The organism is Microcoleus sp. C2D2, assembly GCF_036702495.1.
In the GTDB taxonomy this organism is placed as follows: domain Bacteria; phylum Cyanobacteriota; class Cyanobacteriia; order Cyanobacteriales; family Microcoleaceae; genus Microcoleus.
This window is the reverse complement of the sequence record NZ_JAUBTO010000057.1, coordinates 1-45,936: the sequence shown is the minus strand read 5'-3', so window position 1 is coordinate 45,936 and position 45,936 is coordinate 1. Positions and strand designations below refer to the sequence as shown.

The window sequence follows — 45,936 nt, the reverse complement described above, 5'->3', positions numbered from 1 at the left end:
GAATTTAAGCAATTGTCAATTTTTGATTGGCTTGAATAGATGGAATCCCCGTGCGTTCACGCCGGGGTGGATGTCAATAATAAGAGAATTTTTAGTTCGAGCCTGCAGGAAGTTAGCCTTGAGGTTAACTCTTGTTTAGCAGATTATTTAACCCGATCGCCACAAAACTTGGAAATTGCTGCACCCTGTGGATTTTAACGGTCAAACTGTTACATCTGACTTAAGTCTGCACTAAACCTGTCGTCTATTTCTCTCTTCATCTTTTACGGATGTCGAAACAGCCTCATCAAACAAACGACTGAAGGTAGTTATTGCGATCGCGCTGCTGAAAAATTCTCCCCCCCGCTCTCCCTCTCAAGGGTAGGTTTTTTCCAATTCAGAAATTGAGGGCAAGCAAGAGGCAAGTTTTAAAGGCATAACAAGTCGAAATCCGGCTTTCTTCCTCTCTCCCCATCGGACTCTCTCCCCATCGGCTCCTCTCCCTCTCTTTTTTTGCCATATCTTTATTCCGGCAGATGGAAGTCTCCCTAATTTCTCTTACTTTAAAAGTAATAAATATTGCCCAGGCCGTATCTATCTTCAGGCAGAGGGAAGGCTTCGTTATTGGCATTATTATAAGTATAAGGTTAGCTTCTAACTAGCCTTGTTAAAAATAAGTTTAACCAACAATGAGGGTCAAGACAAATGAGTATTGAAGAAAATGCGACCCACACTGGCAGCGAGAATCAAGTAAGCCTACCAAAATCAAAGGCAACATTGCTGGGCGAGGAAACAGAAAAAGCCCTCGGTGAACACAAACACAAAGATGCTCAAACTATGCGGGCTGTGGAACAGTTGAAAGAAGAACTTCAGAAAAAAATAGATACAGAATGTCATCCCAAGGTTGATTAAAACTAATCCGATTTTTTTTAGGGTGTGGGTAAGATGCGGTCTTGCCCACACCTGCCTTTTGAAGGCATAAAGCAGAATTAAATAAAAAAAATTATAATTTTAAATTATTTTTTGTTTAAAAAAAACTGCCTTGGACGCACGGGTGACCATCCACCAGTTTTTTCACAGAAATACTTCATTGCAGCCAGCAAAAACGGTAAAAAAACCCGTAAGTAAGTATGAAAGTCGCAGTCCGTCCAAGACTGAAAAATAACTTTTCCATCTTCCCTCTTCATTTTTTATTCATTTTTTATTCCTAGAGGTAGAGTGCAACGCAGCTCCTAGTTACCTATGATGAGTTTATTAAGTAAAAAATGTCTGATTAGATACAGATAGGGAGAAACCAATGAGCACTGAAGATAGAGCAAAGGCAACTGGCGACAACATCGCAGGCAAAGCTCAAGAAGCCCTAGGCAATGTTACTGGCGACCCGAAGGATAAAGCAGAAGGCAAAGCCAAGCAGGCAAAAGCTGAAGCTGGTCACGCGATCGAAGATGTCAAAGATGAGCTCAAAAAGAAACTAGACTAAGCCTAATACTAATTGAGAGGGTCGAGCAACCTGACCCTTTCAAGTATTCCAAATGTTTTCTGAACGGAGGAAAAAAAGGTGAGTTTATTGCAGCAGAGCCGCAAAATAATTGCGGGCGTACTATTGGTATTAATGCTGGCCGTTACTACTGCGTGCGCGCCCAGCGTTTCAGCCCAAAAACCGAGTGATGGATCTGTAGCCATTGGCGGCCGTCAGGGTTATTACGCGCAGCTAGAACGTGGCAATACCGCCGCAGGTGAAGATTTTGGTAAATGGGTAACATTGACGGCTAAGGGCCTGGTTCAGGATGCTTACGTTCGCGACAATAACAAATTGGGAGTTGTAATTACCCCGCAAGTCCGCCCTACTGAAGTGAAAGATTTAGCCAAATCTTTAGCACAAGGTTTTCACCGCAATTTCCCAAATCAGGATGTAAGTGTTTTGGTTTACGCTCCTGACAAAAAACTGATTTTGACGGCTAAGTACGACCAGCAATCAAATCAAATTGAATACAAGTCTTGACCTGGTTAGAAAGCTTAAATTAAAGCCGCGCGACGGTTTAATATTCCGCAGTTTTTTGAAGGCGAAACAATCTCAAGTAGACACGGAAATGTTGTGTAGATTGGAAGAGAGTTACCATGAGTAGCAGCGATAATTACAAGAGTCAAATCATGAAAGATTTGGCCCAGGGAAATCGAGAAATGATGCCCGAGACAACGGGTGAAGAGTACGAAAATTTTGACGATTTTGCTCAGAGAACTTCGCCGGATCAGCGCAAACAATTATTCGGGCGTTCCCTGAATCACGACTCCCTGCCGCCGGCTCAGTTGGAACCGGAATTGCAAAAGGCGATCGCCCAAATTAAGCCAAATGAACGCGACGATGTGGCGCGGGAATTCTTCAAGCATTTGGGCAAGAGAGGATTGGACGATCGCCAATTGGAAAAGCAGCTAGGACTTTCTACCCACCACGCCAGCCGCATGAATGCTGACGATGTTACCAAGCTGGCCTCGTTTACCTATCACAATCACCCGGATATTTTCCGAGAAGTGCTGGCCGAACAGCCGAGTTTGATGAAGTTTTTGGGCAATCCAGTTGTTGCGGGTATTTTGGGAATAGTTGCTGCTAAATGGCTCAACAACCGCAAATAGTCTGGGATTCAGACAAGCCGAAAAGCTGATAATACCTGCAGCAAATAAAAGGACGATCGCCCGGGCGATCGCCCTTTTATCTTTTATATCTAGTCCCGTAAAATAACCGATCTCGCGTTTGTAGTGAGGACTTGAGTCCTCATAAGATTCTGTTGACTGTTGACTGATGACTGTTGACTGTTGACTGTTGACTGTTGACAGTTGACTAATAACTAATGACTAATAACTAATGACTAATGACTAATGACTAATGACTAATGACTGATGACTAATAACTAATAACTAATGACTGTTGACAGTTGACTGATGACTAATAACTAATGACTAATGACTAATAACTAATGACTAATGACTAATGACTAATTATTGCTCACAGCAAAAACTAGCTGCACAACCTTAAACTGCGGTATACCTGACACTCCGCCAAATAAAATGTAGGATTAAGTGTTGCCGTGAATCACAAAAAAAAGATGAACCTATCCACTATTTGGCGAAAACTCCGCAGCCAGCAAGCCTTCTGCTTGGCTGCACTTCTGGCAGGTTGCCTTGTATTTATCGGTTGTTCCCCCGCTCAGTCAGCTGCTGGCAATTCAGTCGATCCCAAGTTGAAAGAGCAAGTCTTGCAGATTATCCGCGAAAACCCGCAAGCAATTTTAGATTCGGTACAAGCGTACCAGCAACAGCAGCAGCAGTCTCTCAAAGCAGCGCAGGAATCATTTTTGCAGGAGATGAAAACTAATCCCAAATCTGCGATCGGGGATTCTCCCAGCACGGGTTCAGCTTCGCAGCAGATTGTACTTTTAGAATTCTCTGACTTTCAATGTCCGTTTTGCGCGCGCGCTCACGATACTGTCAAGCAGTTTATGGCAAAACACCAGGACAAAGTTACTTTAGCTTACAAGCATTTTCCCTTGACTTCAATTCACCCTCAAGCGCTGCCAGCAGCTAAAGCAGCTTGGGCTGCCCAACAGCAGGGCAAATTCTGGGAATATTACAGCGCTTTGTTTGAAGGGCAGAAACAGTTAGGCGAACCATTGTACGCATCCATTGCCCAAAAGCTCAATCTAAAATTAGATAAATTCAACAGCGATCGCAACAGCCCCGCTGCCGAAGCCGCCATTGCCAAAGACATGCAACTCGCTCAACAACTGGGTATTCAAGGCACTCCCTTCTTTATTATGAACGGTCAAACTTTCTCCGGGGCGGTCGAGCTTTCTGAGATGGAAAGCATTCTCGCTAGTATCTCCAAATAAGTAAGCCCACCTGAAAAAACAGAACAGAGCCCCGATTTCTTAAAGAAGTCGGGGATCGAAGGCGCGATCGACCCGATCGCTATATTAGACCTATTGCAAAAATCCTTTTCATCAATTGATGGGACGGGCTCTGGGGCCCATCCCACAAGAAAAAATAACTCTTGTGGGATGGGCCCCAGAGCCCGTCCTATTTATTTTTGCAAGAGGTCTATTTACTGACTAATTTTTACGATTGGGAACAAATTTGCTCCTTGTGTTGTCTTAGTAAGATTCTAAGCTGCGTATGACTTAAGCATTATATCTTGCCTTTTACAAGCTTTTCCAAACCTAGCTCGTGGATTCAAATGATTATTTTTCAATACTAATTTGAATTCTTTTGGCAAGAGGATCGCGGCTTTTAAGCTCCATTTCCCTTGCATCTAGGAGGAAAATCGATCGTGCAAAAAATTACGCAAATAGTTGTCATTGACCCAACCGTTGAAGATTATCGAAGCCTTGCACCAAGCGCCGAACCAAGGAAAGAGATATTTATACTCGATCGGGCGGGGGATGGAGTCGAGCAAATTACAGAGTTATTAGCTAGCTACACGGATCTGGACGCTGTTCACATTGTTTCTCACGGCGGGCCTGGAAATTTGCAACTGGGGTCAATTCAGCTAAATTCTGACAACCTAGACGAATATGGCGATCGACTTCAGCAGTGGAAAAAGGCTTTAGCCCCTAACGCCGATATCCTCCTGTACGGTTGCAACGTGGCAGCAGAAATCGCCCCACCGATAGCGGGGCGATCGTTCTTGCAACGCCTCAATCAACTCACAGGTGCAGACATCGCTGCTTCCAAAAACCTGACAGGAAGTGCTGCATTAGGCGGTGACTGGGATTTAGAAGTAACAATTGGTTCGATTGAGACACCTTTGGCATTCACCCAAGAGGCGATCGCAAGTTACGATCGCGTTTTAGCTTCTTTTGGAGTCACCAGCACCAACGACTCCGGCTTAGGATCGCTGCGAGATGCGATTACTCAAGCCAATGCTACCGCAGGCGCAGATACTATTGACCTGACTGGCATTACTGGCACAATTACCCTCGCTACGACGCTGCCAACTATTAATGAAAGCGTCAGTCTGAACGGCCCAGGTGCAGCTAACTTGACAGTTAGCGGCAACAGCTTAGTGCAGATACTTAACACTAGTATCGGCCCTGTTAGCATCTCTAACCTCACCTTTGCTAACGCTAATACAGCTGGCAGCGGCGGTGGGATTAATAACGGGTCCGGCGTTACCCTGAACCTCACCAACGTTGACTTTTTGAGCAACACTGCTGGGCTTGGCGGTGCCCTGTTCAACAACGGCGGCACAGTGACAATAACCGGTTCCAGCTTTACTGCCAATACAGTCAACGATTTCGGTGGTGGCGCGATCGGGCAGTATGGCGGTATTGTAACCATTGTTGACAGCTCTTTCACCGAAAACACGGCGACTGCGAACAGTCAAGGCGGCGGTGCCATCTCGATCTACGGCGGTGAGGTAAACATTACTGGCAGCACCTTTACTGGTAATAGTGCACAAAACACCGCTGACGGTGGCGGCGCTATCTACCACAGAGGCGGGGGCGAACTGCTGAGCATTCTCAATAGCACTTTCACTAACAACATTTCGGCGGGTAACGGCGGTGCGATCAGAAACGACGCCGAGGTGCCATTGAGTGTCACCAGCAGCACGTTTAACAGCAATCAGGCTGCACAAAATGGAGGTGCGATCGTCAACGAGGGCGCGGCAACGATTACCAACAGTACGTTTTCTGCGAACACGGCAACTAACTTTGGCGCGATCAGAAATGGCGGTACGCTGGATCTCAGAAGTAGCACTCTTACTCTCAATAGTGGAACTAACCAAGGCGGCGGCATCTTCAACACCGCTACAGCAAATATTCGCAACACCATCGTTGCTGGGAATACTGCTCCGTTAAACCCCGATGTAGACGGCACATTTACAAGTGAGGGCAATAACTTAATTGGCAACGGTACTGGTGCTGGCTTCACAAACGGTGTTAATGGCGATCTAGTAGGCACTGCTGGCACTCCCATTAACCCGAATTTGGCAGCACTGGCAAATAACGGCGGCCTTACGCAGACGCACGCACTGAATGCAGGTAGTCCCGCGATCGACAGGGGTAATAGCGCGATCGCACCTGCTACGGATCAGCGTAACTCAACCCGGCCTTCTGGCAGCAGTGTTGACATCGGCGCTTTTGAAGTACAGCAGATTGTTAGCATCACCGCGCCGGATAATTCAGCCGCTGAAACTCCTATCGATCCAGGCACTTTCCGTGTCAGCCGCAGTGATAGCACAGTCGGTAATTTGACGGTGAATCTCGCCATTGATGGCAGTAGTACCGCTGTTGCTGCTGACTACAATCTGGGCAGTACCTTTCCCGTCACTATTCCCGACGGGCAGAGCTTTGTGGATGTGATTCTGACTCCGGTTGATGACGCAATCCCGGAGGTTGCAGAAACGCTGCGACTGAACTTGGGAAAAGGGAATTATGCGATCGCACCGACCAGCAGCAATGCTGCGGTGACTATTGCAGCCAATGACTCGATTGCTTATGCGATCGCACTCACAAATCCAGCCACAGGTTCCTTAATTGAAGGCAATTCCGGCACTCAACCCGTAACTTTCACCGTCACTCGCAGCGGCGGCACGGGGGTAGCGAGTACAGTAAATTATGCGATCGCTGGTACCGCGAGCAACGGCACAGACTACAATAATATCAATGCTGCGGGGGCTACTAGCGCCACAGGGACGATCGCCTTTGCCGCCAACGAAACAACTAAAACTATTGCTGTGGATGTCTTGGGCGAAACCGCAGTTGAACCTGACGAGACAATTACCGTCACCCTCAGCAACCCAAATTTGACCGCAGCGCCGGAAAGTTCGACTGTCACCACCAGCACCGCCACTGCTACGATCGCCAATGATGACAGCCCTACTATCTCGATCGATGATGTAGTTGTTACCGAAGGCAATACGGGTACTGCTAGCGCCACCTTTACCGCCTCTCTCTCAGCAGGTTCTAGCTTGCCCGTCACCGTCAATTACGCCACCTCAGACGGTACTGCTAACACTGCTGATAGCGATTACGCGGCGGCCACAGGCAGCGTCACCTTCAATGCCGGGGAAACGACAAAAACCATTACTGTTGCTGTCAACGGCGATTCTAAGTTTGAAAGTGACGAAACATTTAACGTCAACCTCAGCACCGCTGTCAATGCGACTATTACTAAAGCGACGGGTATAGGTGCGATCGCAAATGACGACTTGGAGTCACCAACTCCGACGCCGACTCCGACACCGACTCCAACACCAACACCGACGCCGACTCCAACACCAACACCGACGCCTACTCCAACGGAAACTCCGACACCGACTCCAACTCCGACTCCAACTCCAACGGAAACTCCGACTCCGACTCCGACTCCAACTCCAACGGAAACTCCGACTCCAACACCAACGCCAACTCCAACGGAAACTCCGACTCCGACTCCGACTCCAACGGAAACTCCGACTCCAACGCCGACTCCAACGCCGACTCCAACGGAAACGCCGACTCCAACTCCGCCAACAACTCCGCCAACAACTCCAACGCCGACGGGGACTCCAACGGAAACTCCGACGCCGACTCCAACGGAAACTCCAACGCCGACTCCAACTCCGACGGCGACTCCAACGGAAACTCCAACTCCGACGCCAACTCCGACGCCAACGCCAGAAACTCAAGACGAAGATTGCATTTGCAAGCAGATAACCTTTCCCAGCCAGACTGCTATTCGCGGCCCCAACCAAACAAATAGCACCACCAACGGTACAGAAAGCGACGACATTCTGGAGGGTTCGATTACCAATGACAATATCGACGGCTTAAATGGTAACGACTTGGAGGTTGGCTTCACTGGCAATGACAATATTTATGGCGGATCTTACCTCAGCATCGATCTAGGAAATATAACCATTCTTCCCTCTGCCAAAGATAGCGACGTGCTGTTTGGCAATGAGGGCGATGATTACCTCAACGGGGGTGCTAAAGATGATTTAATTTTTGCGGGCGAGAACGAAGATGTTGCTTACGGTGGCAAAGATGACGACATAATTTTTGGAGACAAACAGAGCGATACTTTAATTGGCGATGAGGGTAACGACACCTTATACGGTGGTACTCTTAACCCTTTAGAGATCGATTCTACAGGTCGCGATTTGCTATTTGGCCTCAGTGGCGATGATTACCTCAACGGGCAAGAAGCCGAAGATTCCCTTTCTGGCGGTAATGGAAACGATACAGTGCGTGGCGGCAAGGGTGATGATTTGGCCCTAGGAGACTTGGGCAACGACGTGCTGTTTGGGGATGAGGGCAGCGATACTCTCTGTGGTGCCGACGGAGAAGATACTATGTACGGGGATATTGGCAGCCCTCTGGCGATCGGCTCCGCTGGCGGTCAAGACCAGATGTGTGGTGGTTTGGGCAACGATTTGTTGTTTGCCAATGAAGGTCAAGATACCGTCAACGGTGATGCTGGAAACGATACTCTTTATGGCGGCAAGGATGAAGACAGTTTACTCGGTAGTGCTGGGGACGATTGGTTATTTGGAGATGAGGGGAATGATACTTTGATTGGAGGTACTGGGGACGATCGATTTATCTTAGGTATGGACAACGGCCGCGAGACTATTTTAGACTTTCAAGATGGTCGCGATGCGATCGGCTTGACAGGCGGTTTAAGTTTCTCGCAACTGAGCATTACTGTAGAAAATAATTCTACTTCGATCCGAGTTACCAGTTCCGGTCAACTGTTAGCAACTCTCAGCAATGTGTCAACAGGGCTGATTAATGTTGCAGATTTTGCAATCCTGTAAGTAGTTCAACCAAATGATATCAAGTCCGATTGCATCTTGCATCGGACTTGATATGAGTCAAAATATACGATCGCCTTTTTCAAATAAACTCTATATGATTCTGGATATCCGACGGTTCAAGCACCTCCCAAATCAAAATCAATCCGCGGACAATTTCACCAAGCGAACGACTATTTTGGTGACATTAAACAATACCACAATGCTCTAAACCGCGCTGATGAAGTGCTAAAAAATCGTCATCTTGGGTAAAGATTACTCGTTCTTGAGAAATCGCAAAAGCTAATTGTTCTTCATCGGTAGCACCTAAAAGTCGTGCTTCCGGTGTAGTCGTGACATCAATACCGCGCCTTCTCAAAGCTTCTGCGATCGCCCGTTCGACTTGTTCATCCAAATGAAACTGGATCTTTTCCAAGATTCTGCCCTCTTAATTTCTGCTGCACCTTGGAAGGAGTTTTTGCTTGCAATTCCTGAACAAAAGCTTCACTCTCTCGCATTTGTTGTCGAATTTCCTCAAGATGGTCGTGGTAATAAGCTAAAGCTGCATATACATCGGCTAAAGTGATTGTGGGATACCGCGACACAATTTCATCAGGAGACATTGCCATTTGTTCGTGCCAAATGACAACATCTTGAACTCTAATCCGATGTCCTGCAATGCGCGGTTTACCGCCACACACTCCAGGAGTAATTTCAATATGTTCGGAAATAACTGCTGTCATAGGATTTCCTCAAAATTCAAGTTAGAATCTATATTTAATTTTCTCTGAACTAGATGAGCTTACTTATTAAGTCCGGTGAGCTAACCATCATAAGTTTGTAGTGAGGTTCAGTCCTTTCTTAAATCTTTGAGCCAATAAGGACTAAATTCATCACTACAAACCACTTTGATTGTGGGTAATTCGCCGGACACGATCGAATTTTTGATTAGACTGCCGCCAACTCTGGAGTCGGACGCTTGCTGTGGCGGATACCCTCGATCGCGCCTGCGTAATCATTCGCCTTAAACACAGCAGAACCAGCGACGATGGCATTTGCGCCCGCTTCCAGAACCTGCCAAGTATTGTTCCCCTTCAAACCGCCATCCACCTCAATCCAAGGATCGAGGCCCTTGTCGTCGCACATTTTGCGCAACTGGCGAATTTTCGGCAGCACCGCCGGGATAAAACTTTGACCGCCAAAGCCGGGATTCACGCTCATAATCAGCACTAAATCGCAAAGTTCCAGCACGTACTCGATCAACTCCAAAGGCGTCGAAGGATTCAGAACCACACCAGCCATTTTGCCCAATTCCCGAATTTGGCCGAGGGTGCGGTGCAAGTGAGGCGAAGCATTATGCTCGGCGTGAACCGAAATAATGTCAGCACCAGCCTTAGCGAAGTCTTCCACGTACTTCTCCGGCTCCACAATCATCAAGTGGACATCGATCACCTTGCTAGTAACAGGGCGAATTGCCTCAACAATCAGCGGCCCGATAGTAATATTAGGAACAAAGCGACCGTCCATCACATCTACGTGAATCCAGTCAGCTCCAGCTCGATCGACAGCCTGAATCTCTTCTCCGAGACGGCTAAAATCGGCTGATAATATGGATGGAGCAATAACGATCGGTTTTTGGGATTGGGTCATGGCTAAGTCTGTTCTCCTGTGTCCTGTGCTGTATCCAGTTTATCAAAATACGGCTCTCCGGGCCGAAAAGTTGCCAACGCTCGATCGCCATCCCCTGCGCGCCGAAAAATTTTGCCTCTGATAGACAAGTTTTGCGATCGCACCAGCCCTGCTATCCCAATTTTGGTTTAGGATATAAATTTTCCATCCAACAAATAACTTTTGTGCAAAATCTGACCTTCTGCAAATTTTGAGTAGCTAATTATGAAAAATAGAGATCCCTTAGACAATCCTGAACTCGATCGTGCAAGCCTTTTTGTATTAATGATCCCAGTCATCGGCTTTTTCCCCGCCCTGTGGACTCTTTACCGTCGTCAGGGCAGCCCCGAACGGAAAGCCGTCAGCCGCTTGGCAATTGCCCTTGCTTTTAGTTGGCTCTTAGGACATATTCTTTTAGAAGCTGGAGCGATTTCTGCGGAATCTCCGACACTTCCCATGTTATTAATGAGTAGCCTGCTGACAACCAGCTATTTCATCGTTGCTGTGGGACTGATGGTTCGCCTCTGGAAGCGTCAACCGCTATGGTTGCCCGGAATTAGCCGCGTAGCCGAGCAAGTGGTGGGCAAACATTTATCATAATTTAGGGTTCTTTTAAGCCCCTACCCTCTTGATTGAGTGCGTCTTCAGCTTGATACTACATATTGCCATTATCTTTTTTATTTCTGTTGTGTGTGAGGAAGCCAGTGCCAGCTCAAAAAATTCCTAATCAAGACCCTATCGAACAATCAACCCCTCAACCTTCAACCAAAAAATCTTCCCAGCCCCATCGAGGCCGTTGGCTGGGTTTTGGTTTTGGTTTGGCGGGAGTAGCCATGCTCTCAGCCACAGCCGGAGCGTTGCTAGCCGTCTCACTTTCCACAACGCCACTTCAGCAACAAAAGTTGAGCCCTGAAGAAGCGGCGGTATTTTCTCAAGGCGACATGGCAAAGCTCAGCATGAAGATGCCAGAGCTGACTCGTCCAGTTAATATTTTAGTTTTAGGACTTAAAGTTCTGAGTTCAGACCTCAACGGCCATCCCGATAAGGAGCAGGGATACGATGTCTGGCAAAACTCTTTCAAGGGGTTAACCGATACCATGCTGTTGGTTAGGTTTGACCCTCAAAATAAAAAGTTAAGCGTGCTTTCCATTCCGCGAGACACCCGCACCTATGTTGAAGGCAGGGGTGTCGTGAAAATCAACGAAGCCAATTACTACGGCGGTCCGGCTTCGTCAGCCAAGTCAGTCAGCGGACTCTTAGGCGGCGTGGGAATTGACCGCTATGTCACCGTCAATATTCAAGGCATAAAAAGCTTGGTAGATGCACTTGGTGGCATTACTATTAATGTCCCTAAAGACATGAAGTATACCGATGAAAGCCAGCATTTATATATAGATTTAAAGGCTGGCAAGCAGAACCTCAACGGCGAACAAATCGTGCAATATTTGCTTTACCGGCACGACGATTTGGGGGATATCGGGCGGGTGCAGCGGCAACAATTGTTGATGCGGGCTTTTGTGGAACAGGAAGTTAATGTAGGTTTACTGTCTCGACTACCGAAGATTTTATCGGTGATTCAGTCTCACCTGGACACAAATTTGAGTATAGAAGAATTGGTGGCTTTGGCTGGTTTTGCTACTAAAACCGATCGCGCTGGCGTGCAGATGTTGATGGTTCCCGGCAGGTTCAGCGATTCTAAGGATTACAAGGCTAGTTTTTGGTTGCCAGACCAAGATGCCATCGAAACTCTGATGGCGAAACATTTTGACTTCGGCCAAAATACTTGGCAAATTGAGAATGCTGATTCGACTTTTCTGAAGGTGGCGATTCAAGATAGTACCGGAGATCCATCGGCTGTTGAAGATTTTGCCAATACTCTGACTCGCGCTGGCTATCGGAATGTTCAGGTTTATAAAGCTTGGCCCGAACCGCTGGAGGTAACTACTCTAGTAGCTCAAGACGGCGATGTTAAAGGTGCTGAAGCGATTCGCCAGTTTTTGGGTTTTGGAGATGTGCTGGTTGAGAGTACGGGTTCTTTGCAGTCGGACGTGACAATCAGATTGGGTCAGGATTGGCTGAGCAAAAGGAATCAGTCTGGCGCGGACTTTAAGTCTTTTTAAACTGGGTTTTAACCGCAGTATTTGTAGGGACACAGCAATGCTGTGTCCTCTTCTTTTCTGTTGGTAGAGATGGGGGCGATCGCTTTTTTGGCGATTTACTCATACACTCCTGGACGCACTAATCCTCACAAACCCGGTTGATTCGTAGATTTCTAATTACCAAACCAAGATTTTTCCGTATAAACCGGCTTTATGAGCTAGGACTTGCCCACTCGGATGCCTGGAAGGTTTTTTACCGGGATTAAAGGCTATAAGCTGTCGCGCATTTAAATGGTATATTCAGGGCGGGCGGGACACCCCACAAGACTTTAATTTTTTTTGACAGACAATTTAAAGGCCGCAACAGCTTAACACAATCTTTTCCTAAAAAAACCCGGTTTCTGCGCCATTCCTATGATACTATCTTTTTTGGTGATGATGAATCACGATCGCAATACCGATACTTCCCTCCGCAATCACAACTGAAACAATAATCAACGAGGGAAAGCTTAAGATATTTTATAAAGGTAGGGTTGATGAACAACGGTCCTAAAATAGACCGACAGCGGGAACACCAAGCAAATGAACGCACGTTTCTTGCATGGTTGCGAACTTCACTGGCTTTAATTGGTTTTGGGTTGGCGATCGCTCGATTCAGTTTATTTCTCCGTCAATTTCAAGCTACAGTGACTCAGCAACAAGTTTCCGCCCATCCCTTCTTCAACTCGGAAACTTTAGGGCTGGTTATGGTCATTTTTGGCATTGCGGTCATTGCCTTAGCAGCATGGCGTTATAATCGAGTTTTCTGGCAAATCGAGCGAGGTGATTATCGCCCAAATCCTGTGCTAGTTTGGATTCTGGCTGGAATTGTGATGATTTTAGGAACGTTAAGCATTCCCTTGTTGCTCTGGCGAGAGCGCGGAAATATAGCTCCCACTTCAACTCCTAAAAATTCTCAATTCTAAGTTAACCCGATCGCTTCGCTAAAGTGCCTATTCCTTTGTTCAGCTACCATATAAGCGTCCCCAATTGTCTTGATTTGTTCCAAACGCTGCAAATCGGTCAGGCGATAGAATTGAGGTGGTCTATCGTGCCAGTAAACTGGCTAAAATCGCAAGTTTGAGCTTTGTTGCGGCTTAAAAATTTTGGCGTTGCTGGATTAAGGTATGATAAGTGCGCTCGCTCGCTCTTCATCTCACTCGAGCGTAATGATTAATTGAATAGGGAACGGGAATACTATTAAACGTAAGATAGTGAATTAGTAATCGAATTGAATGTTTGAGCATTTCTTCGGACTTAGAATAACAAAGAGTTTTTCTTTTTAAGCGGGCTATCCGGATGTCTGAGTCTGGTATTTTCTCCTTCTACTCGTGTCATGTAAGTTTGGCAAACAATGTGGCCTCCATCGGTCATAAACCTTGGGTAAACCTTCCATCCATCAGTCACATAAAAATAGCATTTCCATTTGCTAACTACCTCATCCCATAAAGGTTTAAATGTCTGAGCGCTATGCTCCCCCAACACCCACCCTAAAATACCTACTTGAAAGTGGTTTACTGCCGTCCCCAACAAAATTTTATTGTTTTTGACTTAATAAATGTTTCGAGTTCATCTAATTCTCCTAGGTCGGGTATGGTCTCTGGAGTGTAATAATCTGGCAGCAGTTCTCCTACTTGTTTAACAAGAGCCATAATTGTTGTATTATGTACGCCTGTAACTCTCTCAATCGCTCGAAATCCCCTGGCATTAACATACATCGATAAGCATTGTTGTTTAAGTTATTTTACGTATCTTTCTGAGCTTCATAACAGTTTATAAATTGCCTACCACAGTTAACACAAAGATAATTTTGTTTGCCTTTTTTGTGTCCATTATTGTGAACATGAGTTGACTTACATTCAGGACATTCTATTGATTTTAATTCTCGGTTGATGTTTTTTTGTTACTCTCGATCGCTCTCTATCATACCTCAATCCAGCAACGCCAAAATTTTCAAGTTCCATTAATAGCGATCGCCCACAGGTAAGCTGAGTGTGAATGCTGTTTGACCAAGTATTGCAGCATCTAGTTTGATATCGCCGCCGTGGGCCCGTGCGATTTCCCTTGCTAAACTTAGCCCCAATCCCGATCCTTCTATTTTTTGGATCTGAGTCGAGTCACCGCGATGGAATCGCTCAAAAATGCGATCGCGCTCGCTCAAAGAAATATCCTGAGAACTATTGACAATTGTGACAATTACTGTTTTTTCCTGACAGTTAGCCTGTAACCTGAGCCAACCCTTCGGTAAATTATATTTAATCGCATTACCAACCAGATTTTGCAAAACCTGCACCAGCAAATCGCGATCGCCCTTGATATATAAATTAGGAGCAATTGCCATTTGTACATCTAAATGCGGTGCTAGCAGTTCCATATCTTCGGCAATTTCCGATAGCAAAGCCGACATATTCACCTCAACCAAATGTAAACCCATACGTCCGGCATCAGCTAGAGAAAGTAAGAGAAGTTTACGGGTAATTTCACTCAAACGGCGCACTTCATCCAATAAATTACTCAGGGTTTGCTGCACCTCAGAACCCGATTCAACTTGATGCAAAGCCCGTTCTAGTTGCCCTTGCAAAATTGCCAGCGGAGTCTTTAACTCGTGGGCAGCATCTCCACTAAAACGAGAAGCTTGTTTAAAACTTCGCTCCAGACGTTCTAACATCTGATTGAACACAAAAATTAATTCTACAAACTCTATATCCGTTGAGCCGACAGGAACGCGCCGATCTAGCCCTTGTACGGTAACATTGCGAATAGCCATCGTGAGTCGCCCAATTGGATATAGAATACTCCGCGATATGACCCAGGCTCCACTGGCCACGAGTAAAAGCACTACGGGAATAGAAAATAGAAAGATATTCCGAATCGATGCCATTTCCCGATCGATCGCTTGTAAGTTAACAGCGATTGCTATTTGAGTCTGAGGAGAATGAATCGCGCCCACACGCCAAACTGCCGTGCTAGTACGCTGGGTTGCTAGTTTAGCTTTAAAAACTCGAGGAAAATCAGGTCGATCGAATTGAGGAGGCCGATCGCGCGGAGGTCTTCTTTCTCTCGGTGAGAATGAATCGGGTCGATTGGGAGGTGGTGGATAGGGTGGAGGTGGTGGATAGGGTAGATAGGGTGGAGGTGGTGGAGGGGGAGGTTCTAATTGAAAAGGTATTCTGGCAGGATCGGGAGGGGGTTGGGGCAGCGTGAGCCATAGTGAATTGGCATCAATTCCATCTTGCCACTGGCTCGATCGGTAGAGCAAATTACCATCTCTGTCAGTCACCAGCAAAGCCACAGTTGTTTCCCCATCATTCATGCCCAAAATTGATGGCAAAGAATCATTATAAACATCCCATTGAGTCGATTGCGGGCGGGTAGATTGGATTAACTGATTCTTGATTTCAGCATCAAGACGCTTGACCTTAGCATCGTAAATTAACCACCACGAAACAATACTAAAGCCAATTAGAGCAATACTTGCTAGAACAGCAGATGATAGAGCAATGCGAAAGCGAAAAGATTGCAATTTCACGATGGGGAATCGGGTTTGCGAAACCGATAGCCAACGCCGCGCACGCTCTCAACCCATCCTGTACCGCCGATGGGTTCAATTTTCTTGCGAATGCGTTGAATACATACATCTACCACATTGGTATTTGGGTTGAAATCATAACCCCAGATATGTTCGAGGATTTGCGTGCGGGTGAGTACCCTACCGGGCGATCGCATTAGATATTCCAAAAGATTAAACTCGCGAGTTGTAAGTTCTACCGCATGGCGATCGCAAGTAACTTCTCGGAGAATGCGATCGAGCTTAACAGGGCCAACGCTCAGAATATTTTGGCGATCGCCCGAAGCACGCCGCACCACAGCATAAATCCGAGCAACTAACTCCTCAACAAAAAACGGTTTAGCCAAATAGTCATCAGCACCGAGATGTAACCCTTCAATGCGATCGTCTAGTTCATTGCGAGCAGTTAATAAAATCACGGGTACGTTGCGTCCAGCCTTTCGCAGATGTTTGAGAATAGATAATCCATCCTTTCCCGGCAATACAATATCAAGCACGATCGCATCGTACTGATTATCCATAGCCCGATCGTAGCCATCATTGCCATTATCGCAATAATCCACAACAAAACCTTGTTCTTTCAAGCCGATACAAACAAAATTAGCGATTTTTTCTTCATCTTCAACGTATAGAACATTCATAGATTTACCGATTCGGTTGCGATTATACCGCCACCATGGATTTACTTAAATTACAAAACTGTAATCCATCCGCAGTGTGGCACGTAATGTTTTGGGAATTTAATTTAGCTGTCAATATTTTTGGATTGGCGATCGTAACTATCATGAAAATTGCTTCACTGCTAGCATTACCTGCTACAGCCTTGCTGCTGGGGTTTAGCAGCTTGACATTTCCCGATCGGACTACAGCTAATTCTAATACTGTACTAGCCCAGAGCCAACCCGAACCCAGTCAAGAGCGCAGACATCCGCCCCGTATAGATTTTGCCGCTGCTGCCAAACAATTAGGAGTCACCGAAGCCGAGTTAATCGAAGCTTTGGGGCTACCCCCCAACCCGCCCGAACCACCAAATGACAATAATCGCCCGCCGAGCCCACCGCCCCCTCCTCGTTTAGATATTCCCGGTGCAGCGAAAAAGTTGGGAGTCACCGAAGCAGAGTTGATTAAAATTTTGGGCATCCCACCGCGTCCACCCGGCGATCGCAATCTACCTCAAAATTCCGAAAAACGCTAATTTCTCCAAATTACAAAACTGTAATCCTAGCACGTGGATAAATGTCATCTTGAACCAGCTTAATGATTGTAGCGACCAACTCAAAGGGCGATCGAGAATTAATTCCTTTAGCCTGACAACTGATTCAAACTTATAAAACTCATCGAGGTAATTACACCATGCCACCACTATTTCCTAATTCAATCAATGCACCGGGCAATCCTCCTCAAAACCAAAGCGCACCGGGAAATGCTCCCCAAAATCAAGGAATACCGGGCAATCCTCCAGGGCAAAATCAAGGCGCACCGGGCAATCTTCCTCCCCAAAACCAAGGCGCACAACTTACCAGTTCTGCCCTACCTCCCCAAAACCAAACTCAACCCCCTCCGCCAGCTAACAGTATCAGCACCACAGCAGGAAACGACAATATTACCGGAGATAGTTTAGATAACTTCATCCTAGGTAGTAGCGGCACAGATACCATAAATGGAGGAACAGGCACAGACACAACCAGCTATCTTTCCCTCCGCAATGGCATTACCATTAAAGCTCAAGGTATTGTAGATAAAGGCGCAGCAGGTACAGATACCCTGCAAAATATAGAACAAATAATTGCTCCTTTAGGACAGATCAATACCATCGATGCTTCTACAGGTAGCGGCACAGCGTCTATGAATGTGGATTTGTCGCAGAATCGTTTGGCAGTTAACAATCTACCCGGTATCGGCACTCTGAATTTGACTGTAGAGAATTTCGTTAACGTCACAGGTACTCCCAATGTAGATATCCTTACCGGAAACATCGAAAACAATACTTTAGTAGGAGGAGATAGTAACGATACACTCACTGGTTTGCGTGGCAATGATACCCTAATTGGAGTAAATCCATTGAGTGCTACACCGGGAAGCAATGAAACGGATGTGCTGATTGGAGGTCGAGGTAGAGATGTTTTTGTTCTCGGTGATGCCACCAAGACATACTATAGTGGAACAGGATTTGCATCGATTCAAGATTTTCAACAAGGAATCGATCGCATTCAGTTACGTGGCAGCCTTTCCAACTACAATATTGTCGGTAACTCCATCAATTTGGCTGGTACATCTGACCAAATAGCTGTCATTCAAGGTCAGCTTACCCCTGATAGCTTCATATTCGTGTAAGATCAATTCCCGTAGCCTCAGAATAGTAAAATCCAGTCAACAGTCAACCATCTAAATCATCTGCGTTAATCTGTATTAATCTGCCCTCATCTGCGGTAAAAAAAATAGAATTTGGTAACCGCAGATGACAATGAATAGACGCAGATTCACGCAGATGAATAGAAGAGAGATATCAATATTTCTTCTTCCTACCTCTTCCTTCGCGTTCTTCGCGTCTTCGCGGTTCAATCATACCAATTCTTCCCGCACCAAAAGAGCAAAACCGCTAATTTTCTGCAAATGCCGATCGCTCTTTAATCCAATCGAGTAAAATAGGATTGACCAATTCCGGCGCTTCATCCTGGGGACAATGGCCCACTCCCTCCAAAGGAATAAACTTTTCAACAGCCGGAAACCTTGCCAATTCTCGCCCCAAAGCGATCGGCTCCCAAGGGTCGTCCGTACCCCACAAAATCAAAGCAGGACAGCTCAAACGCGGCAACAAATCCTCCGGTAGCGGCCCTTGAGAATAACTGATAAATGCCACAAATACTTCGACTGCGCCGCTGTGTTTTGCAGGTTCCAGGAGCATATTTACGAGTTCGTCGGTAACAGATTCAGGACGGCGATAAGCTTGCAAAAGCACTTTTTTTAGTGTTTTTGGCGTTGCTAATTGTTTAAAAAATAATTGACTTATCCACTTGACATTTAAAACTTTTTGTGCAATTGGGGCTCCAAAACTGCGATACCAAGGCAATTCGGCGCGTTTGCGATCGTGCAGCAAGCGCAGGGAACAATTGAGTAAAATTACGCCCTCAGCAATGTCGGGAAAATCAACAGCCGCTTGCATAATTGCCACACAGCCGATCGAATTTCCTACCAAAAAAGCCGGCCCGCCCGCAACTTCCCGACAAAAATCAGCAATTAGCTGTCCCCAAGTTTCAAAAGTATAGTCAATTTCAAGCTTGGGCTGGGGTTTAGCAGAACCGCCAAAACCGATGAGGTCGATCGCATAACAGCGGCAATCAGCAGCCAGCGCCGGCAAATTCTTGCGCCAGTGGCCCCAAGACGCACCAAAACCGTGGACAAACACCACCGCAGGCCCCTGGGAACCCGCAGCCTGGTAGCAAATCGGAAAGCCTTTCCACAGCCAAGTTTGAGGTGCAGCAACTGTTGACAAAGCGGGACTAGAAGATGTCATACGATTCTAGATTTTAGATTTTAGATTTTAGATGAATGCAAGGCTGCAAAGAACTCAAGTCATCAAAAAAAATGGGTGGAAACCCCGTCCTTATAGGACGGCTTTACAAAAAGACACAAGACAAGAAAGATCAACCATATCACAGAAGACGTGTTAGAGTGTGATGATGGAAAAAGCCTACCGCTATCGCTTCTATCCCACCGCCGAGCAAGAAAATCTCTTGCGACGGACAATGGGTTGTGCGCGGCTAGTGTACAACAAGGCTTTAGCTTTTCGTACAGAATCTTGGTACGAGCGTCAAGAGAGAGTTGGCTACAGAGAAACTTCCTCAATGCTGACGAATTGGAAGAAAGAGGAGGAGCTTGATTTCCTGAACGAAGTTAGTTGCGTACCTCTTCAGCAGGGGCTCAGACACCTTCAAACAGCTTTTACCAATTTCTTTGGGGGACGAGCTAAATATCCTAATTTCAAGAAAAAGCACAACGGCGGTAGCGCTGAATTTACCAAGTCCGCTTTCCGTTGGAAAAACGGACAGGTATTTCTGGCTAAGTGTAATGAGCCGCTACCTATTCGCTGGAGCAAACAAATTCCCGTAGGCTGTATCCCGTCTACTATTACTGTAAAATTAACACCCGCTGGGCGCTGGTATGTCTCCATAGTTGTAGACGACTACACGATTAAACCGCTTCCAAAAATAGATAAAACTATAGGTTTGGATGTGGGAATCAGCAGTCTGATTGCCACTAGCGACGGCAACAACATTGTCAATCCCAAGCATTTCAAGAAGCTTCGCAAGAAGTTAAAAAGGAAGCAAAAAGCTTTAGCTCGTAAACAGAAAGGAAGCAATAATCGAGGAAAAGCGCGGGTGCAAGTGGCTAAAGTCCACGCACAGATAGCTGATGTGCGTAAAGATTTCCTGCACAAGTTAACGACTCAACTGGTTCGTGAAAACAAAACGATTGTAGTTGAGGATTTGGCTATTAAGAATATGGTGAAGAACCATAAATTAGCTCTTGCTATCAGCGACGCTAGTTGGGGTGAGTTAATTCGCCAACTAAGTTACAAGTGTGAGTGGTACGGGCGAGAGCTTATAAAAATAGACCGCTGGTTTCCTAGTTCTAAACGTTGTGGAAACTGCGGTCAAATTGTAGATAAATTGCCGTTGAATATTCGGGAATGGAAATGTCCTAAGTGCGGGACAAAGCATGACCGCGATATCAATGCAGCAAAAAATATTTTGGCGGCTGGGCTAGCCGTGTCAGTCTGTGGAGCAACCATAAGACCCCAAGAGAGTAAATCTCGGAAGGCAGGTGCTACGAAGCAGAAACCTAATCGGTGACGATTGGGAATCCCCATACTTTTAAGTCGGGGTGGATGTCAATACTACAAACCGTATCGCAATTCAAGGCAACCGCTAGGAAATAAATCCCAAACCCTCTTCCCTCTTCCCTCAGCGTTCTCAGCGCTCTCTGCGGTTCCTTTCTCTTCCTTCTTCCTTATTCCTTCTGACTTTGCAGTTAGAGCCGATATTATGTCAGGATTAAAGATGCTGACTTCTTTGCCTTATTGAAATTTCCCTTATGCCAACGATCGTTTCCACTGCCGTCGTACCGTTTCTGGGGTCGGAAATTGTACCAGACTACGACACCGCCAAAGTAGTAATCTTACCAATTCCCTACGAAGCTACCACCACTTACCGCCGGGGGTGCGAAAACGGGCCGGCGAAACTTCTCGAAGCTTCTCATCAACTCGAGTGCTACGACGAAGAACTAGATTCCGAAGTTTGCTACGATGTCGGAATTTATACAAAAGAGCCGATCGCCGATACTCGCAACAGACAACCGGTTTCATCCTCAGAAATGCTGCGAGTCACCCAAGCCTCGGTCCACCAGCTAGTTACCGAAAATAAATTTGTCATCTCCCTCGGAGGCGAACACAGCATCACTGCGGGCGTTGTCGAAGGTTATCGCCAAGCATACCCGGATGAACCTTTCACAGTCGTGCAAATCGACGCCCACGGCGACTTGCGGCACGAGTACGAAGGCTCGATCCACAACCACGCCTGCGTGATGCGGCGTATTGTAGATATGGGCTTACCGACACTGCAAATCGGGATTCGCGCTATCTGCAAAGAAGAAGCAGACTTGATTAAAGCAAAACAGCTAAACGTGATTCGAGCTAGGGAAATCGCTACTCAACCGGATTGGGCCGATCGGGCAATTGCCAGCATCACAACTAAGCGAGTATTTTTGACTATAGACTTAGACGGCATCGATCCGACTTTAATTCCAGGGGTGGGCACACCCGAACCGGGTGGGTTAAATTGGTATTCCCTCACCGGATTTTTGCGCCGCATCTTCGAGTCCTACGAAGTAATAGGGTGTGACATTATGGAATTAGCTCCTGTTGTAGATTCTGTAGTCTCAGAATTTACCGCTGCCAAATTAGCATACAAACTTATTGGATATCAAGCTCTGGCTCAAGGTTGGCTAAAGCCAGACGAGGGATAAATCGCGAAGTAGGAATCAAAATAGGCTGTTGGCAAGGCTAGAATTAAGCTAAAGCAAAAAACAGCCAATTTTATTCGCACTGACAGTTTCATCTCTCATGCTGGCAAAACTGCTCTTCACCTCCTCAAAAAATGAGTTTACTAATGGAAACAACAGGCACTCCCATTAACGGCTACGCTCCCGATTTTGAACTGCCGGGAATTGACGAAGACGTTCACCATTTATCTCGATATTTAGAAAAATTTCGGGCGATTGCGGTGATATTTATGTGCAATCATTGCCCTTACGTGCAGTTGTATCTCAATCGTATGAAAGAACTTCAAGCAGATTTTCAAGATCGAGATGTTACTTTAATCGGGATTAATGCAAACGATCCAAACCAGCAGCCCGACGACAGTTTTGAGAAAATGAAAATTTTTGCAGCCAACAATCAACTCAATTTCCCGTACATCCGAGATGTTGCTCAAGATGTGGCTGAAAGTTTTGGGGCTTCTAAAACGCCGGAGGTTTTTTTGTTAGACCAAGATGGCAGATTGCGCTATAAAGGTTTAATTGACGACAACGCCGACGATCCGGCGGCGGTGGGGGTGTCTTATCTGCGGAGTGCGATCGACCAATTGCTCAAAAGCGAACCCGTGGAGCCTTCGAGTACAGAGGCTCAAGGCTGTTCTATCAAGTGGCGCGAATAGGGAGGTTTTAAATTAACAATCCTGGACTAATTATGTAGGGTGCGCGCTGCGCACCTTATCGCTTTAAGTAGTGCCTCAGTTCTTTTAACGAACCGCGAAGACGCGAAGGGCGCGAAGCAAGAAAGAGAAGAAGATGGTTTTATTGTGGTTTTGGAGTAACTCAAAATTAAAATTCAAAACTCTTTTTGGTGAACTTAAAAAATACACGCATTCTCAATTTGATTTTCGCAGCCATCGCGGCGCTAGCACTGCTGATTAGTTGCAACTTATTTCAGAGTGTTTCTCCAGTCGCGACGCAACAGCGCACGTCTTTAACTGTATCTGCTGCTATCAGTCTGTCGCCAGCCTTAGCAGAAATCAAGACTGTTTATCAAGGCAGCAATCCCAATGTTACTATTACTTATAATTTTGGTGCTTCCGGTGCTCTAGAGCAGCAAATTCAGCAAGGAGCCCCGGTAGATGTATTCTTGAGCGCCGCTACTAAACAAATGGATGCTTTGCAGCAAGCTAATTTGCTGATTGACGACACGCGCCGGAATTTGCTGACAAATCGCCTGGTTTTGATTACTGCTAAAAATGACGTGGTTTTGAGCGATTTTAAACAGTTGACAGAGACCAGAATTAAGAAAATTGCGATCGGCGAACCCAAGAGCGTACCTGTCGGACAATACGCTCAGGAAATGCTAACTAAGCTTGGATTGTGGCAGCAAGTCCAGCCCAAATTAGTGCTAGGAAATAACGTCCGCCAAGTGCTGACATTTGTCGAAAGCGGTAACGTTGATGCTGGTATAGTTTACACGACTGATGCCAAAGCATCCAACAAAGTAACTGTGCGACTAACGGCTGCCGAAAATTTGCACTCGCCGATTGTTTATCCGCTGGCAGTTATCAGAAACAGCCGCAATCCCGCTGCTGCTAAAGCGTTTGTTGAGTTTTTAGGGGGCGATCGAGCTAAAATAGTATTTCAGAAATACGGATTTGGTATAGTTCGATAACTAACTAATTATGGGTTTTTTACCGCTGATGATAGCAGATAAGCGCTGATTAACGCGGATGTATTTATAGATGGAATTTGATTTTTCTCCGCTCTGGATATCTCTAAAGTCCTCGGCTATTGCGACATTTATTACCTTTTTCATGGGAATAGCCGCTGCTCGGTGGATGCTTTTAACTCGCATCAGAGGTAAAGCTTTGATTGAAGGGATTTTCATTTCTCCCTTAGTTTTGCCGCCGACAGTAGTGGGATTTTTGCTGCTGCTGCTGTTTGGGAGAAATGGGGCGATCGGTCAATTCTTGCTACAATTCGACTTAACTATAATTTTTACTTGGCAAGCGGCCGCGATTACTGCCACAGTTGTATCCTTTCCCCTTATGTACAAAACTGCTTTGGGAGCTTTTGAGCAAATTGATGCCAATCTTCTCAACGCTGCTCGCACTTTGGGGGCCTCGGAGTGGCAAGTCTTTTGGCGAATTATGTTGCCGCTAGCATGGCCGGGAATTTTAGCAGGTACTATTCTGGCATTTGCTCGCGCTTTGGGTGAATTCGGCGCGACGCTGATGTTAGCGGGGAACATTCCCGGACAAACTCAAACTATCCCGATGGCAATTTATTTTGCTGTGGAAGCAGGGGATATGAGGCAAGCTGCTATTTGGGTTTTGATTATTCTTAGTCTTTCTTTGAGCGTGCTAACTGCTGTTAATTTTTGGACTGATTTACAAAGGATATCGCCCAAACCAAATTTGAGCCAAAAACTGGAATCTAATTTTCCCAAATCTGCCTCTTCTTTTACCGCAAAGTCCACAACAAAACAACCGGAAAGCGGACTTTGTTTAAACATTTTTAAACCTCTCTCTGGCTTTGCCTTGGATGTTGGCTTCGATATCAGCCCGGAGGTTCTGGGAATTTTGGGCGCATCGGGTTCCGGCAAAAGCATGACTCTGCGCTGCATCGCTGGTTTGGAAACTCCCAGCAGCGGTAAAATTGCAGTCAACGGCAAGGTTTTATTTGACTCGGTACAGGGCATTAATTTGCCTTCTAAAGACCGCCGCATCGGTTTTTTGTTTCAAAACTATGCTTTATTTCCTCACCTGAGTGTTGCTCAAAATGTTGCGTTTGGCTTGCAGCATTTATCTGAAAGCGAGCAACAACTTCGGGTAAAAGAACAACTAATTTCGGTGCAAATGTCGGGACTGGAAAACCGCTACCCGCACGAACTTTCGGGGGGCCAACAGCAGCGGGTGGCTTTGGCGAGGGCGATCGCCCCTTCTCCCGATTTGCTGCTGTTAGACGAACCGTTTTCTGCTTTGGACACTCACTTGCGCAGTCAACTGGAAGGGGAGTTAATGCAGACTCTGGCTAATTATCGGGGAATTACTTTGTTTGTCAGCCACAATTTAGAGGAAGTTTACCGGGTGTGCAAAAATCTGTTGGTGTTGGCCGAGGGAAGGCCGATCGCCTTTGATACCAAAGAGAACATTTTCGATCGCCCAGGCAATTTCACTGTCGCCCAGTTGACTGGCTGTAAGAATTTCTCTGCCGCTAAACCGATCTCCGTAACTGTCGTTGAGGCGATCGACTGGGGCTGTACTCTGACTGTAGTCGAACCAATTCCCAAATCTTTAGTTTCTGTGGGAATTCGGGCTCATCAACTGAATTTTGTTAGCGGGTGCGATCGCGAAAATACTTTTGCTTGTTGGATCGCCTCTACTGTGGAAACTCCGCACCGGCTGACATTATATCTCAAATTGCACTCGCCTCCCAATCATTCCCAAGATTATCACTTGCAAGCCGAAGTTTTTAAGGAAAAGTGGAGGGCTATGAAGGACAATCCTTTTCCCTGGTATGTTCATATCGAGCCAATTAGGTTAATATTAATGGAGGCATGAGTTAACCAGTCTGTCAGGAACCTCAGCCTAAAGGCATGAGGCTTGAAAGAGAAATCTGACAAGCCGTTCTGACCAGCCAAGCGTCTTAATTGACTACGTTTTTTGAGTCACGACACCCTGGAATGCGTAGCTAGTTCCTTGCTCTGTCGCTGAAGGTTAAACAGTTCTAAGGTCACTGGGACAGTGCTTTCAGCCTAACAAGCTCACTAAACATTGGCGAAGCTAACTTTACTCCGAAAGGAGATTGAGGCAACCATACCTCGCCGGAGGGGCAACCATACCCCTCCACCCCCCCCAAAATTTTTAACTCAATGTAAAGCCGTCCTAAAAGGACGAGGTTTCAACCCTCCGCTACGCTCCGCCCATATTTCTGATGACTTACGCAGGCTTGTTTCAGAAACCAGGTTTTTTCTTAAATGTCTCGTTTTCCCACATTTTTTTCGGAGAAACCTGGTTTCTTTGGTCTCAGTCATAAACCTCAGAAAAGGTTGACCTAATTATTTGTTAAACCATCTCAACCCAACATCAAATCATCATGACTGAAAAAGTTCAAAAAACCGAAGAAGAATGGAAACAGCAACTCACTCCTGAACAGTTCAAAGTCACCCGCAAAAAAGGGACGGAAAGAGCTTTTAGTGGCGAATATCACGACAACAAAAAAACCGGAATTTATAAGTGCATTTGCTGCGGCACAGAGCTATTTAAATCTGAAACAAAGTTCGATTCCGGTACCGGTTGGCCGAGTTTCTACGCTCCCGTTAGCGAAGAAAATGTCAAGTGTGAGTCGGATAACACCTTGTTCATGCGCCGCACGGAGGTACTGTGTGCTGTCTGTGACTCTCATCTCGGTCACGTATTTAACGACGGGCCCAAACCGACCGGTCAGCGTTACTGCATGAATTCTGCTGCTCTTAATTTCGTTCCCAAGGATTAAGTCTTTTAGGGGCGGGCTAAGAGTGCCCACCCCACAAAAAATCAATTGGGTTGTGGAACAGGCTAGGAGGGCCTGTTCTCCAACCGCAGCCCGCGCAACAAACAAATTCTCTTGCAGCACAAGCACGATGCCTGTTCCGGGCAATTGATGTTCAAAATGCACCTGTACTGCTATCTTATGGTGGAGGCAAACAGAGTAAAAAAATAGTGGCGGCATGGGGATGGTTTATCAGCGAGTTTTGCTGAAGCTCAGCGGTGAAGCGCTGATGGGCAGCTTGGGCTACGGCATCGATCCGATAGTCGTTCAGTCGATCGCCCAGGAAGTAGCCAAAGTCGTGTCCGAAGGTATTCAAATCGCGATTGTTGTCGGTGGCGGCAACATTTTTCGCGGGGTGAAAGCTGCTTCGGCAGGGATGGATCGGGCAACGGCTGATTATGTGGGCATGATTGCTACGGTGATGAATGCTATCACTTTGCAGGATGCCCTGGAACAAGTAGGAGTGCCAACGAGGGTGCAATCGGCGATCGCCATGCAAGAAGTAGCTGAACCCTACATCCGGCGGCGGGCGATTCGCCACCTCGAAAAAAAACGAGTAGTGATTTTTGGTGCCGGTTCTGGCAATCCTTTTTTTACTACGGATACTACAGCCGCTCTGCGGGCGGCTGAAATTGATGCAGAGGTGATTTTTAAAGCTACTAAGGTAGATGGGGTGTACGATTCTGACCCCCACCTCAACCCCAACGCGCGCAGGTATCAAACCCTCACCTACGGACACGTCTTGAATCAAGACTTGCGGGTGATGGACAGTACCGCGATCGCCCTTTGCAAAGAAAATAATATTCCTATTATGGTATTTGACCTCTCGGTGTCGGGCAACATCTACCGAGCTGTAATGGGAGAATCTATTGGAACCCTTGTCGGAGGTTTTTGTGAAGTTAGCTGAAGCAGAAGATCATATGCAAAAGGCAGTTGAGGCTACTCAACGGTCTTTTAATACTATTCGGACGGGACGGGCCAACGCCTCCCTCCTCGATCGAGTCATGGTAGACTACTACGGCTCTCCAACTCCGATCAAATCCCTTGCCAATATCGGCACCCCGGATGCGACTACGATCACCATTCAACCGTTCGATCGCACAGCGCTCAACTCGATCGAAAAAGCGATTTCCCTGTCAGATGTAGGACTCGTTCCCAACAACGACGGTTCAGTTATTCGCTTGAACATTCCGCCGCTGACGAGCGACAGACGCCAAGAATTTGTCAAAATGGCCGGGAAGTTTGCTGAAGAAGGTAAAGTTGCAATTCGCAATATCCGCCGCGATGCCGTTGACTCGATTCGCAAGCAGGAAAAAAGCAGCGATATCTCTAAAGATGAATCGCGGGACTTGCAAGATAAAATTCAAAAGCTGACGGACAAGTACATTGCCAAAATAGAAGAAGTTCTGGCAGCGAAAGAGAAAGATATCACGACAGTTTAGGGAATGGGAAATTGGACATGGGGAATAGGAATAGTTTTGAGATTGCACAGATCCGGTCGCGAACAACGCCCAGACGCTCGATGAGTTGTGATTTGTGAGTTAAAAACTCAAGATTTAACACTTCAAGAGTTAGCAATTACCAGTTACTAATTCCCTGTTCCCCATAACCAATTACCCATAACCAATTACCCATAACCAAAAATGTTTGATGGCATTATTGTCGGTGCAGCCCCGGCAGGTAGCACAGCAGCTTATCACTTGGCAAAGCAGGGACGTTCTGTTTTGGTAGTAGAAAAAGCGTCTCTGCTTCGCAATAAACCTTGCGGCGGCGTTTCTGGGGCGATCGCCCAATGGCTCGATTTTGACCGGACGCCCGCTATTTCTCTGAAAGGTAACAAAATTAGCTACACCTGGAAAATGCAAGACCCGGTGAAAGTTGAGATCAATTCGCCGCGGGCGTCAAATTGCCTATTGCTACTGAGTCGATCGGCAAAATTTAGTGCGACGAACTGCCTTATGCCGATATCGCTAACCGCCCCCTTAAAAAGCTGATGCCGTTTTAGAACGAAGTCAAGCGTGAAGAAGGAATATTCTTAAATCCCAATTCCTTATAAAAAATAGTCGGAAAGCGGAAAACGAGCGTGGCTTTAGCCCGCTCGATGTAAGCGACACGGGGGATTAAAATCCCCCGTGAATTTTTCTTAATTCTTAATATTTAAAGGCGGCGAAAGACCTTAAAATATAAACAAGGAGGTGAGTGAGATTGCTAACAAACTATGTCTACAAGTTACGTCCTAATCAAACACAATTCTTGAAAATGTCTGTTTGGGTAGATATGTTGAGAAGTCACTATAATTGGTGTCTAAACGACAGAATTACCCAATACAATCAGCAGTTTATCCAAGGCGATTACTGCGATATCAAGACTTGTAGTGAAGTTTCACCGCTAACTTGCTTTGTTAGCAAAAATGGAGCAAGTGGCGAACCTTGGAAAGATTCAAAAGTAGACAAGGAAGGGAAAAACAAAAATCCCAGACGCAGTGCCAGTGATATTCAAATCACGGCATTACCAAGTTTGAAAGCATCTCGCCCTTGGTATGCTGGAATAGATTCAACCGTTCTGCAACAAAATGTTAAACGGTTAGATGTTGCCTACAAAAACTTTTTTGAAGGTCGTGGGTTTCCCAAGTTTAAAAATCGCAGTAATTTTACATCCTTTACTTGCGTAATGGGCGTAAAAATACAAGGCAGTAAAATCTACTTGCCCAAAGTTGGATGGATGCGCTTTTACAATTCTCGCCCTATCCCCGATGGGTATGTCATCAAAGCCGCTACTGTTCGGAAAAGGCAAAATGGCTGGTATGTATCAATTAGAATTGAGGACAAAGAAGTTCCCAATTCAACTGTTAAACCTCTGAGTGAAGTAAATAAAATTATTGGATGCGATCTAGGGATTACCAAACTGGTTCATCTATCCGATGGGACTCAAATTGAAAATCCCAAATTTGGAACTAGCAAGAAGTTCAAGCGACTCTTAAAAATTAGACAGCGACGGGTTAACCGTAAAGTTAAAGGTAGTAAAAATCGCAAGAAAGCGGCAAAAATAGTTGGACGTTTGCATCAAAAAGCCACCAATAAGCGTGATGCTTACCAGTGGAAAGTTGCAAATCAAATTGCATCCAGAAATATTGATGCGATCGCCCTAGAGGACTTAAACATCTCTGGGATGATTCGTCGATGCAAAGTAAAAGTTGACGATAAAAATCGATTTCTTAAGAATGGACAATCTCGTAAGAAAGGTTTGAATCGCGCAATCTCTGATGCAAGTTGGGGTAACTTAACTTTAAAAATTGAGTATCTTGCTGCGAAGCAAGGAAAGATTGTGATTAAAGTTAATCCCAAATACTCTAGCCAAGAATGCAGGAAATGTAAACACATTGACAAGTCAAATCGAGACAAAGAAAAATTCATTTGTACTCAATGCGGTCACAGGTCACACGCCGATATTGGCGCTGCAAAAACCATCAGAGATCGAGCATCGGAAATGGTACGTGCGGACTGTGCGGAACCGAGTGCTAGACACTCAAACGCCCAAAAGGTATCACCACGCTCACAGAGCTTTCGTGGTGAGTTTGGGAACCTGAAAATTCAGGATATTAAGGTTGCAAAATCTTAAGAATCTCAGTGCCTTTAGGCCTGAGAGTGTCAATCTTCATTCCCAATTCTTAATGGTTAATTTTAAAATAGGAATTACGCACTATTCCTCAGAAAGCCAGTTGATTCCTAGATTTTTCATTGCTCAACCCAATTTTTTCCAAGAAACGGGGTTCAAAAGCGTAACTCCTCTTTAAAATAAAGTCAATGTGAGGATTTTTTAATACAAGCCCCGCGCTGCTTATAAAATCAATCTCAAATACTCCTGGAGGCAAAAAGTGGTTTCACACGTTACTAAGAGCGCGGTAAGGTGCTTGAGGCGCAGCCTGAATAATTACCTTCTACCTAAATCCTGTAAAATATAAAATCTCAAATCTAATGATAATTTATTTTTATAAAGTAGAGGAGCCTTACGGCTGCTTTTCTAATTTTTCACTCCACGAGATTAGTCTGCACGGTCAAGATTGGTTGACTGTGGAACATTACTATCAAGCCCAAAAATTTGTCAGCACTGATGAAACATTAGTGGCGACGATTCGAGCCGTACCGACTCCTCAAGAAGCCGCCAAATTAGGTCGCGATCCGAACCACCGGATTCGCGCTGATTGGGAAGCGGTGAAAATTCCTATTATGCGCGAAGCAGTTTTAACTAAGTTTCTCGCTCATACAGACATTCAAGCTATTCTCCTCGCCACAGGGGAGCAAGTGATTGTCGAGGATTCGCCAACCGATTACTACTGGGGGTGCGGCTGCGACCGAACCGGTCAAAATCATTTGGGTAAAATTCTGATGAGCGTGCGTAAGGAAATTCGTCAGCGCCTTGCGCGCTGATAGAAACTCAAATTCTTTCGTTAATTATCATTATATGAAGTTATACAACAAATGTCAAGTTATCCTAACAATTAAGAATTTTGATAGTAAGAGTTTAATATTGCGAGAAATTTATAAGAGGATTAAAATAATAATTATTATTTGCTTAAGTCGCTCTGCCGATTGAAGGCAAGGACTCAACCGGCGCGATCGCAGATTTTCCTTACCCCAGCGCGCCAAATGTGATACACCGTCGTCTCTCACCAGTGCGCCACAGATTAAATGTACAGATCGGTTGAGTCAAAAACTCAGGCTGATTCAGCCTGAGTTCGATCGCTCCAACAACACATCAAAACTTCTTATTATCATTGTATAATTACAAAAGGAGATTTATGCAATTCACAGAAAATACGCAAGAATTACATCATAAACTAGATAGAGAAGTTTTGGTACGGCGGATAACTGAACGCATCCGCCAATCTCTAGAATTAGAAGATATTTTAACGAGTACGGTAGCAGAGGTGCGGTCTTTTTTGAAAACAGATCGCATTATGATTTACAGGTTTAGTACCGACGGGAGTGGAGAAGTTGTTGCTGAGTCAATTAATAACACCCGTCTCCCTTCCTTGAAAGGACTGCACTTTCCAGCAGACGACATTCCCGCGCGCGCCAGAGAGATGTATGTGAGTATGCGCCAGCGGACAATCATAGATGTTAACTCCGGGACGATCGTCCTGAGTCCCCTTGATGCTGCAGACACCGGTCAACCTTTAGTAAATCAAGAGATCCACTACAGATCGCTCGATCCTTGCCACACAGCTTACCTGATGGCCATGGGAGTGCAATCTTCCTTAGTCGTGCCGATTTTGCACCGCAGGATCGCGTCCCAAAACAGCAAAACAGATATCTGCGATGCCCCGACGTGCGTGACTCGATACGATCCAGGAAACAATCAAAAAATTCACATCCAACTGTGGGGACTTTTAGTGTCTCACCACTGTACCCCCCTCAATATTTCACCAGCAGATTTAGAAGTAGTTCAGCTCGTATCAGATCAATTGTCTAGCGCTATCGCCCACGCCCTCCTCCTCCAGCAAACCCGCTCTCAAGCCGCCCGGGAAGCTACCGTGAGCCGCATAGCAGCCCTGTTGTACGGTCACGCCAACATTCAACTGCAACAAGGTTTAGAAGCCACAGTCACCGCTTTGGGCGGCAGCGGCGGCAGACTCTATCTCAACCCCCCGAACATCAACGGTGAAAACTTATCGGTTCCCAAGATCGATCGAGCATTTTCCATTGGCAAGGCCCAAAGTGATGCTACCTTTGAACTGTTCGCCACAGGAGAACAACCGACACTTCCCGACTGGGAAATAGTCAAGGAGATTGAAGCTCATCCTCTCTGGCAGCAATGGCTAACCAAAGGATTCAAAAATACCGAAGAAATTTCCACATTCCCAATTATTAATAATTCTCAATTCCCAGTTTGGATAATTACAGACTTATACAAAGAACCTCTGTTTAGAGTTTTAGTTCCCGGTTTCCAAGGTACTAAAATTCGGGGTTTGCTGGTAATTGCGCTCCACTACCAACAACAAGTAGTCGGCTGTTTGACCATTTTCCGCAATGAAATTGATACCGAAAAAATGTGGGCGGGGCGCTTTGATAGCAGTGCTGCACAAAGGCTTCCCAGACAATCCTTTGAAGTCTGGCGAGAAATCAAAAAAGGTCAGTCGCCGGAGTGGAAGCGGGAGGAGATCGAGCAAGCTTTAGCTATAGGCAACCAATTTTGTGCGGCAATTGGGCAGTACGTTCTTTATAAAGAAGTGCAAGCCCTAAATGCCAACTTGGAGCGCCAAGTTCAAGAACGCACCGCCCAATTGCAAAAATCCTTGGACTTTGCTCAAGTATTGACGCGAGTTAGAGACCAGATTCGCAGCACCTTGGATTTGAAAATTATACTGCAAACTATTGTGCGAGAAGTCAGAGTTTTGTTGGATACCGATCGCACCGTAATCTACCAATTTGCCCCAGGCAAACTGGGCGAAGTAGTTGTCGAAGCTGTTTGCGGCCAGTGGCAGTCAATTTTAGGTATCAAATCTCCACAAGCATTATTTGTCGAAGGCTCAGACACCTTTTATCGATCCGGACGGGTGCGAGCAATTAATGATATTTATACTGATGATTTAACACCCTGTCACCGCGAATTTTTGGAAGATTTGCAGGTGAGAGGAAGTTTAATTGTGCCCCTGATGGGCAAAGATTCCCAAGTGTGGGGGTTGCTGATTGCCCATGAGTGTTCCGGGCCGAGAGTTTGGCAAACTGCAGAACAGGAATTGCTGCAACATTTAGCTGCTCAAGCTGCGATCGCCATTCACCAAGCAGAACTTTATCAAGAAAGTCTCAATGCAGCAACTGCCGATCGAGTAAAAGCCGAACAGCTAGCTAAAACCGTCATAGAACTGCACAATACCCAAGCCCAACTCATTCAAACCGAGAAAATGTCCACACTCGGACAACTGGTGGCCGGAGTCGCCCACGAAATCAATAACCCCGTTAACTTTATCTACGGCAATCTGTCCCACGCCAGCGAATACACCAAAGATTTGCTCTGCTTGGTGGAACTCTACCGCCAGCACTACCCCAATCCCTACCCAGAAATTAGCGAGTGCTCCGAAGAAATCGACATCGAATTCCTTACCGAAGATTTGCCCAAAATTTTGGGTTCCATGAAAATCGGAGTAGAGCGCATCCGCCAGTTAGTTGTATCTTTGCGCAATTTTTCCAGATGCGATCAAGCTCAAAAGAAAGGCGTAGACATTCACGAAGGCATCGAGAGTACCCTGTTGATTTTGCAGCACCGGATCAAAGCCCAGTCCGATCGCGACACGGTGAAAATCATCAAAGAATACGGCAATTTGCCCTTAGTAGAATGTTATGCCAGCTCGCTCAATCAGGTATTTATGAATCTGATCGGCAATGCCGTTGACGCCCTAGAAATGGGAAAAAGAGAGCGAGTTATGAATGCTCCCTCCCTAGGGGCAAGTGCAGCAGCGACATATTCAATATCCCAAAAACAGGCTATGGAGCCAGTAGAGATAAATGGAAGCACCGAGTTTTTGATTCCTGATTTCCCGTACCCTTGCATTCGGATTCGCACCGAAATAATCGATGAAAAAACGGTAGGAATTTGCATTGCCGACAACGGTCACGGCATCCCCAAAGAGCTAATTTCTCACATATTTAATCCGTTTTTTACTACTAAACCCGTCGGTCAGGGCACGGGTTTAGGGCTGTCTATCAGTTACCAAATTGTAGTTGAGAAACACCAAGGGGTACTGAAATGTGTTTCTATACCTGGTCAGGGTACAGAATTCTGGATTGAGATTCCGCTGAATTAAGTAGAACAACCTAAAACAACAACACACCCAGATACCCGACTTCTTTGAGAGTTCGGGTAATTAACAGCGATCGCGTTTTACGTCAAGAAATTATTTTCTCTTTATCGCAGAGATAGATAATTCGATTCACAAAATCTTTTAGTTCGGGACAAGCTTGAATCGCAATCATCAGATCGTTGTCTTTCAAAATAGCCATTCCATCACTCACTTTGTCATAGTCTCTTCTGCATTTTTCTGTGCTAAAAATTTCCTTAATCCTATCGGAAGGTAGCTTTTGATGATTCACGGTTTCAGGCAAACCGCTAGGAGCAGAACGGTTGTGTTTCGCTAGCTTCTGGATAGTTTTCCAGTAGGGAAGAAGCCATGCTTCAAAATCATGTAATGCTGTGTGAGGATAGAATTTTGGGTTTTTGTCTACCCATCTCCTCATTTTATCTTTAGCATCATTGGCATCTTGAAAGTCCTGCTTTCCCGTATAAACGTCTGTAAGTGCTATTACAGCATCATAGCCATCATTATCGAGGAGATTTTCAACAATAAGCTTGAGTTTCCCTTCCTTGGGAATTCCACCATGTTGTGGTTTAAAGTCGAGTCGGGGCATTTTTTGCTCTAAACGACTTTGCAGAAACTCACGAAGCTTATCTCTAAATGCCATTTCAGTAGCACCTTAAACCAAAATAGCAATTTTCATGGACGACCACCCATCACATTCATTTCCCAAACCTGGTCAAGACTGTAATCTTCTAACCATTTATCCAGGTTAAGAGTATCAGCCCACCTCATTTTTGCCTCACCTTCTTCTAGGTCACAGACCAAAACCTCATGTGGCTTAAGAAATTTGATGAGTCTATCAGAGTATGTTGCAACTATCAGTTGAGTGTGTTTTGAAGCTTCTCTCATTAGATAAACTAAGTGTCTTAAGAGTTCCGGGTGTACGCTAACTTCTGGTTCATCTAGCAACGTAATAGTTGTTAAAGTTTGACTTTGCAGCAGCGCAACCAACCATAGGAAACGCAGCGTTCCCTCTGATAGCTCATGGACATAGAAAGGCTGAGAAAAATTCCTATCTGTCCAAGTCATAGACATAGTTCCTGCGGCAACCGGAGGAAAGTTTAATCGATCGAAATCTGGAAAGGCAGCAGAAATGATATTTTCAACCATTTCAAAACGGTCGCGATCGGTTTTCCGAAGGTCGTAAAGACAGGAAACGAGGTTTTCACCGCTTGCTCCAGGCAACTTTGCAGGGCGCATTGCTTGAGGTAGACGAATTGGACTTTTCTCTGAAACATCGAGTGCTCCATAATATGTGCAAGAAGCAAGGCTCTTTCTCAGGTTCTCTGGTTCGCGATACATTTTAGGAACTTGAGAAAGCGATGTTTCAAGAGGATTGTGTTCCCAACTCGGTCTCACAAATCCTCTTCTTTCTTCTGGAGAATATTTAATATCCAAACCTTGTGATTCAATATACTTGAATGGTTCCGTTTTGCTTGGATCTCTCTGCTGTGTTAAATATTCGTCTCTGACTTCATAAGATAAACCTTTGGGTGACAATGTTAAGCTGTACTTCAAAGGTTGTTCCTTTGGCACTTGCATTGAAATTTTAATTTCAAGTTCTTGTACTTTACCTCTTGTCAAAATTTCATTCAAGCCGCCTTTAAGTTGCAATAAACTCTGTAAATTTCCACTTGCTGAAGCGGCTAGTATTGAAAGAACATCTAAAAAAGAAGTTTTTCCTGCTCCGTTTGCACCAATCATGACGATGAGATTTCTCATCTCAAGCTCAATATTTTGAAGACGCCGAAAACCCCTTACTGATATATTTTCAAATCTATTCATATTACTAACCCTCCTTACTATCAATAGCTAAACTAGCCTAGACAGATATATCCAGACTAGGCTAAGTATACCTGCGTTACAGACATTAGGAGTTTATTGACACTCCCCGACCTGAAGGCGCGAGGATTCTTGGTTCAATCAGTGGAACTTATCTCTGTTTTGTCGCCACCAATGAGTAGAGATCGGTCTGTCCCCAAGCGTTAATTTCGGTATGCCCTACCGTATTTAAATTGATTCCGGCTTGCTTCAACCCTTTCGCTAAAATGTTTTTCGCTGCGTTGTGATCGCGATCCAATACCGCACCGCAATCACAAATATGGGTTCTAGTTGATAGCGTTTTTTTGACAGTATTCCCACAGGTTGAGCAGTCTTGAGAAGTGTATTGAGGAGCAACAGCAATTACTGTTTTACCGTACACTTTCCCAAAATATTCCAGCCATTGAGCAAACTGTGACCACGCTGCGTCGCTAATTGATTTGGCAAGCTTGTGATTTTTAACCATATTCCTCACCTGAAGGTTTTCGTAGGCTACAAAATCGCTAGATTTTACCGCGCACAACGCCGTTTTGATGGCGAAGTCTTTACGCTGCCTACTCACCTTTAGGTGTTTTCTTCCTAACTTGTTAATTGCTTTTTTCCGATTGATAGAGCCTTTCTTCTTCCGAGAAACCCGCTTCTGCAATCTCTTCAAAGCTTTTTCACTTTTTCGGAGGTAGCGAGGGTTGGCGACTGTTTCACCATCGCTGTCGGTGTAGAAGTGATTCAATCCCACATCTATTCCAATGGCTTTACCAGTGGGAATAGGTTCTTCTTTCCGCTCCACGTTGATACAAAATTGGGCATAGTACCCGTCGGCACTACGCACAATCCTGACTCGTTTAATCTCGTCGGGCGCATAGAAATGCAAATCCCGATTACCGATTAACTTGAATTTCCCAGCAGCAAAGCCGTCCTTAAGTGTTAGGCATCTTTTGTCTGTAGAAAGCGCCCAACCTGACGTTTTGTACTCTACAGAACGAGTATGCTTTTTGAACTGCGGGTATCCCTTTTTTCCTGGTTTTTTGGCTTTACAATTAGCAAAAAAACGTTGGATAGCAAAAATGGCACGTTCAGTTGAGGCTTGACGTGCCATTGAGTTAAGCTTACCTGCCCATTCAAACTCTTTTGCCATAATGGCGCATTGTTTGTATAGGTCAACCAGCTTAACTCCTTGATTCTCCGTCCAATATTTAAGAGTTTTATTTCGGACAAATTGAGCCGTCCTAATCATTTCATCAATGATTCGGTATTGGTGTGCTTTGCCTTTCAACTTGAACTCTAATGTTATCATCCAATAATTCTATTATGCCCATAAAACACTATCTCTATAGAATGTGTCTTCTTAACAACTCTTTACACTTTGGGATAGAAATTAAAGCCGTCTTAGAAGGGCGGGGCTTTAGACCGAATTTTCTTGGTAAAACCAGATCGGTGTATGAAACGCCCTGCATCGCTTGGGTTGGCGCAGCATGAAAAGTCTTTGGAGCAGGTCGTTCGCAAGTCCTGTTATTCAAAATAGCAATCGCAGCAGCACAGAACCCAGAGAACCCAAAACGCTCATAAAGTTGCCACCGCCGCCCGTGCCGGCTTGCGCAGGCTTTTGGCGCGCTACAATGGCTTCGGCTAACTGCTTTGACAATTCCTGACCTTGGGGATTTCCTTGAGCGCCAAAGAGTTGGTTTGCTCTTGCAGCGTCTTGAGCCGCGCCGGCGAAGTCTCCCACGTCAGCGCGAGACATACTGCGCGCAAAATAAACGGCGGCTAAATCCGATTTCAGATTCAGGGCTCGATCGTAATAATCAATGGCGTTTCTGTAGTTTCCCGCTTGAGCTTCCAGCACTCCCAACCGATAGAAGTCTTCAGCGGTGCCGATATTAATTGGCATTCCTCTAACTCCGAGCAGTTGCGCGTTAGTTAAATTGGCGTCGAGCAAATTGGCGTCGCTGAGATAGGCACTTCTCAAGTCAGCACCGCTGAGGTTGGCACCGCTGAGGTTGGCCCCCGTCAGGTTGACGCCAAACAGGCTGGTGCCGCTGAGGTTGGCACCGCTGAGGTCAGCCCCGGTGAGGTTGGCTCGGCTGAGGTTAGCCAACCTCAAGTCAGCACCTTTGAGATTGGCTCCTGTTAAATTGGCTAAAACCAAGCCTGCACTGCTGAGGTCGCAGTTGGGACACTGTCGGGTGGCGAGTAATTGTTGCGTGTGTTGGATGTTCTCGGCGGGTGCAGGAGCGATCGGGGCGATCGCGCTCAGCAGCGTTGCAGCAGCGAGGATTCTGAGTTTCATTTTAACCGTCCCAAATCCAAAATATTAATTCTAAAATAGCTTTTATCGAAGCAATTAAAAATCACGATAACACGAGTTAACCAACAAATCCTTTGGATCGTCGGATTTAGGGGTTATGCGCCCCATAAGCACCCTACATTGAAGTTATCAGCTTTACCTTAGTGTCAAATAAACATTTCGCTGCCAATAAATTAGGGTAACGAAAAGCTCATTACCCTTTAGGCGCGGTTTTGGCAAACCATAAAATTTAACACATAAATTAGTCGTGGATCGTGCCGTCAGGCATCGTTGTCCCCTTAAGATATACTCCGCTCAGGTTGACTTTTGTAAGGTTGGCTCCCAACAGGTTTGCGCCGCTTAAGTCTGACGCACTTAAAATCGCTTCAGTCAAGTCTGCCCTAATTAGACTCGCCCCCATTAAGTCGGCTCCGCTAAGGTCTACTTTGCTCAAGTTTGCCCCAATTAAATCGCATTCTGTGAGCACCGCCCTGCGCAAGTTTACTCCGTAAAGATTTACTCCGTGCAAGTCTGCACGGCAGAGTATTGCCCGAGATATGTTGGCTCCAATTAAAGTTGCTTGTATCAGAGAAGCTCCGCTCAAGTCTGCTTTGCTGAGGTTCGCTCCCATCAACTCAGCTCGATGCAGGTTAGCTTCAGCTAAAAGTGCTTCTGTGAGGTCGGCTCCACCTAAGTCGGCTCTGCTCAAATTGGTCTTGCACAAGTTGGCTTTGCCAAAGTTGACTCTGTTGAGCTTCGCTTTGCTGAGATTGGCTCCAATCAGGTCGGCTTCATACAGATTGGCTCCAATCAATTCTGCGTCGTAGAGGTACACCTCGTGCAGGTAGACCCCGCTAAAATTTCTTTCTCCTATTGCGTATAGCTTGAGCAGTTCGTCAACGTTCATTGTGGCTTCTCTACACCTTTTAAATGAAGAATACTGTCAGTAAGCTTGTTGCACCGGATGTTCTGCCATTTTAGATTTTAGGTTCTGAAAGATTCACACCCAGCGCGAGACTTCCCTCAATCTGCAAGGTTTGAGTATAAATTAGGTTGTTTGGGGAGGGTGAAGGACAAAACAGCATTCTCTTTGCCCCTTGGTTAAAAATTCACCTTTAAAAATTTAACAACAATTTCGATCGCACTTCCTCACTAAATTCCCAAGATTTTAGGTGGAAAGTGCGATCGAACCCATAACTTTATGTTAGTAGTTGAACTTACTGAGTATTAGTGTGACCACGATCACTAAGTCATGTTAGTAGTATCACATAGAAATTACCATTTCGATCACAGCAAGCGGGAAAAAATAGCCGATAGTGGTACTGTAATGGTGGAAAATTGACAATGCGACCCTCACCGTGTTTTACTCAACTGACGTTAAAGCAAGTAGTTTCACAGATACTTGCCCGCGACAGGAATGTCGGTTGCAAGGTCACTCGGCGCTACCCGCTCCGGCTGATGAGAGTGTTGATGTATCAGGATTTCTGGCACAGCGAAGGCCAGAAATGCACTTCTGGGAGTAGGGAAATGTGTGTATAAAAAAGCGATCGCTGGTGTAAAGACCAAGCCTGTTTGCTACCACCTAGTCCACAACCCAGGTCTAAAGACACGCTCGCTTCGGGCCTAAAACTTAAACCACAGTTGACCAGACTCAATACCTTGGGTACTACGTTAACGGTAAGAGTTTAAGACCTACCAATGAATGCTCAGCTAGTTTCTTGAAGCGCGAAATTTAGGATTAAACAGATTTATTGGGTTAAATCAGTCTCCTAGATCGAGTACCGGCCGTAAACTTTGGCGCAAGCTAACATCACCCCTCTCAATTAGGCTCGAAAGAGCAAACATTATGCGATCGTGGGTTGCTCCATTCTCCATGGTAATTGTCAAGAGTGAAAGTGGATTACATTCATTACACCGAATCTAGCAATCCCCGTGTAATGCAAAGATTCACGGCGCTTGAAACCGCCCGCGTCGTTTATCGGGCGGGCCCTCTTTGGGACCCTCGTTTCACACTTACCGAATTTTTTTATGGCTAAAAATCGCCCATACGTTCGCAAAAATTACCAATAAATACCAGGAAAACCATGCTATATGTTTAACAATAAGAGAATAAATGGTATTCATTAAAAGTCACCTATGGCAGCTAATGTTACAGTCGATCGGTTAACGGCTATCAATATTAGCAATGACCCTTGTCCATCAAATAAAAAACTGACCCATCAACCGGGTTTTTTACCAAAAAACTTCGTTGCAACCCTTGCTCCAGGTTAAAATAATCCGGTTTCTGAGCGTCAGAGTGCGTCCAGGAATGAAAAAGTTTAATGAGAGCGCTTTTGTATTGCTTCATGGCAAACAAAAGGCGAGCATTTAGGAGAGGAGCGGATTTTGCTCCCTTGTCAAACAAAGATATTGTAGAACGCGAATCGTGAGGAAATTGATATGGCTGGAGTATGTAAACTTAGCATCACAGAGACAAGTGAAGAACTAAAAAACCTGTTAACTGAACAAAAAACGGCAAGCGGCTTTCAAAAAATTCAAGCACTTTACCTGTTCAAAATTTGTCATGTTAAGACAGTTAAAGAATTGGCAATGACGATCGGGGTAAACCGAATTACAGTGCAGCGGTGGCTGAGAAAGTACCGCTCTTACGGACTCGAAGGACTCCTCGAAACAAAGCACAGCGGCGGCCGCAAGCCGGCCATTCCTCCTCTGGCCCGCGCTAGTTTGGCAATGCGCCTCAGCGACCCTCAGAAAGGCTTTAAAAGCTATGGAGAAATTCAAGAGTGGTTGCAGCAGGAATACAACATTGAGGCTTCCTATAAAGCCGTGTACGCAACAGTCAGATACCAGCTAAAAGCCAAGCTGACGAAAGTCTAGACACTTCATACCAAGTCGGATCGATCGCCGATTATCTAATGGTTTGCAGTCAGCTTTTGCAGCTTTTGAGGAGTTCCTTCGTCACGACAAACGTGACTAATTCTTTTTTAACAAAACTCGCTCTCATAAACTGCAAAGCATATACAGCGTATCCCTGATTTATGAAGCAGCTTTAGACACGGCAGGGCAAGAGTGTCCCAGGGACCCTCGCGATAGGCGGGTGTACTTCATAAACCTGCACTCTGCTGTAAATTAGATGTTGCGACGATTGGGGTGAGGGAGAGAAAATTTGACGCTTTTCCCCTGTTTGTGAAAGATGCTTAAAAAAGGCGCCATAAATCATAACTTGCAAGTTTTGTCTAATTTGCAGGTTTTGTTATATCAATTTAAAAATTGGCAACGGCTAAGGCAAAAACCGATCCAAAGCCGCTTTCAACTCTTCTATTTCCGTATCAATATTGCCTTCTTTCGCGGCTCTGGCGATGCACTCACTTAAATGTTCGTCAAGAATGATTCTCGCTACGCGATCGAGCGCTCCTCGAACCGCAGCAACTTGCACGAGAACTTCGGGACAGGGACGGTTTTCTTGAACCATTGTTTTAATGCCGCGGACGTGTCCCTCAATCCGAGACAAGCGATTGACCAGCCGTCGCATCGATTCTTCATCGTGATGGTGAGGGTGGGCTGATTTATCGTCGTGATGGTGGTGGGAATTTGAGGGCAAGGATTTGTCAGTAGAAGTATCAGATATAATCATTGGGGTTACGAGGGAAATTTTTAAATGTTTGAATTCAGAATATTTTCGAGTAGGTTTTAACTGGTAGCTTGCACCGCGCTCGATCGGCTTTTTAAGGGCGGGTTAGAAGAGTCCTGCCCGCAAGAAAATTGAGTTTTTGTGGAACAGCCCGAAAGCCTGTGCTTGCAAATGGTGCAAAATGTGGATTTTAATATGTGCGGCCTTTTGTACTATATCACTGTTGCCAGGGACTCGCCGCCAGCATTGCTTGTCGCAAGGCTTTGCTGAACCACTCCGTTCAGAAGTGCGATCGAAGGACTTTACCTCATCGTAGTTTCTACGGTTCGAGAACGACGAGGCCAGAAACCGGGTTTCTGGCCTCGTCGTTCGTTTTCCAAGCTTGACCCCCTATTTTTTCCGATAAATGGCTTGGCCTGCGGTTTGCTGAAGTATTTTGGTCATCGCTCGATCCTTGTTCAGGCAAATAACCCATGTTTGGTTAGGCAAAGCTAGTTCAATCATAAGTTTCTTTAGCAAGTTGGGTTCTGCCTCTTCTAATTCGATGAATCCGCGACGACGTATAATCCCTAAAACGTAGAAGGGCTTTTCAGGGAAGTATTGCAGGGTTTTGCGTACCAGATAGGCTTCCTTGACTTGAGGGTAGTGCGAGAGTTGTTCGACGAGCTTTGCTTGAGCCGATGCACTCAGATCGTGAGACTCGAAGCCATCGCCGGCGGATATACTAGAACGCTCTTGCTGCGCTAGACTGATTTCTTCATTATCAGTAGGAACTGCATTTGGTTCTCCACTCAAAGGCAGGTTTTGAGTCACTGCCTCGTGGAATTTATTGTACTGGCTAAGAGAAAGCACACCCTGGGCGGCTTGCTTCAGTTTGGGGTTGCCGTTGAGATCCTTAGAAATAGAACTTACAGTCAAGATCGGATCGCTGAACTTACAGCAATGACAGCGTTGCACGTAAACTTCCAAATTAGCAGGATGGATTCCTTGTAAGGGGTCGAGCAATTTTCCAGCTTCACCGAATCGATCGTTTTGAAGCAGATTCAAGAAGTTTTCAGAGCATTGGGGATTGACAATGCCAATATGTTCCGGGTGTTTATACCACTGGTCGCCGTTTTCGCAGAAAGGGTTTTTAGCAGTAGAGTAGGCGATCGCTGCGATCGTAATATCGATTATCGCCAACTCAATCAGCCAGTAAATCCAAGTACCCGTCTCACCCAAATTGGTGGTTTCTGTAGCGTCTAAGCGACCGATACTTACTCCTTGCTGGGCATTGTGCTTTAAATATCCCACAAAACCTTTAGAGCCTGTTTTTTCTTGCAGGAAGGTATCGATAATATTGTTGGATTGGTTGCCACTTGCCGCCTCCAGTTCTTTTGTTATTTGCTCGGAAGCCCACAGCTTAAACTGCCAGTATCCTGCGCCCTGCAGCGATCCATACATCAGCAGTCCAGTTAGTACCCCAAAAATGGTGGCGATCGCCGGATTTCTTACCTTTCCTTGGCGGATTGCTGCAACCATTACTTTACCCCCTGTAAATCCCATGGCCAAGGGAAACACAACAATCAGGTAACTTAATGATAACGAGATCAGATGTGTAAGTCCGCCAATAGCAAGACCACCAATCACCGAGGATAGCAACAGCCATTTAAGCCCGGTACTCGTCACTTTGTTGCTGGGCTGATAAGGTTTCATGGTTTTTGCCTATTTTAAATTGACTGGTCAAGTAGAAACATGAACCTCAAGAACAACTAAAAATTAATACCAACTTAGCTTAAAATCTAAAAAGACAATATATTCTAACTCTTACTTTACCCATTATCTGTTAGCCCCGGCATTATCGTAACAGAACGTATAGGTCAGCGATTGATTATAAAATATAATAGGTATTTGAAAGTCTTGCTCTACATGACTTGTAGACCCGGTTGAGGTTTTACCCAACTTATTAGCTTAGAATGGTGAGTCTCGCTTTGCTCAACCTACGTTTGATTATTAAAATATGTTTAGGAGCTAGCTCGCGATCGAATATTCAATCCGTGCGAGAACACCTGCACCCAATTAACTCAGCTTGACAAAGAGCGACACTATGAGACTGTTCAAATTTTCTCGCCCCGCACCCCGAATCGCAGTTCGCCTGTTAACCCTAATTTTAGCAATTACGATCGCCCTAAATGCTTGGACAATCAGCCCTGCACCAGCCTCTGCCACTGACATCAAGTCCTCGCCCAACTTGCGGGAACAGCCCAAAACAGCCGTCCCGAAAGTACAGTTCCAGAGTTCCCCAGCCACCCCCCCGCATCCCCAACTGTTAGCGCTGCGCGGCCCGGAACTCCCGGCGGATACCGGCAGTTTTGTGACGGCGGCAGTCGATCGAGTCGGGCCAGCAGTTGTCCGCATTGATACCGAGCGCACTGTCAGCCGCAACATCTATCCCTTAATGGAAGACCCCTTCTTCCGCAGATTTTTGGGAGAAGATTTGCGCAGCATGATGCCCAGACAAGAACGGTTGCGCGGTCAAGGTTCCGGCTTCATTATTGACAAAAGCGGGATTGTTTTAACCAACGCTCACGTAGTTGACAAAGCCGATCGAGTGACTGTCACCTTAAACGACGGCAGGACATTTCCAGGAGAAGTGCAAGGTACTGACGAAGTAACAGATTTGGCTGTTGTCAAAATTAATACCAAGCAATTAAACCTGCCGACGGCCACCTTGGGAGATTCTGACGCGGTGAAAGTGGGAGATTGGGCGATCGCTGTGGGTAACCCCCTCGGATTTGACAACACCGTCACCTTGGGCATTATCAGCACCCTCAAACGCTCCAGTGCAGCCCTCGGCATTCCCGACAAGCGGCTCGATTTCATTCAAACCGACGCCGCCATCAATCCCGGCAATTCCGGCGGCCCCCTGTTAAACAGCAGAGGAGAAGTGATTGGCATCAACACGGCGATTCGAGCCGACGCAATGGGTATTGGCTTTGCGATTCCGATCGACAAAGCCAAGGCCATCTACGCGCAGTTAGCCAAGGGAGAACAAGTCAGCCATCCGTTTTTGGGGATTGAGATGATTGCTTTGACTCCTGAAATGGCCAGAGAGAATAATTCTGACCCCAATGCTCCTTTGATTGTGCCGGAAGTGAAAGGGGTGTTAGTGATGCGAGTTGTGCCAAATACGCCTGCTGAGGAAGCAGGGATTCGCAAGGGGGATGTCATCGTTCAAATTGACGGCGAGGGAATGACTGAACCCGAACAGGTGCAAAATTTGGTGGAAAACAGCCAAATCGGTCAAATTCTGCAACTGAAGGTGCGCCGCGGTGCCCAGATTAAAGAAGTTCCGGTTCAAACTGCTCAACTGAGGGATTTTTAACTAGAAGGGGAAGGGGGGAAATCGTTAAAACCCCCTCCTCGACTCGATCGCGTGCTGGGCATAAAAATTGTTCACAAATGAAATAGGATTGCTATCATAGATGATTTCACTTCACTCAACTATGAGCGAATATTGCCTCTACTTTTAATTCAAATCTTGAGCCAAAAGGATCTCGCCTTTCAGTCTAGATCGCACTCTAACCGCTTCTGTTCAACCCACATTCCGCAGATCGGACTCAGAGGACTGGGACTTTTCATGAATTAAGAGTCCTCAAAAATTTTCTCACCTA

At 45.8% G+C, this 45,936-nt stretch carries 39 protein-coding genes and 2 pseudogenes; 26 read left to right on the top strand and 15 right to left on the bottom strand.

Annotated elements, in window-relative coordinates; genetic code table 11:
- Positions 1-684: 684 nt before the first annotated feature.
- From QUB61_RS19170 to QUB61_RS19145, 6 genes are all read left to right on the top strand, one after another.
- A complete protein-coding gene (locus QUB61_RS19170) occupies positions 685-891 on the top strand; it encodes a hypothetical protein (RefSeq protein WP_333131064.1) in 207 nt (68 codons plus the stop codon).
- 385 nt (positions 892-1,276) lie between these two features.
- Entirely contained in the window at positions 1,277-1,459 is a 183-nt protein-coding gene (locus tag QUB61_RS19165) for a CsbD family protein (RefSeq protein WP_333131066.1), read from the top strand.
- 78 nt (positions 1,460-1,537) lie between these two features.
- The gene (locus tag QUB61_RS19160; RefSeq protein ID WP_333131068.1) at positions 1,538-1,981 is read left to right on the top strand and encodes a hypothetical protein; all 444 of its coding nucleotides are present in this window, start codon (positions 1,538-1,540) and stop codon (positions 1,979-1,981) included.
- Between the two features lie 116 nt (positions 1,982-2,097).
- Positions 2,098-2,610: a hypothetical protein gene (locus QUB61_RS19155; RefSeq protein ID WP_333131070.1), complete on the top strand. Its 513-nt coding sequence runs from the start codon at positions 2,098-2,100 to the stop codon at positions 2,608-2,610.
- Positions 2,611-3,080: 470 nt separating this feature from the next.
- Positions 3,081-3,863, top strand: coding sequence for a DsbA family protein (locus QUB61_RS19150; RefSeq protein ID WP_333131072.1), 783 nt, complete (start codon positions 3,081-3,083; stop codon positions 3,861-3,863).
- A gap of 437 nt (positions 3,864-4,300) precedes the next feature.
- Positions 4,301-8,773 carry a DUF4347 domain-containing protein gene (locus tag QUB61_RS19145; RefSeq protein WP_333190075.1) on the top strand — a complete coding sequence of 1,491 codons (4,473 nt, stop codon included), beginning with the start codon at positions 4,301-4,303 and terminating at the stop codon, positions 8,771-8,773.
- 184 nt (positions 8,774-8,957) lie between these two features.
- Here QUB61_RS19145 and QUB61_RS19140 read toward each other — a convergent pair whose 3' ends face one another.
- The 3 genes from QUB61_RS19140 to rpe form a co-directional block, all read right to left on the bottom strand.
- Positions 8,958-9,164 (bottom strand): DUF5615 family PIN-like protein, encoded by a 207-nt coding sequence (locus QUB61_RS19140; RefSeq protein WP_333131079.1) that lies wholly within the window; start codon positions 9,162-9,164, stop codon positions 8,958-8,960.
- Positions 9,157-9,492: a DUF433 domain-containing protein gene (locus QUB61_RS19135; RefSeq protein ID WP_333131081.1), complete on the bottom strand. Its 336-nt coding sequence runs from the start codon at positions 9,490-9,492 to the stop codon at positions 9,157-9,159. The genes QUB61_RS19140 and QUB61_RS19135 overlap by 8 nt, the downstream gene beginning before the upstream one ends.
- A gap of 205 nt (positions 9,493-9,697) precedes the next feature.
- A complete protein-coding gene (rpe, locus tag QUB61_RS19130; protein WP_333131083.1) occupies positions 9,698-10,399 on the bottom strand; it encodes a ribulose-phosphate 3-epimerase in 702 nt (233 codons plus the stop codon).
- Here rpe and QUB61_RS19125 point away from each other — a divergent pair.
- The 4 genes from QUB61_RS19125 to QUB61_RS19110 all read left to right on the top strand — a co-directional run bounded on the left by QUB61_RS19125 (position 10,398) and on the right by QUB61_RS19110 (position 13,481).
- The gene (locus tag QUB61_RS19125) at positions 10,398-10,520 is read left to right on the top strand and encodes a hypothetical protein (protein ID WP_333131085.1); all 123 of its coding nucleotides are present in this window, start codon (positions 10,398-10,400) and stop codon (positions 10,518-10,520) included. The genes rpe and QUB61_RS19125 overlap by 2 nt on opposite strands.
- 122 nt (positions 10,521-10,642) lie before the next feature.
- Positions 10,643-11,017, top strand: coding sequence for a hypothetical protein (locus tag QUB61_RS19120; RefSeq protein WP_332954095.1), 375 nt, complete (start codon positions 10,643-10,645; stop codon positions 11,015-11,017).
- A gap of 104 nt (positions 11,018-11,121) precedes the next feature.
- On the top strand, positions 11,122-12,537 hold the full coding sequence (locus QUB61_RS19115) for an LCP family protein (protein ID WP_333131087.1): 1,416 nt from the start codon (positions 11,122-11,124) through the stop codon (positions 12,535-12,537).
- 515 nt (positions 12,538-13,052) lie between these two features.
- A complete protein-coding gene (locus QUB61_RS19110; protein ID WP_333131089.1) occupies positions 13,053-13,481 on the top strand; it encodes a DUF202 domain-containing protein in 429 nt (142 codons plus the stop codon).
- Here QUB61_RS19110 and QUB61_RS39940 read toward each other — a convergent pair.
- From QUB61_RS39940 to QUB61_RS19095, 4 genes and pseudogenes are all read right to left on the bottom strand, one after another.
- On the bottom strand, positions 13,478-13,582 hold the full coding sequence (locus QUB61_RS39940) for a hypothetical protein (protein WP_445300258.1): 105 nt from the start codon (positions 13,580-13,582) through the stop codon (positions 13,478-13,480). The genes QUB61_RS19110 and QUB61_RS39940 overlap by 4 nt on opposite strands.
- A gap of 124 nt (positions 13,583-13,706) precedes the next feature.
- Positions 13,707-14,428 (bottom strand): annotated as a pseudogene (locus tag QUB61_RS19105) (IS1 family transposase).
- A 90-nt stretch (positions 14,429-14,518) separates the two neighbouring features.
- Entirely contained in the window at positions 14,519-16,084 is a 1,566-nt protein-coding gene (locus QUB61_RS19100) for an ATP-binding protein (protein ID WP_333131091.1), read from the bottom strand.
- Entirely contained in the window at positions 16,081-16,764 is a 684-nt protein-coding gene (locus QUB61_RS19095; RefSeq protein ID WP_333131093.1) for a response regulator transcription factor, read from the bottom strand. The genes QUB61_RS19100 and QUB61_RS19095 overlap by 4 nt, the downstream gene beginning before the upstream one ends.
- Before the next feature lie 86 nt (positions 16,765-16,850).
- On the opposite strand from QUB61_RS19095, the gene QUB61_RS19090 reads away from it, so the two are divergent.
- Together QUB61_RS19090 and QUB61_RS19085 are read left to right on the top strand one after the other, a co-directional pair.
- Positions 16,851-17,318: a hypothetical protein gene (locus QUB61_RS19090; protein WP_333190073.1), complete on the top strand. Its 468-nt coding sequence runs from the start codon at positions 16,851-16,853 to the stop codon at positions 17,316-17,318.
- A gap of 158 nt (positions 17,319-17,476) precedes the next feature.
- On the top strand, positions 17,477-18,457 hold the full coding sequence (locus tag QUB61_RS19085; protein WP_333131098.1) for a M10 family metallopeptidase C-terminal domain-containing protein: 981 nt from the start codon (positions 17,477-17,479) through the stop codon (positions 18,455-18,457).
- 265 nt (positions 18,458-18,722) lie between these two features.
- Here QUB61_RS19085 and QUB61_RS19080 read toward each other — a convergent pair whose 3' ends face one another.
- Positions 18,723-19,637: an alpha/beta fold hydrolase gene (locus QUB61_RS19080; protein WP_333131100.1), complete on the bottom strand. Its 915-nt coding sequence runs from the start codon at positions 19,635-19,637 to the stop codon at positions 18,723-18,725.
- Positions 19,638-19,803: 166 nt separating this feature from the next.
- Between QUB61_RS19080 and QUB61_RS19075 the strand changes: the two genes are divergently transcribed.
- The 12 genes and pseudogenes from QUB61_RS19075 to QUB61_RS19020 all read left to right on the top strand — a co-directional run bounded on the left by QUB61_RS19075 (position 19,804) and on the right by QUB61_RS19020 (position 34,496).
- Positions 19,804-20,976: an RNA-guided endonuclease TnpB family protein gene (locus QUB61_RS19075; RefSeq protein WP_333131136.1), complete on the top strand. Its 1,173-nt coding sequence runs from the start codon at positions 19,804-19,806 to the stop codon at positions 20,974-20,976.
- Between the two features lie 241 nt (positions 20,977-21,217).
- Positions 21,218-22,147, top strand: coding sequence for an agmatinase (speB, locus tag QUB61_RS19070; RefSeq protein WP_333131102.1), 930 nt, complete (start codon positions 21,218-21,220; stop codon positions 22,145-22,147).
- A gap of 131 nt (positions 22,148-22,278) precedes the next feature.
- Entirely contained in the window at positions 22,279-22,836 is a 558-nt protein-coding gene (locus QUB61_RS19065) for a thioredoxin family protein (RefSeq protein WP_333131104.1), read from the top strand.
- A gap of 188 nt (positions 22,837-23,024) precedes the next feature.
- The gene (modA, locus tag QUB61_RS19060) at positions 23,025-23,831 is read left to right on the top strand and encodes a molybdate ABC transporter substrate-binding protein (protein WP_333131138.1); all 807 of its coding nucleotides are present in this window, start codon (positions 23,025-23,027) and stop codon (positions 23,829-23,831) included.
- 70 nt (positions 23,832-23,901) lie between these two features.
- Positions 23,902-25,722, top strand: coding sequence for a molybdate ABC transporter permease subunit (gene modB, locus QUB61_RS19055; RefSeq protein ID WP_333131106.1), 1,821 nt, complete (start codon positions 23,902-23,904; stop codon positions 25,720-25,722).
- 535 nt (positions 25,723-26,257) lie between these two features.
- Complete coding sequence (msrB, locus tag QUB61_RS19050) at positions 26,258-26,656, top strand: peptide-methionine (R)-S-oxide reductase MsrB (protein WP_333131108.1); 399 nt, start codon at positions 26,258-26,260, stop codon at positions 26,654-26,656.
- Positions 26,657-26,870: 214 nt separating this feature from the next.
- Positions 26,871-27,599, top strand: coding sequence for a UMP kinase (gene pyrH, locus QUB61_RS19045; RefSeq protein WP_216670679.1), 729 nt, complete (start codon positions 26,871-26,873; stop codon positions 27,597-27,599).
- Positions 27,586-28,134, top strand: a complete 549-nt coding sequence (gene frr, locus QUB61_RS19040; protein ID WP_333131110.1) for a ribosome recycling factor — start codon at positions 27,586-27,588, stop codon at positions 28,132-28,134. Before pyrH ends, frr begins: the two co-directional genes overlap by 14 nt.
- A gap of 201 nt (positions 28,135-28,335) precedes the next feature.
- Positions 28,336-28,587: pseudogene (locus QUB61_RS19035) on the top strand (FAD-dependent oxidoreductase); the annotation flags it as partial.
- A gap of 304 nt (positions 28,588-28,891) precedes the next feature.
- Positions 28,892-30,310, top strand: coding sequence for a transposase (locus QUB61_RS19030; RefSeq protein ID WP_333131112.1), 1,419 nt, complete (start codon positions 28,892-28,894; stop codon positions 30,308-30,310).
- A 356-nt stretch (positions 30,311-30,666) separates the two neighbouring features.
- Positions 30,667-31,119, top strand: a complete 453-nt coding sequence (locus QUB61_RS19025) for an NADAR family protein (protein WP_333131114.1) — start codon at positions 30,667-30,669, stop codon at positions 31,117-31,119.
- Positions 31,120-31,490: 371 nt separating this feature from the next.
- Positions 31,491-34,496, top strand: a complete 3,006-nt coding sequence (locus tag QUB61_RS19020; RefSeq protein WP_333131116.1) for a GAF domain-containing protein — start codon at positions 31,491-31,493, stop codon at positions 34,494-34,496.
- An 82-nt stretch (positions 34,497-34,578) separates the two neighbouring features.
- On the opposite strand, the gene QUB61_RS19015 is transcribed toward QUB61_RS19020, so the two are convergent.
- The 5 genes from QUB61_RS19015 to QUB61_RS18995 form a co-directional block, all read right to left on the bottom strand.
- Positions 34,579-35,151, bottom strand: coding sequence for a DUF4276 family protein (locus QUB61_RS19015; RefSeq protein ID WP_333131118.1), 573 nt, complete (start codon positions 35,149-35,151; stop codon positions 34,579-34,581).
- A gap of 32 nt (positions 35,152-35,183) precedes the next feature.
- The gene (locus QUB61_RS19010; RefSeq protein WP_333131120.1) at positions 35,184-36,332 is read right to left on the bottom strand and encodes an AAA family ATPase; all 1,149 of its coding nucleotides are present in this window, start codon (positions 36,330-36,332) and stop codon (positions 35,184-35,186) included.
- A gap of 148 nt (positions 36,333-36,480) precedes the next feature.
- Positions 36,481-37,662, bottom strand: a complete 1,182-nt coding sequence (locus QUB61_RS19005; RefSeq protein WP_333131122.1) for a transposase — start codon at positions 37,660-37,662, stop codon at positions 36,481-36,483.
- Between the two features lie 219 nt (positions 37,663-37,881).
- Positions 37,882-38,655, bottom strand: a complete 774-nt coding sequence (locus QUB61_RS19000) for a pentapeptide repeat-containing protein (RefSeq protein ID WP_333131124.1) — start codon at positions 38,653-38,655, stop codon at positions 37,882-37,884.
- Between the two features lie 259 nt (positions 38,656-38,914).
- A complete protein-coding gene (locus QUB61_RS18995; protein WP_333131126.1) occupies positions 38,915-39,559 on the bottom strand; it encodes a pentapeptide repeat-containing protein in 645 nt (214 codons plus the stop codon).
- Between the two features lie 1,532 nt (positions 39,560-41,091).
- Between QUB61_RS18995 and QUB61_RS18990 the strand changes: the two genes are divergently transcribed.
- Positions 41,092-41,529, top strand: coding sequence for a helix-turn-helix domain-containing protein (locus QUB61_RS18990; RefSeq protein WP_333131128.1), 438 nt, complete (start codon positions 41,092-41,094; stop codon positions 41,527-41,529).
- A gap of 403 nt (positions 41,530-41,932) precedes the next feature.
- Here QUB61_RS18990 and QUB61_RS18985 read toward each other — a convergent pair whose 3' ends face one another.
- Positions 41,933-42,286 (bottom strand): metal-sensitive transcriptional regulator, encoded by a 354-nt coding sequence (locus QUB61_RS18985; RefSeq protein ID WP_333131130.1) that lies wholly within the window; start codon positions 42,284-42,286, stop codon positions 41,933-41,935.
- 387 nt (positions 42,287-42,673) lie between these two features.
- Positions 42,674-43,978, bottom strand: a complete 1,305-nt coding sequence (locus QUB61_RS18980; protein WP_333131132.1) for an FUSC family protein — start codon at positions 43,976-43,978, stop codon at positions 42,674-42,676.
- Positions 43,979-44,369: 391 nt separating this feature from the next.
- Between QUB61_RS18980 and QUB61_RS18975 the strand changes: the two genes are divergently transcribed.
- Positions 44,370-45,647 (top strand): HhoA/HhoB/HtrA family serine endopeptidase, encoded by a 1,278-nt coding sequence (locus tag QUB61_RS18975; protein WP_333131134.1) that lies wholly within the window; start codon positions 44,370-44,372, stop codon positions 45,645-45,647.
- The last annotated feature ends 289 nt before the right edge of the window (positions 45,648-45,936 follow it).

Excerpts from the sequence above, each read along its gene's own strand:
- QUB61_RS19170 (WP_333131064.1), top strand. The coding sequence starts at position 685 with ATGAGTATTGAAGAAAATGCGACCCACACTGGCAGCGAGAATCAAGTA.
- QUB61_RS19165 (WP_333131066.1), top strand. The coding sequence starts at position 1,277 with ATGAGCACTGAAGATAGAGCAAAGGCAACTGGCGACAACATCGCAGGC.
- QUB61_RS19155 (WP_333131070.1), top strand. The coding sequence starts at position 2,098 with ATGAGTAGCAGCGATAATTACAAGAGTCAAATCATGAAAGATTTGGCC.
- QUB61_RS19150 (WP_333131072.1), top strand. The coding sequence starts at position 3,081 with ATGAACCTATCCACTATTTGGCGAAAACTCCGCAGCCAGCAAGCCTTC.
- QUB61_RS19135 (WP_333131081.1), bottom strand. The coding sequence starts at position 9,492 with ATGACAGCAGTTATTTCCGAACATATTGAAATTACTCCTGGAGTGTGT.
- QUB61_RS19125 (WP_333131085.1), top strand. The coding sequence starts at position 10,398 with ATGGCTAAGTCTGTTCTCCTGTGTCCTGTGCTGTATCCAGTTTATCAA.
- rpe (WP_333131083.1), bottom strand. The coding sequence starts at position 10,399 with ATGACCCAATCCCAAAAACCGATCGTTATTGCTCCATCCATATTATCA.
- QUB61_RS19120 (WP_332954095.1), top strand. The coding sequence starts at position 10,643 with ATGAAAAATAGAGATCCCTTAGACAATCCTGAACTCGATCGTGCAAGC.
- QUB61_RS19110 (WP_333131089.1), top strand. The coding sequence starts at position 13,053 with ATGAACAACGGTCCTAAAATAGACCGACAGCGGGAACACCAAGCAAAT.
- QUB61_RS19095 (WP_333131093.1), bottom strand. The coding sequence starts at position 16,764 with ATGAATGTTCTATACGTTGAAGATGAAGAAAAAATCGCTAATTTTGTT.
- QUB61_RS19090 (WP_333190073.1), top strand. The coding sequence starts at position 16,851 with ATGTTTTGGGAATTTAATTTAGCTGTCAATATTTTTGGATTGGCGATC.
- QUB61_RS19085 (WP_333131098.1), top strand. The coding sequence starts at position 17,477 with ATGCCACCACTATTTCCTAATTCAATCAATGCACCGGGCAATCCTCCT.
- QUB61_RS19080 (WP_333131100.1), bottom strand. The coding sequence starts at position 19,637 with ATGACATCTTCTAGTCCCGCTTTGTCAACAGTTGCTGCACCTCAAACT.
- QUB61_RS19075 (WP_333131136.1), top strand. The coding sequence starts at position 19,804 with ATGGAAAAAGCCTACCGCTATCGCTTCTATCCCACCGCCGAGCAAGAA.
- speB (WP_333131102.1), top strand. The coding sequence starts at position 21,218 with ATGCCAACGATCGTTTCCACTGCCGTCGTACCGTTTCTGGGGTCGGAA.
- QUB61_RS19065 (WP_333131104.1), top strand. The coding sequence starts at position 22,279 with ATGAGTTTACTAATGGAAACAACAGGCACTCCCATTAACGGCTACGCT.
- modB (WP_333131106.1), top strand. The coding sequence starts at position 23,902 with ATGGAATTTGATTTTTCTCCGCTCTGGATATCTCTAAAGTCCTCGGCT.
- msrB (WP_333131108.1), top strand. The coding sequence starts at position 26,258 with ATGACTGAAAAAGTTCAAAAAACCGAAGAAGAATGGAAACAGCAACTC.
- pyrH (WP_216670679.1), top strand. The coding sequence starts at position 26,871 with ATGGGGATGGTTTATCAGCGAGTTTTGCTGAAGCTCAGCGGTGAAGCG.
- QUB61_RS19025 (WP_333131114.1), top strand. The coding sequence starts at position 30,667 with ATGATAATTTATTTTTATAAAGTAGAGGAGCCTTACGGCTGCTTTTCT.
- QUB61_RS19020 (WP_333131116.1), top strand. The coding sequence starts at position 31,491 with ATGCAATTCACAGAAAATACGCAAGAATTACATCATAAACTAGATAGA.
- QUB61_RS19015 (WP_333131118.1), bottom strand. The coding sequence starts at position 35,151 with ATGGCATTTAGAGATAAGCTTCGTGAGTTTCTGCAAAGTCGTTTAGAG.
- QUB61_RS19010 (WP_333131120.1), bottom strand. The coding sequence starts at position 36,332 with ATGAATAGATTTGAAAATATATCAGTAAGGGGTTTTCGGCGTCTTCAA.
- QUB61_RS19005 (WP_333131122.1), bottom strand. The coding sequence starts at position 37,662 with ATGATAACATTAGAGTTCAAGTTGAAAGGCAAAGCACACCAATACCGA.
- QUB61_RS19000 (WP_333131124.1), bottom strand. The coding sequence starts at position 38,655 with ATGAAACTCAGAATCCTCGCTGCTGCAACGCTGCTGAGCGCGATCGCC.
- QUB61_RS18995 (WP_333131126.1), bottom strand. The coding sequence starts at position 39,559 with ATGAACGTTGACGAACTGCTCAAGCTATACGCAATAGGAGAAAGAAAT.
- QUB61_RS18990 (WP_333131128.1), top strand. The coding sequence starts at position 41,092 with ATGGCTGGAGTATGTAAACTTAGCATCACAGAGACAAGTGAAGAACTA.
- QUB61_RS18985 (WP_333131130.1), bottom strand. The coding sequence starts at position 42,286 with ATGATTATATCTGATACTTCTACTGACAAATCCTTGCCCTCAAATTCC.
- QUB61_RS18980 (WP_333131132.1), bottom strand. The coding sequence starts at position 43,978 with ATGAAACCTTATCAGCCCAGCAACAAAGTGACGAGTACCGGGCTTAAA.
- QUB61_RS18975 (WP_333131134.1), top strand. The coding sequence starts at position 44,370 with ATGAGACTGTTCAAATTTTCTCGCCCCGCACCCCGAATCGCAGTTCGC.